Annotated in this window: 50 protein-coding genes and 3 pseudogenes (2 of these 53 cut by a window edge); 37 read left to right on the top strand and 16 right to left on the bottom strand. The window is 58.8% G+C overall.

All coding sequences use genetic code 11. The features are described 5' to 3' along the window. The 8 genes in view from hyfB to ATY79_RS31095 are tightly spaced (at most 15 nt apart) and all read left to right on the top strand, a layout consistent with a single transcriptional unit that may run on beyond the window. Positions 1-1324 carry the 3' portion of a hydrogenase 4 subunit B gene (hyfB, locus tag ATY79_RS28765; RefSeq protein ID WP_088705626.1) on the top strand. Its footprint begins 692 nt before the window's first position, so 1324 of the gene's 2016 nt are visible here — the last part of the coding sequence; the start codon falls outside the window, past its left edge; its stop codon occupies positions 1322-1324. Further along, a complete protein-coding gene (locus tag ATY79_RS28760; protein ID WP_088705625.1) occupies positions 1315-2271 on the top strand; it encodes an NADH-quinone oxidoreductase subunit H in 957 nt (318 codons plus the stop codon). The genes hyfB and ATY79_RS28760 overlap by 10 nt, the downstream gene beginning before the upstream one ends. Then, positions 2271-2936 carry a hydrogenase-4 component E gene (locus ATY79_RS28755; RefSeq protein ID WP_088705624.1) on the top strand — a complete coding sequence of 222 codons (666 nt, stop codon included), beginning with the start codon at positions 2271-2273 and terminating at the stop codon, positions 2934-2936. The genes ATY79_RS28760 and ATY79_RS28755 overlap by 1 nt, the downstream gene beginning before the upstream one ends. Then, a complete protein-coding gene (locus ATY79_RS28750; protein WP_088705623.1) occupies positions 2933-4396 on the top strand; it encodes a hydrogenase 4 subunit F in 1464 nt (487 codons plus the stop codon). The genes ATY79_RS28755 and ATY79_RS28750 overlap by 4 nt, the downstream gene beginning before the upstream one ends. Before the next feature lie 15 nt (positions 4397-4411). Then, a complete protein-coding gene (locus ATY79_RS28745) occupies positions 4412-5923 on the top strand; it encodes a nickel-dependent hydrogenase large subunit (RefSeq protein ID WP_088705622.1) in 1512 nt (503 codons plus the stop codon). Between the two features lie 12 nt (positions 5924-5935). After that, the gene (locus ATY79_RS28740) at positions 5936-6469 is read left to right on the top strand and encodes an NADH-quinone oxidoreductase subunit B family protein (protein WP_088705621.1); all 534 of its coding nucleotides are present in this window, start codon (positions 5936-5938) and stop codon (positions 6467-6469) included. 13 nt (positions 6470-6482) lie between these two features. Further along, positions 6483-6650: a hypothetical protein gene (locus ATY79_RS31100; RefSeq protein WP_189638090.1), complete on the top strand. Its 168-nt coding sequence runs from the start codon at positions 6483-6485 to the stop codon at positions 6648-6650. Next, positions 6647-6793, top strand: a complete 147-nt coding sequence (locus ATY79_RS31095; protein WP_189638089.1) for a hypothetical protein — start codon at positions 6647-6649, stop codon at positions 6791-6793. The genes ATY79_RS31100 and ATY79_RS31095 overlap by 4 nt, the downstream gene beginning before the upstream one ends. A gap of 126 nt (positions 6794-6919) precedes the next feature. Here ATY79_RS31095 and ATY79_RS28735 read toward each other — a convergent pair whose 3' ends face one another. The 3 genes from ATY79_RS28735 to ATY79_RS28725 all read right to left on the bottom strand — a co-directional run bounded on the left by ATY79_RS28735 (position 6920) and on the right by ATY79_RS28725 (position 11034). Then, positions 6920-8695, bottom strand: a complete 1776-nt coding sequence (locus ATY79_RS28735) for an ABC transporter ATP-binding protein (RefSeq protein ID WP_088705620.1) — start codon at positions 8693-8695, stop codon at positions 6920-6922. A gap of 64 nt (positions 8696-8759) precedes the next feature. Beyond that, positions 8760-9863 carry a glycosyltransferase gene (locus tag ATY79_RS28730; protein WP_088705698.1) on the bottom strand — a complete coding sequence of 368 codons (1104 nt, stop codon included), beginning with the start codon at positions 9861-9863 and terminating at the stop codon, positions 8760-8762. Positions 9864-9867: 4 nt separating this feature from the next. Then, positions 9868-11034, bottom strand: coding sequence for an acyltransferase (locus ATY79_RS28725; protein WP_088705619.1), 1167 nt, complete (start codon positions 11032-11034; stop codon positions 9868-9870). Between the two features lie 605 nt (positions 11035-11639). On the opposite strand from ATY79_RS28725, the gene ATY79_RS28720 reads away from it, so the two are divergent. Both ATY79_RS28720 and ATY79_RS28715 read left to right on the top strand, forming a co-directional pair. Then, positions 11640-12869 (top strand): HlyD family efflux transporter periplasmic adaptor subunit, encoded by a 1230-nt coding sequence (locus ATY79_RS28720; protein WP_088705618.1) that lies wholly within the window; start codon positions 11640-11642, stop codon positions 12867-12869. Continuing rightward, entirely contained in the window at positions 12851-14845 is a 1995-nt protein-coding gene (locus ATY79_RS28715; RefSeq protein WP_088705617.1) for a glycosyltransferase, read from the top strand. The genes ATY79_RS28720 and ATY79_RS28715 overlap by 19 nt, the downstream gene beginning before the upstream one ends. 352 nt (positions 14846-15197) lie before the next feature. Here ATY79_RS28715 and ATY79_RS28710 read toward each other — a convergent pair whose 3' ends face one another. After that, entirely contained in the window at positions 15198-15629 is a 432-nt protein-coding gene (locus ATY79_RS28710) for a helix-turn-helix domain-containing protein (protein WP_088705616.1), read from the bottom strand. 89 nt (positions 15630-15718) lie between these two features. On the opposite strand from ATY79_RS28710, the gene ATY79_RS28705 reads away from it, so the two are divergent. Together ATY79_RS28705 and ATY79_RS28700 are read left to right on the top strand one after the other, a co-directional pair. Then, positions 15719-16534, top strand: a complete 816-nt coding sequence (locus ATY79_RS28705; RefSeq protein WP_088705615.1) for an oxidoreductase — start codon at positions 15719-15721, stop codon at positions 16532-16534. A gap of 58 nt (positions 16535-16592) precedes the next feature. Beyond that, entirely contained in the window at positions 16593-17594 is a 1002-nt protein-coding gene (locus tag ATY79_RS28700) for an NADP-dependent oxidoreductase (RefSeq protein WP_088705614.1), read from the top strand. Between the two features lie 178 nt (positions 17595-17772). On the opposite strand, the gene ATY79_RS28695 is transcribed toward ATY79_RS28700, so the two are convergent. Continuing rightward, positions 17773-18153, bottom strand: coding sequence for a helix-turn-helix domain-containing protein (locus ATY79_RS28695; protein WP_088705613.1), 381 nt, complete (start codon positions 18151-18153; stop codon positions 17773-17775). A 97-nt stretch (positions 18154-18250) separates the two neighbouring features. Between ATY79_RS28695 and ATY79_RS28690 the strand changes: the two genes are divergently transcribed. Continuing rightward, positions 18251-19264 (top strand): zinc-binding alcohol dehydrogenase family protein, encoded by a 1014-nt coding sequence (locus tag ATY79_RS28690; RefSeq protein ID WP_088705612.1) that lies wholly within the window; start codon positions 18251-18253, stop codon positions 19262-19264. A gap of 60 nt (positions 19265-19324) precedes the next feature. Beyond that, entirely contained in the window at positions 19325-19774 is a 450-nt protein-coding gene (locus tag ATY79_RS28685) for a heme-binding protein (RefSeq protein WP_189638088.1), read from the top strand. A 235-nt stretch (positions 19775-20009) separates the two neighbouring features. Here ATY79_RS28685 and ATY79_RS28680 read toward each other — a convergent pair whose 3' ends face one another. Continuing rightward, positions 20010-20471, bottom strand: coding sequence for a GNAT family N-acetyltransferase (locus ATY79_RS28680; protein ID WP_245312466.1), 462 nt, complete (start codon positions 20469-20471; stop codon positions 20010-20012). A 605-nt stretch (positions 20472-21076) separates the two neighbouring features. Then, positions 21077-21331: a type II toxin-antitoxin system prevent-host-death family antitoxin gene (locus ATY79_RS28670; RefSeq protein WP_088705610.1), complete on the bottom strand. Its 255-nt coding sequence runs from the start codon at positions 21329-21331 to the stop codon at positions 21077-21079. Between the two features lie 894 nt (positions 21332-22225). Between ATY79_RS28670 and ATY79_RS28665 the strand changes: the two genes are divergently transcribed. Continuing rightward, a complete protein-coding gene (locus tag ATY79_RS28665) occupies positions 22226-22498 on the top strand; it encodes a hypothetical protein (protein WP_088705609.1) in 273 nt (90 codons plus the stop codon). 64 nt (positions 22499-22562) lie between these two features. Next, positions 22563-22700 (top strand): hypothetical protein, encoded by a 138-nt coding sequence (locus ATY79_RS30685; RefSeq protein ID WP_245312465.1) that lies wholly within the window; start codon positions 22563-22565, stop codon positions 22698-22700. A 187-nt stretch (positions 22701-22887) separates the two neighbouring features. On the opposite strand, the pseudogene ATY79_RS28660 reads toward ATY79_RS30685, so the two are convergent. Together ATY79_RS28660 and ATY79_RS28655 are read right to left on the bottom strand one after the other, a co-directional pair. Next, positions 22888-23028: pseudogene (locus ATY79_RS28660) on the bottom strand (gamma-glutamyltransferase); the annotation flags it as partial. Between the two features lie 212 nt (positions 23029-23240). Then, a complete protein-coding gene (locus ATY79_RS28655; protein ID WP_088705608.1) occupies positions 23241-24248 on the bottom strand; it encodes a LacI family DNA-binding transcriptional regulator in 1008 nt (335 codons plus the stop codon). Positions 24249-24465: 217 nt separating this feature from the next. Between ATY79_RS28655 and ATY79_RS28650 the strand changes: the two genes are divergently transcribed. The 12 genes and pseudogenes from ATY79_RS28650 (at position 24466) to ATY79_RS28590 (ending at position 35216) form a co-directional block, all read left to right on the top strand. Continuing rightward, the gene (locus ATY79_RS28650; protein WP_088705607.1) at positions 24466-25599 is read left to right on the top strand and encodes a sugar ABC transporter substrate-binding protein; all 1134 of its coding nucleotides are present in this window, start codon (positions 24466-24468) and stop codon (positions 25597-25599) included. An 81-nt stretch (positions 25600-25680) separates the two neighbouring features. After that, positions 25681-27213, top strand: a complete 1533-nt coding sequence (locus ATY79_RS28645) for a sugar ABC transporter ATP-binding protein (RefSeq protein ID WP_088705606.1) — start codon at positions 25681-25683, stop codon at positions 27211-27213. After that, entirely contained in the window at positions 27210-28205 is a 996-nt protein-coding gene (locus tag ATY79_RS28640; RefSeq protein ID WP_088705605.1) for an ABC transporter permease, read from the top strand. Before ATY79_RS28645 ends, ATY79_RS28640 begins: the two co-directional genes overlap by 4 nt. Beyond that, a complete protein-coding gene (locus ATY79_RS28635; protein ID WP_088705604.1) occupies positions 28202-29185 on the top strand; it encodes an ABC transporter permease in 984 nt (327 codons plus the stop codon). The genes ATY79_RS28640 and ATY79_RS28635 overlap by 4 nt, the downstream gene beginning before the upstream one ends. A gap of 492 nt (positions 29186-29677) precedes the next feature. Next, positions 29678-30052: a VOC family protein gene (locus tag ATY79_RS28630; RefSeq protein ID WP_088705603.1), complete on the top strand. Its 375-nt coding sequence runs from the start codon at positions 29678-29680 to the stop codon at positions 30050-30052. A 658-nt stretch (positions 30053-30710) separates the two neighbouring features. Then, positions 30711-31739 (top strand): septal ring lytic transglycosylase RlpA family protein, encoded by a 1029-nt coding sequence (locus tag ATY79_RS31790; RefSeq protein ID WP_245312472.1) that lies wholly within the window; start codon positions 30711-30713, stop codon positions 31737-31739. A gap of 529 nt (positions 31740-32268) precedes the next feature. After that, the gene (locus ATY79_RS28615) at positions 32269-32628 is read left to right on the top strand and encodes a helix-turn-helix transcriptional regulator (RefSeq protein ID WP_088705602.1); all 360 of its coding nucleotides are present in this window, start codon (positions 32269-32271) and stop codon (positions 32626-32628) included. Continuing rightward, positions 32616-33056 (top strand): GNAT family N-acetyltransferase, encoded by a 441-nt coding sequence (locus tag ATY79_RS28610; RefSeq protein ID WP_088705601.1) that lies wholly within the window; start codon positions 32616-32618, stop codon positions 33054-33056. Before ATY79_RS28615 ends, ATY79_RS28610 begins: the two co-directional genes overlap by 13 nt. Before the next feature lie 15 nt (positions 33057-33071). Next, positions 33072-33599 carry an arsenate reductase ArsC gene (locus ATY79_RS28605; protein WP_088705600.1) on the top strand — a complete coding sequence of 176 codons (528 nt, stop codon included), beginning with the start codon at positions 33072-33074 and terminating at the stop codon, positions 33597-33599. Between the two features lies 1 nt (position 33600). After that, entirely contained in the window at positions 33601-34659 is a 1059-nt protein-coding gene (arsB, locus tag ATY79_RS28600) for an ACR3 family arsenite efflux transporter (protein ID WP_088705599.1), read from the top strand. Further along, positions 34656-35083 (top strand): annotated as a pseudogene (gene arsC, locus ATY79_RS28595) (arsenate reductase (glutaredoxin)). The gene arsB and the pseudogene arsC overlap by 4 nt, the downstream one beginning before the upstream one ends. Continuing rightward, complete coding sequence (locus ATY79_RS28590; RefSeq protein ID WP_189638097.1) at positions 35076-35216, top strand: hypothetical protein; 141 nt, start codon at positions 35076-35078, stop codon at positions 35214-35216. Before arsC ends, ATY79_RS28590 begins: the two are co-directional and overlap by 8 nt. Positions 35217-35729: 513 nt before the next feature. Here ATY79_RS28590 and ATY79_RS31785 read toward each other — a convergent pair. Next, a pseudogene (locus ATY79_RS31785) lies at positions 35730-36220 on the bottom strand (DNA adenine methylase); the annotation flags it as partial. A gap of 378 nt (positions 36221-36598) precedes the next feature. Here ATY79_RS31785 and ATY79_RS28580 point away from each other — a divergent pair. Continuing rightward, positions 36599-38998 carry an arylsulfatase gene (locus ATY79_RS28580; protein ID WP_088705598.1) on the top strand — a complete coding sequence of 800 codons (2400 nt, stop codon included), beginning with the start codon at positions 36599-36601 and terminating at the stop codon, positions 38996-38998. A 155-nt stretch (positions 38999-39153) separates the two neighbouring features. Here ATY79_RS28580 and ATY79_RS28575 read toward each other — a convergent pair whose 3' ends face one another. From ATY79_RS28575 to ATY79_RS28565, 3 genes are all read right to left on the bottom strand, one after another. Further along, positions 39154-39282, bottom strand: a complete 129-nt coding sequence (locus ATY79_RS28575) for a DUF411 domain-containing protein (RefSeq protein WP_348627580.1) — start codon at positions 39280-39282, stop codon at positions 39154-39156. Between the two features lie 108 nt (positions 39283-39390). Next, positions 39391-40446 carry a dienelactone hydrolase gene (locus ATY79_RS28570; RefSeq protein WP_088705596.1) on the bottom strand — a complete coding sequence of 352 codons (1056 nt, stop codon included), beginning with the start codon at positions 40444-40446 and terminating at the stop codon, positions 39391-39393. A gap of 316 nt (positions 40447-40762) precedes the next feature. Next, entirely contained in the window at positions 40763-41917 is a 1155-nt protein-coding gene (locus tag ATY79_RS28565) for an ROK family transcriptional regulator (RefSeq protein WP_088705595.1), read from the bottom strand. 204 nt (positions 41918-42121) lie between these two features. On the opposite strand from ATY79_RS28565, the gene ATY79_RS28560 reads away from it, so the two are divergent. The 5 genes from ATY79_RS28560 (at position 42122) to ATY79_RS28540 (ending at position 48571) form a co-directional block, all read left to right on the top strand. Continuing rightward, positions 42122-43396, top strand: a complete 1275-nt coding sequence (locus tag ATY79_RS28560) for an ABC transporter substrate-binding protein (protein ID WP_088705694.1) — start codon at positions 42122-42124, stop codon at positions 43394-43396. Positions 43397-43524: 128 nt separating this feature from the next. Continuing rightward, positions 43525-44409, top strand: coding sequence for a sugar ABC transporter permease (locus ATY79_RS28555; RefSeq protein ID WP_088705594.1), 885 nt, complete (start codon positions 43525-43527; stop codon positions 44407-44409). Next, a complete protein-coding gene (locus ATY79_RS28550; protein ID WP_088705593.1) occupies positions 44409-45260 on the top strand; it encodes a carbohydrate ABC transporter permease in 852 nt (283 codons plus the stop codon). The genes ATY79_RS28555 and ATY79_RS28550 overlap by 1 nt, the downstream gene beginning before the upstream one ends. Before the next feature lie 23 nt (positions 45261-45283). Next, complete coding sequence (locus ATY79_RS28545; protein ID WP_088705592.1) at positions 45284-46420, top strand: ABC transporter ATP-binding protein; 1137 nt, start codon at positions 45284-45286, stop codon at positions 46418-46420. 15 nt (positions 46421-46435) lie between these two features. Beyond that, the gene (locus ATY79_RS28540) at positions 46436-48571 is read left to right on the top strand and encodes a beta-galactosidase (protein ID WP_088705591.1); all 2136 of its coding nucleotides are present in this window, start codon (positions 46436-46438) and stop codon (positions 48569-48571) included. A 266-nt stretch (positions 48572-48837) separates the two neighbouring features. On the opposite strand, the gene ATY79_RS28535 is transcribed toward ATY79_RS28540, so the two are convergent. After that, a complete protein-coding gene (locus ATY79_RS28535) occupies positions 48838-49098 on the bottom strand; it encodes a DUF4242 domain-containing protein (protein WP_088691522.1) in 261 nt (86 codons plus the stop codon). 40 nt (positions 49099-49138) lie between these two features. Further along, positions 49139-52657 (bottom strand): adenylate/guanylate cyclase domain-containing protein, encoded by a 3519-nt coding sequence (locus ATY79_RS28530; RefSeq protein WP_088705590.1) that lies wholly within the window; start codon positions 52655-52657, stop codon positions 49139-49141. A 362-nt stretch (positions 52658-53019) separates the two neighbouring features. On the opposite strand from ATY79_RS28530, the gene ATY79_RS28525 reads away from it, so the two are divergent. The 3 genes from ATY79_RS28525 (at position 53020) to ATY79_RS28515 (ending at position 57117) form a co-directional block, all read left to right on the top strand. After that, positions 53020-54402 (top strand): FAD-binding oxidoreductase, encoded by a 1383-nt coding sequence (locus ATY79_RS28525; protein ID WP_088705589.1) that lies wholly within the window; start codon positions 53020-53022, stop codon positions 54400-54402. Positions 54403-54630: 228 nt separating this feature from the next. Continuing rightward, positions 54631-55776 carry a Xaa-Pro peptidase family protein gene (locus ATY79_RS28520; protein ID WP_088705693.1) on the top strand — a complete coding sequence of 382 codons (1146 nt, stop codon included), beginning with the start codon at positions 54631-54633 and terminating at the stop codon, positions 55774-55776. Positions 55777-55962: 186 nt separating this feature from the next. After that, complete coding sequence (locus ATY79_RS28515) at positions 55963-57117, top strand: MFS transporter (RefSeq protein ID WP_088705588.1); 1155 nt, start codon at positions 55963-55965, stop codon at positions 57115-57117. A 461-nt stretch (positions 57118-57578) separates the two neighbouring features. Here ATY79_RS28515 and ATY79_RS28510 read toward each other — a convergent pair whose 3' ends face one another. Then, positions 57579-57671 carry the 3' portion of a DUF1127 domain-containing protein gene (locus tag ATY79_RS28510; protein WP_088691526.1) on the bottom strand. 54 nt of this gene lie beyond the right edge of the window, so the window shows 93 of its 147 coding nt (coding positions 55-147); its start codon lies off the right edge, out of view; it ends in the stop codon at positions 57579-57581.

Genomic DNA, 57671 nt, shown 5'->3' with positions numbered 1-57671 from the left:
GCCTCTGGCTCACCCCGCAGCGCCAAGCCATGTCTCGGCGTTGATGAGCGGCGTCATGACCAAGATCGCGATCTATGGTTTCATCCGCGTCACCTTCGATCTCCTCGGTGCGCCAATGTGGTGGTCCGGGCTCATCGTCCTCATACTGGGCGCAGCGACGGCGGCGTTCGGCATCCTGCATGCCTTGATGGAGCGCGACCTCAAACGCCTGCTCGCCTACAGCACGATCGAAAATATCGGTGTGATTTTCGTGAGCCTTGGGCTGGCGCTGGCATTCAAGGCAAACGGCATGGGCCTGGCCGCCGCGCTCGCCCTGACCGCCGCGCTGTTCCATGTCCTTAACCATTCGTTCTTCAAGAGCCTCCTGTTTTTCGGCGCCGGCGCCGTTTTGACGGCAACCGGCGAGCGCGACATGGATAAGCTCGGCGGCCTGATCCACCACATGCCCATCACCGCCTTCACCTTCCTTGTCGGTTGCGTTGCGATTTCTGCCCTTCCGCCGTTCAATGGATTCGCTTCGGAATGGTTGGTCTTCCAGGCCATTCTGCAAAGCCCCGATCTGCCGCAATGGGCACTCAAGATCGGCGTGCCGGCGGTGGGTGGTCTACTGGCGCTGTCAGCGGCGCTCGCTGCAGCCTGTTTCATCAAGGCTTTCGGCATCACGTTTCTTGGCCGCCCGCGCAAGGCTGCGACAGGCGAGGTTGCGGAAGTGGATCGTTTCTCGCTTGGCGCCATGTGCGTGCCGGCGGGCCTATGCCTGTTTGCGGGCATCGTGCCCGGGGCCGTCATCGATGGTGTTTCACCCGTCGTGTTTTCCTTGGTCGGCGATCGGATGCCACTGCAGATGGACATCCCGTGGCTGTCGATCGTGCCGATCGCTGAAAGCCGCAGTTCCTATAACGGCCTGCTGGTCTTCCTGTTCATCGCCGTCTCGGCCTGCGCGACGATCTATATTGTCCATCGCTTCGCTTCGCGAACGCTTCGTCGTTCTGCCGCCTGGGACTGCGGTTTTCCCGAAAGCAGCCCCTCCACACAATATACCGCGGGCAGTTTCGCCGAGCCCATCAGGCGCGTCTTCGGCACACTCGCCATGCGTGCCCGCGAGCGGGTCGATATGCCGGCCCCGGGCGATCTCAGACCAGCCACCTTTTCCGTCGAGCAACACGACCTGGTCTGGGAGGGGCTCTATGTGCCGATTGCGGGCGCCGTCGGATTTGCCGCCGAAAAGCTCAACCGCCTGCAATTCCTCTCGATCCGGCGCTATCTGAGCCTCGTCTTCCTTGCGCTCGTTTTCTTGCTTCTGGTGCTGGCGCTATGGTCATGATCTCCGCTCTTGTCGCTCAGGCTTGCCAAATGGCGCTTGTCGTGCTGCTGGCGCCGCTGCTGACTGGTCTCATTCGCAAGGTCAAGGCGCGGCTGTTGCGCCGGCAAGGCCCTTCACCGATCCAGCCCTATCGCGATCTCCTGCGTCTGCTTCGCAAGGAGGCCGTGGTCGCGCATAACGCGTCCTGGCTGTTCAGGGTGGCACCTTACCTGATCTTCGCCTCGACCTGGGTGGCGGCCGCCATCATCCCGACATTCGCGACCGGCCTGATCTTCAGTTGGACGGCCGACCTGATCGCGATCGTCGCCCTTTTGGGCAGTGGCCGGTTCTTCCTGGCGCTTGCCGGCATGGATGTCGGCACCAGCTTCGGGGGCATCGGTTCAAGTCGCGAGGCGATGATCGCGACGCTTGCCGAACCTTCGATGCTGCTCATCATCTTCGCGCTGGCGCTCGTTGCCGGCTCGACACAGCTTTCGACAATCGCCGCATTCATGAGTTCGCCCGCCGTGGGCTTGCGGGTTTCGCTGGCGATTGCGCTCGTTGCCCTCGTCATGGTGGCGCTTGCCGAAAACGCCCGTATCCCCGTCGACAATCCGGCGACCCATCTGGAACTGACCATGGTGCACGAGGCGATGGTGCTCGAGTATTCCGGCCGGCACCTGGCAATGATCGAATTGGCAGCGTCGCTCAAGCTGCTGCTCTACATTTCACTGATCGCCTGCATATTCGTGCCGTGGAAGATTGCAGCCCCGGAAGCGGGACCGGCCGCCTACTTGACGGCGTTCATCGCCTATCTCGCCAAGCTCACGGTCGCAGGCGTGCTTCTTGCCCTGTTCGAAACCTCGGTTGCCAAGATGCGGGTCTTCCGTGTGCCGGAATTCCTGGGCGCGGCGCTCATGCTTGCCCTGCTTGCCACCCTCCTGCGGTTCGTTTCCAGGAGCCTGTGATGAACGATCCGGTCTTCGACATCGCTCACATGCTCGCCGGCGGGCTCGTGCTCGTGAGCATGATGATGCTCTACCAGGATCGTCTCTACGCCCTGCTCAACATGTTTGCGCTGCACTCGCTGGTGCTGACGCTGTCGGTCGCCTGGCAGGCTTTCGTGCAGGATGCGCCGCATCTCTATGTGACCGCGGCCATAGCCCTCATCTTTAAGGCCATCGTCATTCCCGTGGTGCTCCATCACATGATCCGTCAACTCGGCATCCATCGCGAGATCGAGACGGTCGTCGGGATCGGGTCCACCATGCTGGCGGGCATAGGCCTCGTCGCACTTTCGATCGTGGTGATGCTGCGCGTCACGCCGCAGGCCAATCCGCTTGCCCGCGAAGATCTCGCCTTCGCCCTTTCTGTTCTGTTGCTCGGATTGTTGATCATGGTCACGCGCCGCAATGCAGTCAGCCAGGTCGTCGGCTTCATGTCGCTCGAAAATGGCTTGGTGCTTGCGGCGACCGGCGCCAAGGGCATGCCGCTCGTCGTCGAAATCAGCGTCGCCTTCTCGATCCTGATCGCTTTCATCGTCATCGGCGTCTTCCTGTTTCGCATCCGGGAGCGGTTCGATACCGTCGATGTCAGAGCACTCGACGATTTCAGGGGGAGGAGGCGGAAGTGAACGCGCTATCCCTCTCGTTCGCCTTCGATTGGGTGGCGGCGGTGCTCTTGATCCCGGTCGCGGCAGCAGCACTTCTGGCTCTTTTGCCCGGCTACAGGATCACCGCGCGGCTCAATGTGCTTGCAAGCCTTTTAACGCTGTTTGCCGCTCTTTGTCTCGTCGTCACCGAACGGCGCGAGCCGGGACAATACCTGCTCGTCGACGACCTCAACGTCGTCTTTATCGTCCTCAATGCCTTCGTCGGGTTCACCACCAGCATATTCAGCGCAAGCTATATCGCGCACGAACTCGAAACCGGACGGCTGACGCCGGCGAACCTGCGTTTTTATCATGCCATGTATCAGATCATGATGTTCGGTATGAACCTCGCCTTCATCTCGAACAATATCGGGCTGATGTGGGTAGCGGTCGAGCTTGCAACGCTGACGACGGTGCTGATGGTCGGCATCTACCGCACACACGAAGCGCTTGAGGCCGCCTGGAAATATTTCATCCTCGGAAGTGTCGGTATCGCGTTTGCGCTCTTCGGCACCATTCTCGTCTATCTCGCCGCACAGCCCGTCGTCGGCGAAGGTTATGACGCCATGGTCTGGACCATTCTGGTCGAACATGCCGCCGCCTTCGATCCGGCGCTTCTCAATGTCGCCTTCGTTTTCCTGTTGCTCGGCTATGGCACCAAGGTCGGCCTTGCACCGCTGCATGCCTGGCTGCCCGATGCGCATGCCGAGGGGCCGACGCCGATCTCGGCGGTACTTTCCGGCCTTTTGCTGAACGTCGCACTCTATGCCGTCCTGCGCTTCAAGATTTTGCTTTCCGTCAGCCCTGAAGCGATCGCCGCCGGGCCGCTGATGATTACAATGGGCCTCACATCCCTGATCTTTGCGGCCTTCATGCTCTACCGCCGCCGCGACATCAAACGCCTGTTTGCCTATTCCTCGATCGAGCACATGGGTATCGTCGTCTTCGCTTTCGGCCTCGGCGGGCCGCTTGCCAATTTTGCCGGGCTGTTGCACATGGTCATGCACTCGCTCACCAAGTCGGCGATCTTCTTTGCCGTCGGCCATGTTGCCCAGGTCAAGGGAACCCAAAGGCTCTCCGCCATCCGCGGCTTGACGGAGACGCATCCGGGTCTGGGCTGGGGATTGCTCGCCTGCGTCGCCGCTATTGCCGGCCTGCCGCCGATGGGCATCTTCATGAGCGAATTCTTGATCGTCAGCTCCACCTTTGCCACCCATCCACTGCTGGCAATTCCGCTTGTTTTCGGGTTGCTGGTGGCATTCGGCGCCCTCTTTCTGCGGCTGACGGGCGTTGCCTTCGGCCAACCACGGGGCAGTTTTGCGCCGGGTGAGGCATCCTTTATTCCGATGTATGCGCATCTGGCGCTGGTGCTTGGCGCCGGCATCTACCTGCCGCCGCCGCTGGTTGCCTGGTTCCAGCATATCGCCAACCTTCTGCGATGATCGGGGAGATCGGACATGCCGATGCTGAGCGATGTCATCAAGGCAAGCCATCTTGTCCCGGCACACCGACCCTGGCCGCGCGCGGTCGTTGACGTGCCTGTCTGGATTTTTTTGGCCGAGGCGCTTCGGGACGGGCACCTGATCCTGCTCGGCCTCTGGGGCGAGAAGGATGCCGTCCATATGGCGCTGCTCGATGCGTCCGATACCTCGCTCGGCGTTGTCAGCCTCGCGGGTCTGCAGGGCACCTATCCCTCTGTTGCGCGATATCATGCGCCGGCGCTTCGATCGGAGCGCACGATCCGCGATCTCACCGGCCTGCAACCACAGGGCCTGCCGGACACCCGCCCCTGGCTCGATCACGGACGCTGGGATCGTCGCTTTCCGCTTGGGCATTCAGAATCCCTACCTTCACAGGCCGTTCATTACGAGTTTCTGCCGGCGAGTGGAGAAAGCCTGCATCAGATTCCGGTTGGCCCCGTCCACGCCGGTATCATCGAACCGGGGCATTTCCGGTTCACGGCCAATGGGGAGACCGTTGTGCGCCTCGAAGAGCGACTGGGCTACGTGCACAAGGGGATCGAGACGCTGATCGCGGGCGCTGACCTTGCCAAGGCGGCCCAGCTCGCCGGCCGGACATCCGGGGACAGCACGGTCGCCTATGCCTACGGGTTCTCACAAGCCGTGGAAGCGGCGCTTGGGATGGAAATCCCTTCCCGCGCGGTCTGGCTGCGGGCGCTGATGGCCGAACTCGAACGGCTCGCCAACCATCTCGGCGATATCGGCGCCATCTGCAACGACGCGGCCTTCTCGCTGATGTTGGCCCATTGCGGTGTGTTGCGTGAGCGGGTGCTGCGAGCCGCAGACGTTGCCTTTGGACACCGACTGATGCGGGATCGCATCATCCCAGGCGGTGTTGCCGTCGATCTCGAGGACAATGGCAATGCCGCCTTGCGGGGCCTGGTGGCGGAAATCCGCCGCAGGTTTCCGGCTTTGGTGGAGCTTTACGACAATACCGCGTCGCTGCAGGACCGGACGGTCGGGACCGGACGCGTCGTTGCCGAGCTTGCCCGCCAATATGGGGCAGGCGGTTATGTGGGGCGCGCGTCCGGCCGTGATTTCGACGCACGGCGCATCTTGCCCTGTTCACCGTATGACGAGCTTGCCTTCGACGTGCCGGTATTCAGCGAAGGAGACGTGAATGCGCGCATCTGGATCCGCATCCGCGAGGTGGAAAACAGTCTTTCGCTGGTCGATCAGATCTTGGACCGGCTCCCGGCAGGGCCCGTGCGGATCGAGATTCCTGAAAATACCGAGGCGCGGGAAGGCATGGCTTGCGTTGAGGGCTTTCGGGGCGACGTACTGATCTGGCTTCGGCTTTGCGGACAAAGGATAGAACGCTGCCATCTGCGCGATCCCTCCTGGTTCCAGTGGCCGCTGCTGGAGGCTGCCATAGAGGGGAATATCGTCGCCGATTTCCCTCTCTGCAACAAATCATTCAACTGCTCCTATTCCGGCCATGATCTTTGAAGGCGGACCATCATGCGCAAGCTCCTTTTCGGAAGTCTGATCCGACCGCCGCTAACCGAGCCGCCTCCACGCGTCTCCGACGCAGCGGTGGAGGAACTCGCAACCTCAATCGACAAGGCGGCGCGCCGGCGTCTCGGCCACAGCCTGTCGATCCGCGCCGTCGATGCCGGATCCTGCAACGGCTGCGAACTCGAAATGCACGCGCTCAGCAATGCCTTCTATGATGTCGAGCGTTTCGGTATCCGTTTCGTTGCCTCGCCCCGCCATGCCGATGTTCTGATGGTGACGGGACCGGTGACGAGGAACATGGAGGAGGCACTGCTGCGAACCTATCATGCCACGCCCGCCCCCAAATGGGTGATCGCGCTCGGCGGCTGCGCCCACGATGGCGGCTGCTTTGCCGGCAGCTACGCGGTCCTCGGCGGAGTTTCGAAGGTTGTGCCAGTGGACCTCCATATTCCGGGCTGCCCGCCCTCTCCCACGGAGATCCTCAAAGGTCTGCTCGCCCTGCTTGAGCAGGTGAAGAAGAAAGGCCGCGTTCCTTAACGGCAAATCTGCAATGCTTCGACTTCGCAGCGCGATCTTCGGCAATCTGCGCATCTATTTATGCGAAGGCCCCGAGGAAGAACCGGATGAGCAGATCGACTATCGCCTGCGCGCCCACAGTCTCCACAAGGTCATGATCAGGCTCTTTCCTTGGGCAGGCTATTCATATGCCAAGCCATGAGGGAACATTCGGGTGATGTTGCTGTGCATATCCTGGAGGTCGATTTAAGGCCCAAAACCTACGCCTATCTCGATGCCGAAGAGTTTCTGGCGACAGGTTATCCCGACGAGGAAGAGCCACATGCGCCCGAGCCCTCAGGTTAGCAGCGCGCCAGTCGATTTTGCACATCGCGTCTGCCCCTTTCGACGACGATGCTAGGCGGCATGGCGGTCTGCAATGGAACGATCCGGATGGCGCGACTTCCGCAATGCGCAAAGGTTCTTGGAGGCCTAGGAGGAAAGCTCGTAGAGCTGGTCCATGCTCAATGTCGCGATCTCGGCAAAAGGCGTCTGGTTCTTGACGTGTCCGCCGTGCAGGATGACCACTTCGTCACAGAACGAGATGGTGCTGCGGTGATGGCTGATGACAATTGTCGTGCGCCGACCGGCTCTTGATTTCAAGGTTTCGACGATCGCTGCCTCCGACAGGCCGTCCATGGCATTCGTCGCCTCGTCCAGAATGAGGATTTCCGGATCGCGCACCAGCGCCCTTGCAAGCGCGATGCGCTGTCGCTGACCGGCCGAAACCGTGGCTCCCCTGTAGCCGACGACGGTCTCGTACCCGTCCGGCAGCTTGTCGATGAACTCATGTGCCTCGGCCAGTTTGGCTGCGTTCTTGGCCTCGTCAAGCGAAGCGCTGTGGCCATAGGTAATGTTCTCAAGAATAGTGCCGTCGATCAGCTCAAGGTCTTGGCTGGCAAGCGCAATCTGCCGTCGCCAGTGGTTCGGATCGATTTGATTGAGCGGGATGTCGTCGACCAGGATGCGGCCTCCATCAGGTTCGACAAATCGACACAGAAGATTGACGATCGTCGTTTTTCCAGCGCCCGATCGCCCAACGATTGCCGTCGAACGTCCTTTGCGAATATCGAAGGTTACAGCGCGCAACACGACGGGTCGCGAGCCTGAGCCTGGATACTTGAACGTCACGTCCTCAAATTTAATCTCTTGGTGGAGCCCCTGGATCGCCTGATCACCCTCAGGCGGTTTCGGCTTGTCAGACGAATCCAGGAGCCATCTTACCTCTTCCAAAGAACCGCTCCAGCCTTGTACGGCACTCCATGCCATTTGCAGTGCACGCACATGGGGTTGCAGCCGATATAGCAAGACGACGAAAGCCACGACATTCGGAAAACTGACGCCCCAAAGCCAGGCGCTGACGACGACGGTCAAGAAAAGACCTGAATGCAGGACCTCCGTCAGCGGCGGCAATACGGCCTGGCGAGACTGCAGAACGAAGCCCGCACTTCTGACCGCATCCGAGGAAGAATCGAAGATTGCCTTTTCGCGCTGTTCCTGTCCAAACGCGCGGATGAGCCGCCCGGCGTGCACAAGATGAAGCATCTTGGCAGCGAGTTCGCTGTTGAACGAGGTGACATTGCGGCTTGGACCCTTGAGGCTGGCCGAGAGCAGCGCGTGAAGCGCCTGGATCAACACGAGCCCGAGAGCGACGCCAAGTGTCATCTGCCATGAAAGAAGCAAGAGAAAGGCAAGCAGAATGACGACGGCCGATGCGTTCACGATCGTCGCAAGGGTGGTCTGTATTGCGTCCGAAGCCCGCCAGGATTCGTTGGAGATGATATTGAGCAGTCGCCCGGGACTTTCCTGAAGGAAGAACGGGAAGCCGATCGTCAAGAGCTGCCTGGCAAGAGAACTTCGCATGGCGTGGCCGGCTCGGCCGTAGATCATATTGGTCAGTACGGCGTTGGCGAACGCCAGTACGTTCTTCAGGGTGATCAGCCCGAGGATCGCGGCGGCGATCGCAATCAGCCTTGTCCGGTCATCCAGCCCGGCGCCCACTTGCTGGAAGAGCGCCGAGAGCCCGGCCATCCCTGACGGCTCACCCTTGCCCGCGATAATGCCGAGCATCGGGATAATGAGGCCGATGCCGGTACCTTCGAGGACAGCCGTGTTCAGTCCCAAAATGACGACAACCAGGAGCAGGCCTATCCGCCGACCCAGCGCCTGATGCAATAGCCGAAAACTCAATGCGAGGAATTCTAGCATGGGTGCCGTGACCTCAATGAGCGATTGCCCCGTTTACGCGCGATTCCCTGGTGCTTCTGTGACATCATGCGAGCCCCTGAAGCGGCCCTACGCTTCTGGCTGGCACCGACTGATAGTACCGCGCCATGAGATCCATATGCCGGGTCGCACCGGCTGAAAAACGGCACAGCCACGGTGCGTAGGCAGCAGAGCGAAGGCCATACCGCTCACGACGCCGGATGAGCTGCCACTTTCCCGTCAGCGTCAGAAAGGCATGTGTGAGTGCCGGTTCCTGCTCGTCGATTATCAGCTGATACAGGAAATAGAAGAAACACAAGGTTCCGTGCTCATAGCTCGAGGACGCACGGCCTGCTTGCTCGGCGATTTTTCGTTCGATCGCAAGAATGCAATCGGCAGCACGGCGCACCGTCTCGGGGGTGACCGCCACACCGATGGCGCAAAGGGCGCCGGGATCGTCGCAAAGCGACTGCCGTTGAAGGTTCTCGGCGACGATCTTCAAGTGGGTCTGGCGCATTTGTCGCTTGTGCCTGCTTGAGACGCTGTCGCTATGAATGCGATAGGCAACGAGGCTCTCATCGATCATCGCCGCCGGGAATTGTCGCGCAATGCGTCCGAAGAGATCGAAGTCTTCGGCATGAACATAGCCTGCGTCATACACCAGCATGTCTTCAGGAATGACGTTGCGATTATACATCACCGTCGAGTGCAGGAAGATGGTGAAGAACATCGACAATACGTGCCAGTCACCGGTCTGATAGATCGGATTTGGCCGACCTTGGACCACGCGACTGCCGAGAAGCTGGTCGATACCGGTACCGCTGATTGCGAGCTGAGGCTGCTTTGCAAAGAGCGCGACCTGGCGCGAGAAGCGGGAGGGGTAGGAAATATCGTCCGCGTCCATTCTGGCGATAAGATCGCCTTTCGCCATGGCGATGCCCTCGTTCAAGGTCGCGATCAGTCCGCGATTTTCCCGTGACACGATACGGATGCGATCGTCGGCATTGCGATAGCGCTGGAGGATCTCCAGCGAGCCATCGGTCGACCCGTCGTCGAGCGCAATGATTTCAAAGTGCCCGTAGTCCTGACGCAGAATGCTCTCGAGCGCAGCGCCAACGTGGGGCGCTCCATTATAGACCGGCAGCACGACGGAGATCAGTGGGATGGACAACGTATCAGCTCCCACGTTCATCGCGGTTGGCATAGCTGGGGCGATAGGCTGCGGCATCATACGCCCGCTCGCAGCCCTTGCTTGGCAGGATCAACGGTGACGCCTTGGTTCTTGTCGGGCTGACATAGGGGAAGTAGCGCTTGAGTTGGTTGAGGGGCTTTTCGAACGCCAGCCAGGAAATTGACGCCAGCGCCAACGTAGCCGTCGTCGCAATCACAAAGCGACCCGGCCCCTGCGCCGAGACGTTGACCGGAATCCATGTCTGAGCCTTGACGACCAGCGACAGCACTATGGGATGAAAGAGGTAAACGCCGTAACTCATCCGTCCGACCGCGATCATCGACGGGCGTTCCAGAAAATGGCCGAACGGTCCGCGCATGCCAGACGAACAGCATCCGACCAGCACGACGAGTGGTATCACGGGGAAAACCTCCGCACCGATCCACGTCAGCCACTCCAGCGTCGGTGTCATGGGCACCGACTTCAACCACAGGACGATCATCGCAGCGACAGTCAAAGGGGCAACGCTCAGCCCAATCCATCGGGGCCAACCGTCGCTGCTTGTACGATGGACGGCGAGAAGGGCCCCGGCTACGAGCGCATCGACCGACGCTGGTGGAAGAAGATCACGCGCAAGAGATGGCGTGCCGGTAAATGGCCAATAGATGCGATAGGCCAGCGAGAACACAATGGCCGCGACGCAGATCGATGCAATCAACCGGCGCGGAGCCAACAGGATGACCAGCGGCCAGGCGATATAGAACTGTTCCTCGATGCTCAAGCTCCAAGTGTGACACAACACCCAGGGCGTCCACTCATCGCGAAGCGCATACCAGAAGTTTGATAGATAGAACGCATGCCACTTGAGGCTGCCGCGCGCGCCTTCGAGGTTGACGAGCCAGATGAATCCCAACATCGCGAAGTAGGGCGGAAATATACGCAGTGCGCGGCGAATGTAGAATGCTTTGAGCGCAGGGGCCGGCCGATAATCGAAGGAAGAACGCGCATCGAGCAGAAGCCGCGTGATCAGGAAGCCGCTCAAGACGAAGAACAAACGGACGCCGAGATGACCGAGAACTGATCCGTCAACCGCAAAGAAATGGTGGTAAAGGACCATTGAGACGGCGACAGTACGAAGTCCGTCCAGTTGCCGGTCGCGTGCATGAGACATGGATCCCCTCAGCCTCTGGGGACACACTTCCTGCGGAAGCGTTTCCCGATGGCATTCCTGCAGCCCGTGTCTGCTGCTGATTGTACCATCTCGAACGAGATGGCCTGAAGTAGTCGACGCGGGATGAAAAATTCCGGCGGAATTGGGCCAAACTGTGACCCCGAGGGTGCGATCAGACTTTAGTCCGATGCGGCGCTTGAAGAGCGGCTCAAACATATTTGAGCGCCCCGTGGCGGACAGACCGACATTTTGTGATCATAAGACCTGCCTCTGACGCAGGCGATGCAAGCCGCTATCTCAGGCGCATCAAGGGTTCACGTCCTGGACGCGTCTTTCGCCCGGCATGGCATGCAAGTTCCTCGATATCGCTCTCGAAATGACGCCCGTGGCGACGAACATTTCCTGTGGAACAACATGCTGATCGGTTTCAGGAAGACCGCAATCGACGCGCAACGCCGCCGAGCGGCTTGCACTCACACCCTCGTAAAGCCAGTAGCAGTGCTCAAATTTACTACCATCCCTTGTCGGCAATTCTGCTCGTCCTAATTGAGAACTTGTGCTGTAGAAAGCTGGTCCTTCGTCGCCGCCGAGGTCGGATACAAAAAATGATATGGAACCATCGCCTTATCCGCATCACGATCGGGCTCGTGCTGCTGGTGCTTGCCGTGATCGTTTTTTTACCCGGCGTGACCGGTGTCACCAGTCTTGATGGAACGGTCAACGCGCGCTTTGTCGCCATAAATGCCCCAATCGACGGCGCGATTGCGGAAGCGCCAGCCAGAGTGGGCGCCCCCGTCGTCGAAGGACAGCCGCTCCTGAGGATTGTCAACGCTCGCGTGAACAGGGCAACTCTTGCCTCACTCCGGGCCGAGCACAATGCGGCCCTTGACCGCGCTGCGGCGCTGAAACGCGAGCGCGACGAGATGATCGCGCTTCGCCAGCAACTGTCGGCGCGGCTGGAAGTCTACAAGAACACGACCGTCGCCAATCTTGAACGCGAAGTCGAAATCCTGCGCAAGCGGGTCGAGGTTTCCCAGGCACAGGATCTTGTCGCGCAAGTCGATCTCGACCGACGGCTGACCCTCGAGCAAAAGGGCATTTTGACAAAAAAGCTCGTCGAATCGGCCCGAGCTGCCGGAGCAGCCACGGGTGGGGAAGTCGAAATCAGCAACCTGACCGTTGAACAACTTCAACAGAAGCTTGATGCCGTCCGGCAGGGCATCTTCATCGGCGACGGACAAAACGATGTCCCCTATTCCCGGCAGCGCGAGGACGAAGTGCTTGTTCGCATCAACGATCTCAACACGCGCATAGCGGAAAACGAGACGCGCGCTATCGAAGTCGAAAAGCAGATTGCCGAAGAAAGCAATCGCGTTGACAGCCTGACGTCGGCAACCGTTTCCGCTTCCTTCGATGGGGTCGTATGGAGCAGCAACATCGTGAATGGCTCGAATGTTCTTTTGAATAACGAGCTGATGCGCGTCCTCGATTGCCGCGAGCTGTTCGTGGATATTCTCGTTCCCGAGGGCGACTATGACGAAATTTCCGTTGGCCGGACTGCAGAAGTGCGACTTTTCGGGCGCGGCGACGCCTTCAAAGCCGCGGTCCTGTCTGTCAGGGGCAGTTCTGCGATTGTCGAGAAAGACGCCTTTGCGGCCAATCAGCCCGTGACGACGGCGCGCAGCGCCCGTATCCGGCTCAGCCTTGCTCCCTCAGCCCTCAATACCGACTTTGCGAATTTCTGTCAGGTCGGGCGCACGGTGCAGGTACGCTTGTCCAAACACGATGTTGGTTTCAAAAGATGGATTGAAAGCCTGTGGTTCAGCATCTCCTAGCGCTGGCGCCGACCTTTCTTGTCCTTGCCTTCTTTCTTCTCGGACCTTTCAATTGGTCGCGCTCCCACACTTGGGCGCGGACGATCACGTGCGTTTTCGTGGCTGCGGTCGCACTGCGCTACATGGTGTGGCGACTTGTGGAAACCGTGCTTCCTTTTCCGAATGATGGTCCAGGTTTTTACTGGGTCTGGTTCCTGTTCCTTGTCGAAATTCTGGCCGTTTTTGAAGTCGTGCTGTTTTTGATACTCATGAGCCGAAGCGTCGATCGCAGCGCCGAAGCAGACAGGCTCGCGAAGGCTTTCTTCGAGCAGGACGAAGACGAACTCCCAACCGTCGATATATTCATCCCCACCTACAACGAACCCCTCGACGTTCTGGAAAGAACCATCATCGGAGCCCTGTCGCTCGACTATCCGACTGACAGGTTAAAGGTTTTCGTGCTCGATGATCAGCGTCGTGACTGGCTCAAGGCCTACTGCGAAGCCAGGGGAGCAATCCACGTTACGAGACCCGACAACGCCCATGCCAAGGCGGGCAATATGAATAACGGCCTGAAGGTGAGCTCGGGCGACTTTGTTGCAATCTTCGATGCGGATTTCGTGCCCTACCGGCATTTCCTGCGCCGCACGCTGCCCTTTTTTTCCGATGAAAGCATTGGCATCGTCCAAACGCCACAGCATTTCTTCAATACCGATCCAGTGCAGTCAAACCTCGGGCTGGAAAACATCTGGCCGGACGAGCAGCGTTTGTTCTTCGACGAAATCGCGCCAAGCAGAGACGTCTGGGACGTCAGCTTCTGTTGCGGGTCCTGTTCGATCGCGCGACGCAAGGCAATCGACGCGATCGGCGGCTTTCCAACCGAGTCCATCACCGAAGACCTGTTGACCACGCTTGCCATGCTGAACCAGGGCTACAAGACACGCTATTTGAACGAGCGGCTCTCGATGGGGTTGGCGGCGGAGAATCTGGCCGGCTACTTCGTGCAGCGCGAGCGCTGGTGCCAGGGCGGCATTCAGACGCTTTATCTCCGTAATGGCCCTTTGCGCGGTCCGGGTCTGTCACTGTTTCAGCGGGTCATGTTCCTGCCCGTTTCGTGGCTGGTGCAATACTTGGTTCGCTTCACCATCCTGGTCGTTCCGATTGTCTATTTGTGGTTCGGCGTCCTTCCGCTCTACTTCACCAGTGCCGCCGACTACGTGTCCCACCAGGTGCCGCTGCTGACCGCCTATTTTCTCTTGATGCTCTGGATAACACCGACGCGGTATTTGCCGTTGATCTCAAGCGCAGTCGGCGCCTTCGCCACGTTTCGCATGCTGCCAACGGTCGTTTCGAGCCTGATCCGTCCGTTCGGCAAGCCGTTCAGGGTCACCCCGAAGGGTAGCGGCAACGAAGCCGGTGGATTCGATAGATATACCTTCGCCTGGATTGCCAGCTTGACCACGGTCACGGCGCTTGGCTTGCTCGTAAACGTCGTGCCGGAGACCGCTCACATCACAGGTGAGTTCTCACCGGTTGCTGCTTGCTGGTCGGGGATCAACATTGTTGTGCTCGCCATCGCATCCCTGATCTGCTTCGAAAAGCCCCGACGACTGTTCCACGCCTTCAAGCTCGACGAACCTGCAAATGTGGATGGTATCCCCGGTCGTGTCGTCAGTCTTGCGTTGGACAAGGCTGTGGTCACCGTGCCGACAGGGACCCTTTTCCAGTCGAAAACAGTCACGCTATCCCTTGATGGCTTCAAGCCGTTCAAGACCGAACTAAGGCACGTCACGCAGCGGCGCAGAACCGTAAGCCGTGGTGGCGACAAGCAATCCTATTACCTGCATCTTTATTTCGACCTGGATGGCCAAGCGCGCGACAAACTGATTGTAAAGCTCTATACCGGCCGCTATTCGCAAGATGTGCCCGACATCGACAAAGTCGCCGTCTCGATCAATCTCTTCTTGCGTACCTTCGGGCGAACACGCGGCTTATAATTTGCAGCGTTCAATTGACGCATCGCACGAACGCGAAAGCGCGGTCAGGCGATGCGCCGCTGGAGATGGCATAAGCGAGCGATGGCGGATCATCGGACTGGGGGGCAACTCCACCGGCTTCATGAGGATAGATCGAGCGGCAATCCGGGCCTGCCGAACGCCATCAAGTTCGGCGCTCGGAAGGCCAGGCTCGAATCCGCAGCCCATTGCGGACGTCCGCGCGGGTTCGACCTTGAAAAAGCGGTTGCAGGACCTAGCAATGGTAGTCGCCCTCTTGGTGCAGAGCGGTCACCTGTCGATGACTGCAGACGGCCCCAAAAGCGGATGCGGCCCCACACCGCTTACCAATCGCTCATTCGGGCGCGGCGACGCGAATGGGACGTGTTCCGACCGGAGCGCCGGTCGCACGGTCGATGGTGACGGGATCGATCTCCGTTCCGGTCTCGGCGTCGAAGAAACGGGTTACCTCGCCCCCGCCGCGATGCTTGCGCCCCCACGCGCCAATCGCAAACAGCACCGGCAGAAAGTCGCGACCGGCTTCCGTCAATACATATTCGTCCCGTGGCGGACGGTCGGAATAGCGGCGCTTCTCCAGCAGCCCCTCCTCGGTCAAGGCTGAAAGCCGCCCGGTCAGCATCGTCGGCGCGATACCGAGACTCTTGCGGAAATCATCGAAGCGGGTCAGCCCCGCATGGGCGTCGCGCATGATCAGCATGCTCCATGCGTCCCCAACAAGCGCCAGGCTCCGGGCAATAAGGCATGGCTGGTCCGAAAGATTCTTCATGTCGATATCTTTTTAGTAGTGACTTGCTATTGATTTGATAGTAACTCAATGTTCATCGATGTTCCACGACAAAATGAAAGCAGACGCCGATGAGCAAGACAGAACGCGGCATCGCACTGGTCACCGGTGCCTCCTCCGGCATCGGGCTGGTGACGGCACAAGCGCTGCAGCGCGATGGCTACCGTGTCTTCGGCACCAGCCGAAAGCCGATGCCCGACACTGCAGAGGGGATCACAATGCTGATCTGCGACGTGATTGATGATGCATCTGTGCAGAGTGTCGTCGACGAGGTTCTAAACCGCGCGGGACGGATCGACCTTCTCGTCAACAATGCCGGGATTGGACTGCTTGGCGGCGCTGAGGAATCCACGACGGTACAGGCGAAGGCCGTATTCGACGTGAATGTGTTTGGCACCATCCGCATGACAAATGCGGTCCTACCGGTGATGAGACGGCAGCGTCGAGGCCGGATCGTCAACCTCAGCTCCATACTCGGGCTGATCCCCGCTCCTTATAATGCGCTCTACGCATCGACCAAGCACGCGATCGAAGGCTATTCAGAGTCTCTCGACCACGAAGTACGAACGCAGGGTATACGCATCGTGCTTGTCGAGCCTGGCGTGACCCGCACGTCCTTCGAAGAGAACATCACTCGACCGGATCGTCCGCTTGCCGTCTACGATACGGTTCGCGCCGACGCAGAGAGTTTAATGCGCGAGATCGTCGCAAAGGGCGATGCACCAGAAGTGGTGGCCGAAATGGTCGTAAGGGCTGCCAATGCGGTATCGCCCAAACGACGCTACACGGCCGGAAAGGCCGCAGGGCAAGTCCGCTTCGTGCGCCGCTTCCTGCCTGAGGCCTTCGTCGACAGAAGCCTTCGGAAATTCAACAGACTTCGCGATTGAGCATTCATCGCCGCGCTGGTGGCTCGGTCAACTCACCATGGAGACGAAAGTTAATCTGATGAAATCATTCCTGATCGATCGCTATAAGAAAGGCAGTGCGCTGCGGCCTGGCGAAAGTCCTGTGCCGGAGTTGCGTGAGAACGACGTCATGGTCGAGATTCATGCCGCCGGGGTGAACCCCTTGGACAACAAGATCAGGGACGGAGAGTTCAAGCTCATCCTGCCCTACCGCCTTCCGTTGGTGCTCGGTAACGATGTCGCGGGCGTCGTGGTCCGGGTTGGGGCCAATGTCCGGCAATTCAAGCCCGGTGACGAGGTCTATGCACGTCCGGCGCAAGATCGCATCGGGACATTTGCGGAATATATCGCCATGGACGAGGCCGACGTAGCGAGGAAGCCGACCAATCTGACGATGAACGAGGCCGCGTCCATTCCGCTCGTTGCGCTGACAGCATGGCAGGCACTTGTCGAGCGGGCCCACGTGCAGAAGGGGCAGAAGGTCCTGATTCATGCGGGCTCGGGCGGAGTAGGCGCAATCGCGATCCAGCTTGCAAAATATCTCGGGGCATATGTGGCGACGACCACCAGCACAGCAAATGTCACGCTTGTAAAGACTCTCGGCGCAGACGTCGTGGTCGATTACAAGAAAGACGACTTCGCGAAGGTGCTGCATGACTATGACGTCGTGCTGAACAGCCTTGGCAAGGAGACGCTGGAGAAATCCCTTGGTGTGCTGAAGCCCGGCGGGAAGTTGATCTCGATTTCCGGTCCGCCTGATCTCGACTTTGCGAGGCAGAACGGCTCTGGCTGGCTGCTGCAACAGGTCATGCGACTGCTGAGTTCCGAGATCAGGAAAAAATCGCAACGTCGAGGGGTCAGCTATTCGTTTCTCTTCATGACAGCCAACGGCGGGCAGCTCGGAAAGATCACCTCCCTAATCGAGGCGGGTGCCATACGCCCCGTGATGGACCGCGTGTTCCCGTTCGAGAGGACCAACGAGGCTCTGAACTACGTCGAAACGGGTCGTGCAAAGGGGAAAGTCGTCGTCGCAATGAAGTGACGTGTGAGGCCCAATACGGTCCAAAGGACGGGTTCATCGGCAGGTGACCGCTTTGGTGCCCCAAAGCGGACTTGTTAGATTGCTTCACCGGGGTGCGGGACGTGGTCCTCGAATTCCCATGGCAAGCCTCACTCAACAGAAGGGCAAGTCCATCCCACGCAATTCAGGGGTCTCCTAACTACGCTGCTTGAAAAGCATCACCAGGGGCAACGAGGGCCTTTCCAAAGCGTCCGATATTCTCGTCGCCCCAACTCTTCAGAGACACGAGAATTGGCTCGAGACTGCGTCCCAGCGCCGAAATACTGTACTCCACTTTGGGGGGCACCTGGGCGTAGACCTTCCGGTCGATCAATCCGTCTTCCTCCAGCTCGCGGAGCTGGTTGGTAAGCATGCGCTGGGTAACGCCTCCGACTTGCCGTCGAATTTCATTGAATCTCATCGTGCCGCCAAGGAGATGGAAAAGGATGACGCACTTCCACTTTCCGTCGATCAGACTGATGGCGGCTTCCACCGAACAGCCTGGATTGCAATCGAATCGAGAGTGGCGGGCCTTGGCCATGACGGTACCCTTTTTGACACTATGTGCGATGCTTGTGCGTATCGCACAATTGTAAGATACGTTCTATCTGTGTCTCCAGCAAGCAGGAGAGACCAGAATGAAAGCTGTTGGATACAAGATTCCGTCACCGATCACCGACGAGGCTTCGCTCTTCGATATCGAACTCGAGACCCCAACCGCGACCGGCCACGACATCCTTGTCGAAGTGAAGGCCGTGTCGGTGAACCCGGTTGACTACAAGGTGCGTCGCAGCACACCCCCTCAGGGCGACGCCTGGAAGGTGATCGGCTGGGATGCCGCCGGCATCGTACGCGCCGTTGGTCCGGATGTAACCCTGTTTCAACCAGGCGACGAGGTCTTCTATGCGGGCTCGATCACCCGCTCCGGCACAAATGCCGAATTTCATCTGGTCGACGAACGCATCGTCGGCAAAAAACCGACATCGCTGGACTGGGCTGAGGCTGCCGCCTTGCCGCTCACGGCGCTCACCGGATGGGAAGCATTCTTCGACCGTCTCGATGTAAGTAAAGCGGTCCCGGGCGCTGCTCCGGCAATCCTTATCATTGGGGGAGCCGGCGGTGTCGGGTCGATCGCGGTCCAGATCGCCCGTCAGACCACAAATCTCACAGTGATTGCCACTGCATCCCGACCCGAGACAAGGCAGTGGGTAGCATCGCTTGGTGCCCACCATGTCATCGACCACTCCAAGCCACTTGCTGCCGAAGTGGCGGTCCTGGGGATCGGGTCTCCAGCGTTTGTTTTTTCAACGACCCATACTGAAAAGCATGTCGATCAGATTGCAGAACTGATCGCACCACAGGGTCGGTTTGCCCTGATCGACGATCCCAAGACGTTCGACATCATGCTCTTCAAGCGGAAGGCCGTGTCCATTCATCACGAACTGATGTTCACCCGTCCCATCTATGGCACGCCGGACCTTGGGGAGCAGGGCAGAATTCTGAACGAAGTTTCGCGTCTCGTCGATGAAGGAAAGATTCGCAGCACGCTGACAGAGCGCCTTTCTCCGATCAACGCCGCGAACCTCAAGAAGGCCCACGCTCTGATCGAGCGCGGGACCGCAATTGGCAAGGTCGTGCTCGAAGGCTTCTAAGCGGAGCCGAACGGCAGCCAATCAACCCCAATTGGACCGCTTGTCCAGAAAGAGACTGACGTGAACACTGAGATCAAATCCACGAAATCCGTTGCCACCGCCTCGATCAATCGCGAATCCGCCACTGCCCTCATTGAAGCCGCACTGGCGGCTGCGCGCGAAGTCGGTATGGAAGCCGCCGTTGCCGTTACTGATGCGACTGGCAATCTGAGAGCCTTTGAGCGGATGGACGGCGCGCCGTTCCTCACGGTGGATGTTGCCATCGACAAGGCGTGGACCGCATCGTCCTTCGGCTTCGCGACACATGTTTGGAATGACTACGTCACGAGCGATCCCAAAGTCGCGCCGCTCGCCCATCGCCCACGAATGGTTGCGGTCGGGGGCGGCTACCCGATCCTTGAAAATGGCAAGCTCATCGGTGGCATTGGTATTTCTGGCGGCAGCTATCAGCAGGACCAGGACGCCGCAGTTGCTGCATTAGGCCAGTTGGGCTTCGACGTCGCAACATAATCAAGGTGCCGGCGCCTCCACCTCTATGAGGGCACAGGGGCGGCAGCTCGCGAACTGATTTATGGGGCGGTTTCCGGTGTGCGGCAAAGTTGCCCCTCGTCTGCTACATAAGACCGTGGTTTTCATATGCCGTCGAACCTCGTGCCAATCGAATGATAAACTGCGTTGCAATGACCGCAATTGGCGGCGCCAAGCCGTCGTCCGTCGATCTCGGCTATCGGCCCGAACCCGCCATTCAGGCTAGCTCTTTCTCCATCGGATAGCCCGGCAACTGCCCCCAGAATTCCGGCGGCCCGAAATCGCGATATCCGATTGAGTGATAGAAGCGCAGCGCCGTGTTAGTGCTTACAAGGCGAATTCGCGTGCGGCCTAAGTCTAGGAGAACCCTTTCCAAGGCATCGACCATGGCTCTGCTTATCCCTTGGAACCGAACCTTAGGCGAAACGTAGTTCAAGGTGATTTCCCCATCTCTTGCGACGCCACCGACACAGCAAATTTCTCCATCGCGCTCGGCCACCAGTAGGATTTGATCTGGAGACGTCGTCCATGACCGAAAATTGTCGGGCGTTTTGTTTGAAAGCCACATGCGCAGAATATCCTGGTCACGTCGATGGTCGGCAAAACAAAGTTCCTCAATGGATTGCCTTATGACCTGGATTGCTTGTTCTGCGTCTTCCGGCTTGGCAGTCCTGAACATCACGAGATCTCCTGTCGAGTTCAAGACGTAGCCGAGCGGTCCTCGCGGCGGAAGTCCACTTCTATGGCGAAAACAGCGGCATTATGGAGCAGTTGCCACAAACCTGATTGCAGGCTCATGGATGTGCGTTGGCCGACCAAGCTGGTTGATGATGCTGACCGTTCCGGCGACATTTCCGAGCAATTATGGATGCTGGATTGTTCAAGCCTTGGAAGTGTTGAGCCGACCTGCTCGGACGGTCTCTGCTAGACGCTTTCTCATTTCCAAGAAGAAATCTTTGGGAACGTTTCCGTAGTCACAGCGAGAGGGATCGTTTGGCAATGGCTTGATACGGTCTGAAGGCCACTCAAATCGGTTGACCTCATTCAGTCGAACGTAATTGATGTCCTCATCCAAACCCATCGCCTTGCAGACATCTTCGGGTACCTGCAACGATTGGTCTTCTTCCCCAATATCTGGGTACGGATGTGTAATCGGAACAACCGTGACCATACCTGTCTCACTTGAGGCCAGGACGATGGCACACGGTCGTTCTTTCTTGAAGTGGTCTTTGTACCAAGTGTAATCGAACCGGATCACGAGACCCGGCGTAGGGTCTGGCAGTTTCACTTAGAGATCACGCCATACTCTGCGTTCTCAATCTCAGTGAGTAGCTCGTCATCGATCTCGCTTGCATGAAGCACCTGCACCTCACGTCGCTTGAGACGGTTGAAATGCTCAAGCTCGTCTGCGCTGATGTAGGCACCCACGACTCGGTTATGCGACGTGACTTCAATCACCCCGGCCTTATGTACCGCTTCGCGAACTCGTCCAAAGCGACGAGAAAAATCCGATGCGGGGATTTGAAGCGCTGCACCCATAATCTATCTCCTTTATAGAGTGCAAATTACGTATTTTGCGTAAATTGTTAATGCAGAAGATTGCACACATTGGTTCCCAAGCTGCCGGATTTATGGAACAACGGCCATGAATCTGCAATAAGGTTTGTGGCAACTGCTCCCCATGCCGGAAAACAGCCTTTAGCCTGATGGCACGCTGGACCGCATATCAGTCCCGAAAGTGGAAATAATTGCCGAAATAACCGCCCTGTTGACTGAGGCCCAAAGCCAGGGCGCAAAGCTGGCATCCACGGTCGCACGCGGCGGGAAAAAATGGGATTTCAACGAACTTTCGTCAAGCCATTGAAATCATGTGGGAAGCCAAGATTCTCACGCAGGCGCAATTTACGCCTATGGCGCCTCATTCTCCTCTGACGATCGTCTCCAAAAATTGCAGGTTTACAGCCACATGCTACCTTTTCCACGCCGGTAGCCGCAGCTTCGCGCTACTCCAATGTCGCAATCTACGATCGCATAAAAATTGGCTGGGGCCCAATTTGTCAGGGGCAAATTCTTCCGCCCAAGAGCTGTCATGTGCAGCCCGGTCGGCGCTGGCTCGTTTCGACCCATCTCTGCCCTTCCTTCGGAGCAGCCATACGGCAATCCTTGACCCGTTTCGGTCACCCCGGGTCCCGGGCAACTGCTCGCGACCTGGTTGGGCAAGGGCCCTTCCAGCAGTCGGCCGGCGTTCCCCACACGGCAGTAACTGAGTGACGACCCTGGCGATCTTCATCATCTGTATCTGCGCCCTTGCTCAACCGTCCCCGCGCCCTGACCGCCACCAATTTACAGCACAGCAAAAACAGGGCACGGTAGCCTTGCGAGATGGAGCGCGGTCCTTGATCCGGCCGTCGGCGTCGTCGCAGGGAGGATGCCATGCCAACGATTATTGGCTATCACAACATCACAAAGGGCGCGAAACACTGGCTGACCTCACCGAAGCGCGAGGAGTTTTTCGGTCCGCTCGGAGTGACCAACATCCGAACGTTTGTTGATCCTCAAGATCCGACTCGCGTGGCGGTAATGATGGAAGTTCCGGATATTGATGCCTTGCAGGCGGCGATGCAGAGCAAGGCAGCCGCCGATGCGATGGCCTTCGACGGGGTGGTGCCGGAGTCTCTGGTGATCCTCGTCGAATCCAAGGGGTAATTGCTCCGCCGAGGCCCACGCCCAAGGCACATCCCCCAAAATTGTCTACATCATATCGGGCGATTTGGGTTGGAAGGATGTCGGCTGCCACGGTTCCGACATCAAGACGCCAAACATTGACAAGCTGGCGACCGAAGGTGCGCGGCTGGATGATTCATTCCCTGTTTCCAGAGTGACAGCAGCAGCGTGGCGACCTGCATGACTGACTTTCTGTCTCGCTCGATCTCATTCTCCCGGCTCAATGTCTTGAGCAGGGAGTTGACGACTGCGACATCATTGCGGCGCTCGATAATCCGCCCATCCCCTGACGTGCATCGTTGGTCAGATATTTGTACTTGCTCATTCCTCGACCCTCAGGGTGCTTAAGGGATTCCCAGTCGGCGGGAATAGTCGCCGCCGATGCCTGTCGATTGCGGTTCGACGACCGCCTGCACCGTGGAAGCGCAAACAGCAGCGTCCATGGCGTTGCCGCCCGATCTCAGCATCTCGATCGCAGCGAATGTCGACGACGGATGCGATGTCGACACCATGGCCTCCGTGGTGAGAACGGGAGATCGCCCGTGAAACTGAAATCGCGAATCGTCTTCTTCGGTGATGATTGCTGCCAGTCCTAGTCGATCTTTTTTTGCGGTTTACGCCCTAACGCGGGCGGCCCAGGCAAGGCTGGTAAATTCACGTGGCCCGTCGTCGCCATCGCCACCTAGATAAGCTGCTCTCGCCGCCTTCGGGCCTATGATTTCCTTCATTCGGGAGCAGTGCTTTCGCGCTCGACAAGGGCAAATCCCATGTCAATTTTCTCAATGAGGTGGCTTGTCGATCCATCAAGTGCGGCAAGCACCTTTTTGGCTGCGAGCACCCCAGTTTCGTACCTACGCGTAGCGACTGAAGAAAGCGAGGGTGCTGCACATGCAGCAAATTCGAGATCGTGGAAGCCAATTATGGAAATATCGTTCGGTACAAGAATACCGCGCTTTCTACACTCTTGCATAGCGCCAAGCGCCAGGTTGTCGTCGGTGCAAAAGATCGCCTCCGGAAGCTCACCCCTTGAATGCATTTCGGCGAAAAGCTCGGATCCAAGCGCCACCGAACTATGACGCGGTCTATGGGTAATTAACTCAAGGCTCTTGAGACCGGCCGCCTGCATCGCGGCATGATAGCCGTCGAACCGGGACTGGGCACGATGATCGAGATTGCCGGTCATGAAGGCAATCCGTTGAAAACCGCGGGTGATGAGATGATGGGTCGCAGTTTGGCCGGCCCGTTCTTGTGACATCCCGATATTCAGGTGGATGGGCTCGTCCGCCAATTCGAAAGTCTCGACGACCGGTAGGTGTGCCTGTTTTAACAACTGACGCGACAGCGGAGTGTGGTGGATACCCGCGATGATCACAGCTTCTACACGCTGGCCCAGCAGCGCCTTGATCGCGTTCTCCTCCTCGACTTCCGAATACCGGCTGTTCACGACAATGACTTGATAACCCGCCGTGACAAGAACCTCGTGGAGAGCGAAGAGATACTCCGCAAAAATGACGTTGTATAACGTCGGCACGATCACGCCGATCGTATGGGTACGGGATGATGCCAACCTGCTCGCTGCTACGTTTGGCACGTATCCCAAATTCTCAATCGCGTCGTTAACGCGCACTCGTAAAGCCTCAGATACAGAACCGGGTTTGCGCAGTACCCGTGACACCGTTATCGGGCTCACGCCTGCGAGGCTAGCAACGTCATCGAGGGTTATTCTGCGCATCGTAGCATTGTCCAGTAAAGCCCGTGGTCAGGCCTGTAACTAAATGAATACCCCAATATTCCACAATTGACAGCGCTATCAAATTGAATTTGACAGCGCTGTCATCTGTGTTAATTTTTCGACGTTCCGCAAAGGACGCGATGGAGACCTTTTCGGACCAAGCATGCCAATAAAAATATTGGAGGGCGGCTTGGTCGCCCGAGGAGGAGGAACATCCATGCTTAAAATCTTGAAACCTGTGTGCAGTGCAGCAGTTTCCGTTCCCTTGGTTGCGTTGGTATGCAGTGCCGCTTATGCCGAACCGAAGGTCGTAGCTGGACCGGCTGCAGATCCCGGCTGCATGACGCCGTGGGCTTCCGACACACAGTTCCTGCAGTATCCAAAAAAAGAAGGTCCGTATCGGATCGCACTGGCCAACGGCTACATCGCCAACACCTGGCGTATCCAGATGGTCCAAACGGCAAAAGCCTATGCTGCTCAACCGGACGTCAAAGCAAAGCTCAAAGAGTTCAAGGTCGTCTCCACAGGCGAGGATGTTCCCGCGCAGATCTCGGCAATCAATAACTTTATCGACGCCGGCTATGATGCAATCGTCGTCAATGCCCAGAACCCGACCGCTTTCGGCCCCGTTATCAAGCGCGCTAAGGAGGCTGGAGTTGTCCTCGTCGCGTTCGACAATACCTTGGATACAAAGGACGCGATAAACGTCAACGTCGACCAGAAGGGCCTCGGCGTCACCTGGGCCGAGTGGCTTGTCAAACACCTTCCGAATGGCGGTAAAATTCTAGAGGTGAGAGGCGTTGCGGGCACGTCGGTCGATACTGACCGCCACAACGGTATCACGGAAACGCTTGCTGCTTCGGGAAAGAAGTTTGATGTGACGGAGGTCGTCGGCAAATGGGACGACGGGGTCGCCCAGAAGGCGACTGCTGACGCGATCGCAACGAACGGCCCATTCGACGGCATCACCGCACAAGGCGGAGATACAGGCGTGGTTCAGGCTATGATCGACGCGAAGCACCCCTTCGTACCTTTTGGGGGCGAAACTGAGAATGGATTCCGGAAACTCTGCGCGGTGCATTCCGGTGAGGGCTTGGTATGCTCATCCGCCGGAACCGGTCCGGCACAGGTCGCCGTCGCCATCAAGACGGCTATCGCCGCACTAGAGGGTCAGGTGGTACCACAAGCAGTCAAACTGCCGACCGCACTCGTGTCGCACCCGGACTTCAAGAAGGATCAGGACTACTACCCCGATCAGTCCGACAATTTCTTCGTTGGCAACTCCTTCCCGACCTGCGGCATTAACTTCACCGCGCAGGAGATCATGGGGCAGACCAAGGAAAACCAATAGCTGCGCCTAGATCCAGTCTAATCGACTGTGGGCGCGTTCACGCCCGCAGTCAGCCTAGTGCACCGATGGGAGGTTGAGTGCGTGACCGTAGATGAGCCGCTGCTTCGAATGGACGGCATATCGAAGCGCTATGGTGGCGTCATAGCACTGAAAGACGCCAGCATCGCCATCCGGGCGGCTGCAATTCATGCCGTACTTGGCGAGAACGGAGCCGGAAAATCGACCCTCATCAAGATCATGGCAGGTGTCACTGCCCCCGACGAAGGGCGGATGGTCCTGGATGGAAAGGATATCTCCTTCTCGACGCCAGCAACGGCAAACGCGGCGGGAATCGTATCGGTCTTCCAGGAACTGTCGCTTGTGCCCGACCTCTCCGTGGCCGACAACATCGTCATCAGCAATCCGCCGCGGCGGTTCGGGATGATCGACCGGCGTGCTCAAAGGATAATGGCAGAAGAGGCCCTGGCGCGCGCCGGGGCCTCCGATATCCATCCCTCGTCGCTCGTCAAGGACCTGCCGCTGTCCCGCCGGCAGATGGTTGAGATTGCAAAGGCTCTTGCCCGCAAACCCAGACTGATGATCCTGGACGAGGCAACGTCAGCTCTTACAAAGTCGGACGTCGAGAAGGTTTTCAATGTTTTGAAGCGGCTGCGCTCGGATGGCCTGGCGCTGGTCTACATCTCGCATCGCATGCACGAGATCGCGGAACTTGCTGACGACTGCACCGTATTCCGCAACGGACGAAGCATCGAATCTTATCCAGCCGGCACGAAGACCGACAAGCAGGTCGTCGAACTGATGATCGGGCGGGAATACAAGAGTGTTTTTCCTGCTAAACCGGGCCTTCGTGATCGAACGACGCCGATCCTGTCGTGCCGCGGCCTTTCCTGGGGCGAGCGACTGACCGACATAACCTTCGACGTCCAGCCGGGGGAAATCATCGGCATTGGCGGGCTGGACGGTCAGGGCCAGCGAGAACTCTTGCTTGCGCTGTTTGGTGTGCTTCGCGATGTCCGGGGCGAAGTCCAGGTCGAGGGGCACAGTGTGCGTTTGAACAGTCCCAAGGAGGCTAAAGCCGCCCCGATATCTATCGCACTTATCCCTGAAGACCGAAAGATCGAGGGATTGATGCTTCCGATGACAGTTCGTGAGAATCTGTCGATTGCTGCCCTTGGCAGTGTCTCTCGTAACGGCATTATCGACAAGGGCGAGGAAGCTACTCGCATAGATGCACTCGTTAAACTTCTGGCAATAAAGGCGGCCACGCTGGACATGCCGGTCGGCAGTTTATCCGGCGGAAACCAGCAAAAGGTCGTTATAGCAAAATGGCTGTTGAACAGACCTCGTATCATCCTGCTGAACGATCCAACGCGCGGCATAGACGTGGGGACGAAACAGGAGATCTACCAGTTGCTGCGGCAACTGGCTGGCAGCGGCGTAGCGATTATCTACTATTCTACAGACTACGACGAACTAATCGGCTGCTGCGATCGAGTTCTCGTCATGTATGACGGGACCATCATACGTGTGCTCGAGGGAAACGATATCAATGAACGAGAACTGATCGGAAGCGCTCTGAACATTGCGTCTGTAGCAGAGGGGGCAGCATCGTGACACGGAGTACCCGCGGTGAATGGCGCTTTTGGTATGAGCTCAACAAGGGGACTTTGCTCGCGGCCGCCCTGTTTGTTGGAATGTTCGTGATCTATACCTCGAACCATCCGGCGGGCTTCACGCCAAATGTGATGCAAACGGCGGCCAACAAAGCGACCTTGCTGGCCTTTGTCGCCATGGCGCAGAGCCTCGTCGTCATCACCGCCGGTATCGACCTTTCAGCGGGAATGGTTCTGGTGCTGTGCAATTGCCTTGCTTCCTGGCTGGTCGTTGGTACGCCTCTGCAAACCGGCCTCGGCGTAGTCGCCGTGCTCGCCGCCGGGCTTGCCTGCGGTGCCTTGAACGGCGTGATCATCATCTTCGGTCGGCTGCAGCCGATCGTCACAACCATAGCCACCAGCGCCATCTTCTTCGGACTCGCATTGCTGCTGCGGCCGACACCGGGCGGGTCCGTGAACGAGGCTCTTGCGGACTTCTTTACCTCTAAACTCTGGGGAACATTCCCCACCAGTCTGGTTGTCCTCGGTGCCACGGTTCTTCTGGTGTGGGTGCCTTTTAGCCGATCGATCTACGGTCGCACCGCCTACGCGGCGGGCTCTTCCGAAAATGCAGCGTACATGTCCGGTATGCCGTTAAAGCGAGCGAAGCTTGCCGCATACGCTCTTGCAGGAACCCTATCGGCCATGGGTGGCCTCTACCTGACGTTCTTTTCCTATACGGGCGAAGCAGCCTTTGCGAGCGGCAACGCATATACGCTCTACTCTATCGCAGCCGTCGTGCTCGGTGGCGTATCACTAGCCGGAGGCAAGGGAAGCGCCATCGGAGCAGTGTTTGGAGCACTGGCTTTCCGCACCATCGGCGACCTGCTGTTCGTCTTCGATCTTGATCCCCTATGGCAACCATTGTTTCAAGGAATTGTGCTCATGCTGGCGATCGGTGTTGGCGCGATGGGCTTGGCGCGGGTGCGAAACAGACTGGATTGGTTCCAATGAGCGAGGACGCCTCAAGCATGCGGCAATCGATCATTCCAACACGACTAAGGGGCAAAGACCCCGCCGTGGCAATCGCCTTTGGCTGTATCATGCTTCTTCTACTCGGCGGTTCGATGTACTCCTCCAACTTCCTCTCACCCGGCTATCTGTTGCAGCAACTGAAGGTTGCCTCCTTTCTTGGGGTGATTGCCACCGGCATGATGATGGTGATCCTGCTCGGGCAAATCGACCTCTCGGTTCCCTGGACGGTAACCGCCGGGGCAATGATGGCGTGCGCGGCAGCCGCTTATGGAATCGGTGGCTCCATTCTCGCCATTCCCTTCGGGATCGCCTGCGGTGCGGCGATCGGCCTCGTTAACGGACTTGCCGTTGGCTATCTGCGAATACCCTCCATGATTATCACGCTCGCTACGAACGCGGTCGTGCAAGGGCTTATGGTCGTATACACAGGTGGTTTTTCACCGCAAGATTCCGCCTCGCGTGCTATGAGGTTTCTCGCGACAGGCTATGTTGTTCCGTCCGTCCCGAATGGCGTCTTGGTATGGTTCGTCATCGGCGTTCTTGCCGTTTTCTTGCTGACCAGAACTACATACGGTCGCTGTCTCTACGCGATCGGCAATCAAGAGCGAGCCGCCTATCTCTCGGGCATAGACACGCGACGTATCACGTTGTTGGCCTTTGTCATTTCAGGGTCACTAAGTGCGCTTGGAGGTGTTTTGCTGGCGGGATATGCGTCCAAGGCCTCGCAGTCGATGGGCGACGCATATCTGCTGCCGTCGATTGCAGCCGTCGTCTTGGGCGGAACTCATGTTCTTGGCGGAAAGGGATCCTACCTGGGAACAATCGCAGGTGTCATTCTAATTACATTGCTGCAGTCAATTCTCTCGGTCATGCAGATTGAAGAAGCTGGGCGCCAGTTGATTTATGGAGTGGTCATCATAGCCATGCTTCTGCTCTACGGCCGCCAAACACTTCCTTAAAGATGGGCAATCCTGTTTTATCGTTGGCTCGGCAAATGATTGCCGAGCCTTTCGGTCGAACAGATCAAGCGATACGGATGACGGCAGATCGTCAAAAGTCGCACCAGGCCCGGACCCACCGAAAAGCTCGCCGGCAGCAGCGGCACGGCCAATTGCTTTCAAGTGCCGTCGAACCCCCGTGCCAATCGATTGATACACTGCGTTGCGGCGATCAATTGAACCCGCATTTCCGGCCAAGGCCATTCGCCGCCTTCCGGCTCATTGCGGTCGTCAAGCTATAGGCTTGACCTCAAACATTTCGGTGATTAATCGACAACGGTCGGAAAAGGCAGGGTCAGATTAGGTAAGCCTGACCCCTTCCCGCTAAGGAAGCTCTGTCCATGCCCATGGCATGAGAACCCGCGACGAGAACAGTGCGCATCCCGCGCGCTGCCTCGGCGGATTCTGGAGCGATTGATTGCTCATATTCGTCGGGAAACCAAGGATATCAGCATGCTTTTAAATCACCTCGACCTCCACGTTCCCGATGTTCAACGAACCGCTGCAGTTCTCGTGACTTATTTCGGTTTTCGGCAGGAGTTTTCCCGCACAGGCCTCGTCATTTTAAGGGATGAAGCTAATTTTGAGCTCGTCGTAAGCGAACCCGTAGCTGGCTTTGGTACAGCCGACCAGATGCGCCTTGGTGTATCAACTTACCATATCGGCTTCATATTAAACTCCACAGAGGCAGTCGACCAAATGTACGCAAGCCTACAATTGGCCGACGTGGAGCTTGGACGACCTCCGAAGGCTATTCGAGGCGGATGGCTTTTCTATTGCACAATCCCCGGCCGCATTCAGGTAGAAGTTGGCTTCAGAAGGCAATGACCTTCTAATGTTGAAGCGCCGCCGCCTTCTGGGGCGGCGGCTAACGAATGTCAGTTGTTGGCGCTTTGCAGGCTAGTGTCGACGAACACAATTGGCCCGAAGCGGCAAGATGCCTTTACTTTGCAGAAAGAACTGTTGTCGACATTCAGTCTCAAGAGCTGACTGGAAGCTTGCGCAATGCGGATGACTGCGAACGGGTGGAACGTTCGAGTTGACGCGGGTCAATCTGAACTGACAGCAGGCGCCAAAGGCTGCCCAAGTGCGCATGGACACTTCAATCCATCGACGGCGCACGGTGTTGTCTTACGCATGTGACATTCCAGCTTCGCGCAGATCTGCGTCCGGGCGGGTTCAGCAAGTGGCCCCAATAAGGGGCGGGCTCACATTCGCGTCCGGGAACTTTTGGCCTCAAGCCCGCTTTTATAATCATGTCACCGATGAAGCGAATTAATGGCATGATCCCAGATGCAACAATGCATCGACAAGTGCCTCCGCCGTCATTCCGTCTGCCTCCCAAGCCCGCGCTCAGCAGAGCGCGTGGACGAATTGAATCTGTGTGTCGAAGCTTGCCGCAGATGGACGAAAGGCCGCCGCCAGTGTTGAACAGATGGTTTTTGACGTAACTACAGCTGCCAATGGCCTGCGATGTCTGGCAATCATGATGGCCTGCGTCTGCTGTGTTACGTGTATGACAACACAAGCACCGGACAAGAACCGTAGCAACGGATATATTTCCGAGAGGCTATACGGCGAAAAAGCGAAATCGCGGGTCGCTCACGGCGCGAAGATCCTCAAGGGTGGTGGCCGCTATATGGTCGGCAAGCCCTACGTGGTCAAAGGCAAACGCTATTATCCAAAAGAGGATCCAAGCTACGACAAGAACGGAGTGGCTTCCTGGTACGGTTCAGCATTTCAAGGCAGGCATACCGCGAACGGCGAACTTTATGACGCGGACAACCTTTCCGCCGCCCATCCAACCCTTCCCTTGCCAAGCTACGTGCGGGTGACCAATCTTGAAACCGGTTCTTCGATCATCGTGCGCGTCAACGATCGCGGTCCCTATCATAAGGGGCGCATCATCGACGTTTCTCGCAAGGCAGCAGACATGCTGGACATAAAGCGTGGTGGCACAGCTTCTGTCCGGGTGCAGTTTGTGGGCCGCGCTCGCTTGGGCGGACACGATACGCTCCGTCTCATGGCCTCCTACGTCAAGAAGAGCGATCAGTTCCCGGCAGTTAATCCGGCGCCTCAGATCGCAACTGCCATGAGAAGGGCCGCAAATCAGTCGATGGGTCCTTGGCGAAGCGTCACGATCGCATCGCTGGGTCACGAAATCGAACCCATGCCTGACCGCGAGGTTCAAAGTCCCATCAGCATGGAAACCGACAGAGATTCAAAGGTCCACAACCCGTTGACGCCGGCTGTTATACATTGCTCGGACAAGGATCGTCATGACGGTGTGCGCGACATGTGCTGGTCGCAAGTTCTGGCTCTGCCAGGTATCAATCGCAATATGCGTCTAGTCGGGGTGATCGTCATCAGGCGACGCCGCTCTTCCCAACGCAGCTACCGCAGGCAACAATCAGTCCTACCAAGCTTCCTCAAGGGAGCATCCTGGAACTTGCCCAGCGCTGCCGTCGAGCCGCAGCAATCGGGCGCCGCGTCCAGTATCAAGACCCGAGCCTAGCGCTCCGGCGACACAATGGCCTTTCGGCCACCATGGCAATTGATCCCGCGCCGGTCTGTATTTCCACCCATCCAAAGCCCTAGGACACCCGTCTTTCCGGGCGCAAGTGATCGTCGAAAAGCGGCTGCTTTTGCAGGGCGTCCAGCGTTGCGCTGATACCAGCGGGCCTTACCCAAAGCTTCATCGTGTCGACTGCTGACTTATGGGGCCCTTCCGTTTTCCAAGTGACCAGGGGCTGCAACGATGAACCCTTGCCTTGCTCGCGGCGCTGCAATCCAACTCATGGCTTGGGGAGTTCCCCAACCCAGCCATTTGATGGCATGAAAGGATATCTTCCGCGCGAGATCGAGCGTCGAGTAGGCGATCGTTCCAAAAAAAACGACTTTCGCCGAGCGTGACAGGTTTGCCACCGATTGCGACTCTGTATCTTGACGCTCCACTGCTTGTGACGAGCACTTACATTGTCATCCATTCTTGGCCGGTCGCAAGCGGCCGTTGACAGACACCATATATCGATTAATCTGGATATATGGAATCGAAAGATGCAATCGCGGCCCTGGCAGCCCTGGCGCAGACAACGAGGCTCGAAACCTTCCGCCTGCTGGTGAAATCGGAACCCGATGGCATTGCGGCGGGCGAGTTGGCGCGCCTCATCGACGTGCCCCAGAACACCATGTCCGCCCACCTGGCGAGCTTGTCGCGAGCGGGCATCGTCAAGAGCGAGCGACTGGGCCGCACCATCATCTATCGCGCGGACCTTGGAGCGTTTCGGGCCCTTACCCTGTTCCTTCTCAAGGACTGTTGTGGCGGCAATGCGCAATTGTGCGCGCCCCTCATCACCGACCTGACGTCCTGCTGTTTGCCAGAGGCTGGGTCATGCGTGAACTGAAGCTCGAACCGATCGTAGCGGACATGGGGTTGAAGATCGCGCTGACAGCAGCCGCGCTCGCGATAGAGGATATCGATGAACCGGGGCGATCGTACTTCCGGCTCACGGACACCGAAAACCAGGTCGTTGGATATTCCGGTGTCGAAACGTCCTGCGACAACGACATTCTCCTTCGGTCCCTGGTGATCCTGCCCGCATTCAGGTCACAGGGATATGGGCGAGTTCTCACCGAAATGACAATCGCGCAAGCGCCCCTCGCCTGCGACATCTATCTCGTGACCACAAGCGCCGCACCCTTCTTCGCGGCAATTGGCTTTTTTGCTGTTGGCCGCGATCAGGTACCCCATGCGATCCTTTCCACCCGCCAGCTGTCGGGCCTTTGTCCGGCGTCGGCGACAATCATGAAGCTGAGCAGACCTCCGACCTAAGCACGGAAGACGATCATGACCCACAAGACCTACAACGTGCTCTTCCTGTGCACGGGCAATTCCGCACGTTCCATTCTCGCCGAATCCATCCTCAACAAGGAAGGCGCTGGACGCTTCAGGGCCTTCTCCGCCGGCAGCCAGCCCAAGGGGGAAGTGAACCCGCACGCGCTCAAGGAACTGGACGCTATCGGCTATCCTTCAACTGGGTTCTCGTCCAAGAGCTGGGATGTCTTTGCCGAACCGGGCGCGCCGGAGATGGACTTCATCTTCACCGTCTGCGACAGCGCGGCCGGGGAAGCCTGCCCTGTTTGGATCGGCCATCCGATGACGGCGCACTGGGGCGTCGAGGACCCCGCCGCCGTCGTTGGCAACGAGGTCGAAATAAAGCGCGCATTCGCGCAAGCCGCCCGCTTCCTGAAGAACCGTATCATGGCTTTCATCAACCTGCCGCTCTCCTCCATCGACCGCATGGCGCTCGAACAGCACGTCCGCCAGATCGGTTCGCTCGAAGGCGCATCCCTCAGATCCGCAAAGGCCGAGTGAGATGTCGACCTTCGAACGATACCTGACTGTCTGGGTCTTTCTCTGCATCCTCGTTGGCATTGCCCTTGGGCACACGATGCCCGGCGTCTTCCATGCGATCGGTGCGGCCGAAGTCGCGAAAGTCAACATTCCGGTCGCCGTGCTCATCTGGTTGATGGTCATCCCGATGCTGCTGAAGATCGACTTTGGCTCGCTCGCGAAGGTCGGCAGTTACTGGCGGGGCATCGGCGTTACGCTCTTCGTGAACTGGGCTCTAAAGCCGTTCTCGATGGCGGTTCTTGGCTGGCTGTTCGTCGGCTGGCTTTTCCGCCCTCTGCTTCCGGCTGACCAGATCGATTCCTACATCGCGGGCCTGATCATCCTGGCGGCCGCGCCCTGCACGGCGATGGTGTTCGTGTGGTCGAACCTCACCAAAGGTGAGCCGCATTTCACCCTGTCTCAGGTCGCACTCAACGACGCCATCATGATCGTCGCCTTCGCACCGATCGTCGGACTTCTATTGGGCCTTTCGGCAATTGCGGTGCCGTGGGATACGCTTGTTATCTCCGTCGTCCTCTACATCCTGATCCCGGTCGCCATTTCCCGGATCGTCCGTAAGCACTTGACTGCTCACGGCACGACGCGATCCCTGGATGCCCTTCTGGCAAGGCTGCAGCCGCTTTGCCTTGTAGCCCTGCTTGCAACCCTGATCCTTCTGTTTGGGTTCCAGGGTGAGCAGATCATCGCACAGCCAGCCGTTATCGGCCTGCTCGCGGCGCCGATCCTGATCCAGGTCTACTTCAATTCTGGGCTGGCCTACCTGCTCAACCGCATCTCGGGTGAACAGCATTGCGTCGCCGGGCCGTCGGCGCTCATCGGGGCGAGCAATTTCTTCGAACTTGCGGTCGCCGCCGCGATCAGCCTCTTCGGCTTCCAGTCGGGGGCGGCGCTTGCGACCGTCGTTGGCGTCCTCATCGAGGTCCCGGTGATGCTTTCGGTCGTCTGGATCGTGAACCGCACCAAGGACTGGTACGAGGCAGCGCCCGCCGTCTTGAGAAACACCGAAACCGAAAGGACATGACGTTGGATGTCACCATCTACCACAATCCGGACTGCGGCACGTCGCGGAACACGCTTGAGATAATCCGCAACGCTGGCATCGAGCCGACCGTGATCGAATATCTCAAGACGCCGCCGTCCCGCCACGCCCTGTTGAAGATGATCGCCGATGCCGGCCTGAGCGTGCGTGAGGCGATCCGAAAGAAGGGAACGCCGTACCAGGAACTCGGCCTCGACAATCCGGCACTGACCGACGACCAGTTCTCGACGCCATGCTCAAGGACCCGATCCTGATCAACCGCCCGTTTGTCGTCACGCCGCTCGGCACCCGACTGAGCCGACCGTCCGAAGCCGTGCTCGACATCCTGCCTGACGCGCACAAGGGCGCCTTCACCAAGGAGGATGGCGAGATGGTTCTCGACGAGAAGGGCAAGCGCATTGGCTGAGACATTTCCCGCTCTCGACGAGCGGCACCTTCGCCAGCCGGACCTCGATGCCCTTCGTCCAACCTTCTCGTCGCACAAGCCGCGCATCCTGATCCGCTACGGGTCGTTGCGGGAGGTCTCGCCCACCATATAAGGGGGCGAGACCTCCTGGAAATCGGGGGCGCAATCATCTCGGAACAGAGGGCGGCTTCATCGGAATCGGCAGTCCTCAAAAGGTTCCAGATGATTCTAGGAAAAGGATGTTGTTCCGCCTGCTCGCAGCGGAGGTGCTGATGGCATGAAGGCGTTCGGGATAAGGCTCTGCTGCGTCTCTAAACGCATTTCGCCCCTCTCAATTTGCCGTCCGTTATCATCGATAACTGTGAGGGTACCTGCTTTCAGACATTCAAGTACATGGCTTTTCCCGGAACCATTGAGACCAGTTATCAGTGTGAACTGAGGGATATCGGCGCCTGGAAACGCACGGATCGAGAGGAAGGGACGCTCTAGGATGATACGCATGAAGTTAACTTTTCCGACTCAGATGCATTCAGGGTATGCGTGGGTTGGACGGATGGTAGCCTATTGAGCCAGCTCCTTCTCAATCTCTAGTGGATCGACGTTACCCATCCGCCATCCCGATCCTGTTGCTGCTACACAGTGACGATTAGCCCCGTGCGCTTGTCGCATTGCTGGTGCCACCAATTGTGTATGCGAGTTCTACCCCTTCAAAATTGAAACCTGCGAAGATCTCGCGGATCTGTGGCACATCGTTGATCGAGAGAACGAAGGCACGTTCGAAGCCTATCGGCGATGGCTGCAAATTGCTCCCGACCGAATAGCACTTTCCCGTAGTCGTCCTCGCTGCCGAAATACGGCGGATCGAGATAGAAGAGTGTGCCCGGCCCGACCGTATCGGTCGATGAAATCCAGCCAGTCCAGGTTCTCGATTACAACTCCTGCGAGGCGCTGGTGAACGTCTTCGAGGAGTGGTGCCAGGCGTGTCAGATTGAATCGCTGGCCGGCGACCTTTCCGCCGAAGGCTAGCTTCTGCGGATAGATGAAGCGCGCCGCCCTTTCCAGATCGGTCAATGTGGCGGGATCGCAGGCTTTCAGACGCTCGAACTCGCACCGGCTGGTGATCTGGAATTTAAGGGTAGCGTATCGAGTGTCTGCTGGTGCACGGCCGGCTCGATGCGCTTGGCCTTTCAAAGCCCGTACGTGCGTTTTACGGGTCGGTTACGAGTATCCGACCATTCGAGCCCTTTTGGCGCGTCTGTGAGCGGCCCAACAGCGTCACTTGGGCGATGATGATATTCGGGTGAATTATCAAAGGACCCTCAGGCTCGCTCGGAGCGTACATTTACAGTAACTTACTTCGCTTGTGGCGAGTAATCTGCTACCGTTTTGCGATCGCCTTGTTGAGTTGATGCATACGCTGGCCGTGCTGTTACTGACTGTTATCAGCGCACGAACGAACATTATCTTCGCCCGCCCACCCGTTGTTCGCCATGGCTTCACAGGGAGTATTGAACGATGAAAACACGCGTCTACCTCGCGGTGCTCGCCGCAAGTTGTTTTTCAGTCTTTCCCGCCACCGCCCAGGAAGTTACCGGGGCGACCGGTTCACCCAGCGCGACGTCGACCATCGACGGCCAGTCGCTACCCGCTGCACCACCGGTGTTCGGCGGGACCATCAATCTGGACGCCAAGGACTCGACCCCTTGGTGGCCGCCGACCGTAGTGCCGCCGAAGGGCGCGCCGAACGTCCTGCTGATTATGACCGATGACGCGGGCTACGGCGTCTCGGGCACGTTCGGCGGCGTCATCCCCACACCGACGCTCGATCAGGTCGCGGCAAATGGGTTGCGTTTTACGCAGTTCCACTCCACGGCGCTGTGCTCGCCCACCAGAGCCGCGCTGATTACAGGGCGCAACCACCATTCGTCGGGCTTTGGGGTGATTGCCGAGCAATCGACTGGCTTTCCAGGGTATGATGCAATCATCGGTCCGAACAACGGCACGATAGGTTCGATACTCAAGGACCACGGTTACGCCACCTCGTGGTTCGGTAAGAACCACAATACCCCCACATACGCGCTCTCCACGTCGGGACCGTTCGACCAGTGGCCCTCTGGTATGGGGTTCGACTATTTCTACGGCTTCCAAGGTGGCGAGTCCAACCAATGGACGCCCTGGCTGTTCCGTAACCACGATCAGATCTTTCCGTGGATAGACCAGCCCGGCTACAACCTGGTTACTGGCATGGCCGATGACGCCATCGACTACCTACGCAAGGTCAATGCCGCGACGCCGGAGAAGCCATTCTTCATGTACTATGTTCCCGGCGCAACCCATGCCCCGCACCATCCTACTAAGGAGTGGATCGACAAGTTCAAGGGCAAGTTCGACATGGGCTGGAACGCCATGCGCGACGAGATCTTCGCCAACCAGAAGCGGCTCGGCGTGATCCCGGAAAACGCCCAGTTGACGCCGTGGCCTGATGACCTTCCGAAGTGGGAGACGCTGACCCCAGACCAGAAGAAGATGTTTGCCCGTCAAGCGGAAGTGTATGCCGCATATGTCGCTTATGCCGACTACGAGATCGGCCGGGTAATCGATGAGGTGCGCCGTCAAGGCAAGCTCGACAACACGCTGGTCATCTACATCGAAGGCGACAACGGTACCAGCGCCGAGGGCTCCACAATCGGTACGGCCTTCGACCTGGCGGCGATCCAAGGGATCAACATGCCAGTAGCGGACCAACTGAAATACTATGACGCCTGGGGCGACGCGACGACCGAGCCACATATGTCGGTCGCCTGGTCCTGGGCTTTCGACACACCGTTCAAGTGGACCAAGCAGATCGCTTCGCACTTCGGCGGCACCCGGCAGGGCATGGCGATGTCCTGGCCTGGCCACATCACCGACAAGGGTGGCATTCGCAGCCAGTTCCACCACGTGATCGACATCGTGCCGACGATCCTCGAAGCTACCGGTATCGAAGCACCGCAAACGGTGAACGGTATTGCGCAGAAGCCGATCGAGGGCGTCAGCATGGCCTATACCTGGTCGAAGGAGGCCAAGGACGTACCCTCCGCTCGCACGACCCAGTATTTCGAGATGTTCGGCGATCGCGCGATCTACCATGAAGGCTGGATTGCCTCGACCACACCGCCGGCCGGGCCCTGGCTGATGGGACTCGGCAAGCTGCCCAATGTGATCGATGGGTATAATTGGGAGCTTTACGACCTGACCAAGGACTATTCGCAAGCCAACGACCTCGCGGCAAAGGAACCGACGAAGCTCAAGGAGCTGCAGGATCTCTTCCTGGTGGAAGCCGCGAAGTACCAGGTGTTGCCGCTGGATAACTCCGTCGCCGCGCGCTTACTCGCACCACGGCCAAGTGCCACCGCGGGGCGAACCGAGTTCGTCTATTCGGGCGAACTCTCGGGCTTGCCAGCCGCCTCAGCGCCCAGCCCGCTAACGCGCTCCTATACGATCACTGCCGACGTCGAAGTCCCGCAGGGCGGCGGGGAAGGCATGCTCGCCACGTTGGGCGGCCGTTTCGGTGGCTACGGCCTTTATCTGCTCAAGGGCAAGCCAGTCTTCACCTACAACATGCTGGGGCTGGAACGCTTCCGGTGGGCCAGCGAGGCGGCGCTGACACCCGGCAAGCACAACATCGTCTTCGACTTCACCTACGAGGGTCCGGGCTATGGGAAGGGCGGCAAGGGTGTGCTGCGCGTCGACGGCGCGATGGTGGCCGAGCAGTCAATTCCGCACACCATCCCGTTCCTGGTGACGATCGACGAGTCGTTCGACGTGGGTGTAGACACCCGCAGCTCGGTCGACGACAGCGACTACCAGGTGCCGTTCCGCTTCACCGGAACGCTCGACAAGCTGACGGTGAAGGTCGGGCCTCCACAGATCTAGGAAGCGTATCTTAGTGTGCGAGGCATTTCGCAAGCCCCGCCTTCGGTGCCCTCGCGACGGGGGCACTGACTGTCGAAATGGGAGGGCATCGCCGATACCCCATCTCACTTTCAAGTCGACGCACGTCGCTCGCCCATCCTTTGCGACCGCGTAGATCACGAGTGTCTCTTTCCGATCGGCGTTGCAGACAGCGTGACGCCTGCAATCGGTGGCTTTTCGGTGAGAGGCCTGCCAACGATGTTTACCGGCACGCGTCCGTCGATCACGTAGCCATCGACGAACATCGTATGGCATCTCTTCCTTCCTTCGCAAACACCTGTTTTGCGGCGGGTACGCCGGTAAGTGGCGGCCGAGCAGCGGGGCCTGGCCGATCGTTGCACAGCCAGGCCGGTTCAGTGGCTGAATGCGCGACTGAAAGCAGCAACGACCGCCTTGCTCAGTTGCTCATGGATTTCGCGCCGGCTCCGGCCGTTACCATCCGCGCAGATGGGATCACCGATTTTTTCGGAGTCGGCAATCACAGACGCACCGGGTTTACACTCGCCAAACATACTGTAGTGGCTCGCATCTTCGATCGTTGAATATGTGGCGCGTGGAATGGCTTTTGCGATCTTCGAAGCGTCGGCGGTCAGGGGGATCTTGCCTGGTTTGCCCAGATTTATGAACTCGACGGGAACCGAAATCTCGGAAAAGCTCTTAAACTCAAAGACATCGACAGGCGCGGGATCAATTGCCATGGCAAACCGGATGCGCTTGTCCTTGTAGTCACCGCCCGCTGGTCGAAGGTCCATTGCGTGCAGATCAACTCCGCTTTGCCTGATCCATTCACAAAGCGACGCATTGAGCGCGTCTGTGTCGCAATAGTCTGCCAGCGTTTTCGGTTCCATGCGGGCGCCAGTGATCATTAACGCGGTGCTACCCCCCATCGAAAGCCCAAGAACACCCACCGCGTCGTAATCCAGTTGCGCTTTGAAGAAGGAGGCGTTTTCCATGGCATTCAGGGTCTCGGTGATATCGGCAGGCCTCAGCCAAAGCTTCATCGTTTCGGCAGCCGAGCGGTTTCCACCGGCATTGCCGGGATGGGTCGGCGCCGCGACAATAAAGCCCTGCATTGCCAATGGTACCGCGATCCAGCTTAGCGCCTGCGCGTTTCCCGAAAGGCCAGCACCGTGAGACAGCAAAACGAGAGGAAATTTTCCATCTGATATCGGGGCATCACGCATTGCAGGGGTTCCTGCAAAAAACACGCTCTCACCAAGCGTGACAGACTGACCACCTGGTTGAGCCGGGTACCAAACGGTCACGTCGAGATCGACGCCGCGTTCTTTTGATGGGGCCGCAAGCTGATGCACACCAACATTTTCGCTGGCTCCGGCAGCCGGTTGCACGATCAACGTCGAAAGCGCTATGGCCCAGAGTATGGTCCAAATTTTCATCATGAGTTTCATTGTTTCCCCTCCCGTGTGACCGGAACGAACAGCTCACGTTGAGCAAGCAACTGCGTTTCCAGCCCTATCAGGGAAGAACGGTGCGGGAGTTCGACCTAAATCATGATCTGGGTCGTTCTTGATCGTGATCGGGGCCGCGGCAAAGTCACCGCCAGGCAAATAACGCGAAGGAGGCTTGCTATCGCCCGATCTCATGGCCCATGTCGCTCTTCCTCGACACCTGTCTCATCGGAGAACATCGATGGCCGAAACCGTCACGCAGGATTCCGCGCCTCCCGCAAACGGGCCCTTGCTGTTCTGATGGCCTTTGGACAGGTCAGCCGCTCGGCGCCCGCTGAAAGTCAAATATGTTCTGGGTGGCCAATGCGGCCGCTCCCCGTGCCCAGGAATTCGACACCCAGTCCGCAATCAGTTCAGGTTTCGAAAAGAAAGAGAACCGCTCCATCGCTTCCCGGATCGGTCCCAAAAGCAGTTCTCCAAACTGCACCGCCTCGCCGCCAACGATGATGACATCGGGATCGAACATATTGACGACGTCGGCCAGATGTCGCCCGACGCGCGAACCCGCATCACGAAGTATGGAGATCGCCAGTTCCGAATTGTTGGTCGCAGCCTCGACGAAGCCGTCGCGCGAAATCGGTGCCCCGGACAGACGCTCCCATTCATCGAGCATGTAAGGCTCGGCAGCATGCGCCATGAGACAGCCGCGCCGGCCACACTCACATCGCCTTCCGTTCTCAACGGAGATTATGTGGCCAAGCTTTCCAGCCGCACTCCGGCCGCCGTGGTATATCTCGCCTCCGATGATGAGAGAGCATCCGATGCCCGCGCCGATCGCCAGCGCCGCGAAGTTCTGATGATCTCTTCCCGCCCCGAATAGCCTCTGGGCGATACCGAAAGCGTTGACGTCGTCGTCGATCCATACAGGGACTTTGACCTGCTCCCCCAAAAGCTCGGCAAAGGGGAGAGACTGCCATCCGAAGCGTGGGCTTTGGATACACATGCCCGTGACCGGATCGATTTCGCCCGGGATGGAAACGCCGATCCCCATCACATCTGCTTCGGCCCTGTCGGCCGTCTTTAAAAGCACAGGCATGTTGCCTGCGATCGCGGTTGTGATGCCGGCTGGCGACGTATCCGATATCGGCAGGTCGGCCGAGGCCAGCACGGTGGTTGCCAGATCGGTCAGAACGCAGTTGATGCTATCCTTGTTGAGCTTGAATCCGAATGCGAGCCGTGAACCATAATTGATGTCGATCGGCGTCGAGGGCCGCCCCTTGATATTGGCGACAGCCTCTCGCTCTTGAACCAGCGCCTCGTCCATCAGTTCAGCAACGACGAAGGTAACGGCGGCGGGACTGAGGCCGGTCAGAGCGGTGATGTCGGCGCGCGACATCGGACCCTCGCGCCGGAGATGATTGAGGATCATTCGGCGGTTTAGCGCGCGCGACATCGTGGCGTTGATCTTCATGGTTGCCTTTATTTTTTTTGTTAAAATAAATATTGTCCGACTGTGGAAACTAAGCTAGGTTGACCGCGTTGGCAATTGAGGAGTGTGCCGCGGACCGACATTTCGACGCTGCGCGGCGGCAATAACAACCAAATGGGAAATCTAGGGACGATTGTGCGGAACCGTCGCGCAACCGAGGCGAAGCTTTGTCTGGAGGAGACATTCATGAAGGATTTGACGTCACGGCTCACATTCGCGGCACCATCACGCCGCCAGTTCATCGTCGGCGCGGGCACAGTGCTTGCTGGAGCGGCTTTGCGCACGCCCGCGATTGCACAATCGAACGAGGTAACGATCATCTCCAACATTGGCGATGCCGGTCAGCGTGGGGTGCTGCAGAAGATCGCGGACGCTTTTTCCAAGGAGAGCGGCACCAAGGTGACGATCAACAACATGGACCACGAGGCCCACAAGACGGCGATCCGCAGCTATCTCGTCGTTGGCGCGCCGGATGTCTGCTTCTGGTTTTCCGGCAACCGCATGAAGGCCTTTGTCAAACGCGGACTGTTCGACGACATCTCCGATCTGTTTGAGAAGGAAGGCTATCAGAAGGCGCTTGGACAGACCGCTGGCGCTGTCACTGTGGATGGAAAGCAGTATGGTCTCCCACTTGCCGGCCTTCTGTGGGGCATGTTCTACCGAAAGGACGTGTTTGCCGAGAAGGGCTGGACAGCGCCGAAGACCGTCGACGAACTCTTCGCGCTTAGCGACAAGGCGAAATCGGCAGGAATGGTCCCGATCAGCATCGGCACGAAGGAGATGTGGCCGGCGGCGGGATGGTTCGACCATATGAACCTGCGCATCAACGGCCTCGACAAGCACCTCGCGCTCATGGATGGACAGATGGCCTACACAGACCCGGCTCTGACGCCGGTCTTCGACAAGTGGGAGGAGATGATCAAGGCCGGGATGTTCAGCCCGAATCACACGTCATCGGGCTGGGAGCAGGCCGCCGCAGCGCTCGCCCAGAAGAAAGCGGCCATGATGGATTTGGGGGGCTTCATCAAGTACGGGTTCCAGGCCACCGAGGTGAACCAGATCGGCTACGCCCCCTTCCCCGAGATTGCTCCGGGCCTTGCCCGCTACGAGGATTTTTCCCTCAATTCGGTCCATGTGCCTGCGAAGGCAAAGAACAAGCAGGGCGCTCGCGACTTCCTGGCCTTTTTCTACAAGCCGGAAAATCTTGGCGCCTTCATCGAGGCTGAAAGCGGCGTGCCGCCGCGCAACGACTGCCCGCAAAGCAGCGATCCACTCGTCAATGCGGCAGTCCAATCCCTGAAGAGCGTCGCAGGGTCGGCGCAATATTACGACCGCGACACGGATCCGGACATGGCGCAGGAGGGCCTGAAAGGCTTCCAGGAGTTCATGGTCAAACCGGAGCGCCGCGACCAGATCCTTCAACGCCTCGAAACCACGCGCAAGCGCATCTTCAAATCGTAGTCGCGCTGAACGCGACGCGCCTCCTCCCTTGCGCGCCGCAACCGACGGGGACCGTGCTTGAAGCAACGGTCCCCGTTGGAAAGCAGCGATGACCCCGACGTTCGCCTCAAAGGAACCGAGTATCAAACATGTCAGTTTTCTGGCGACAAAACCGGAGTTGGATCGCTCCAGCATTGTTTCTGATGCCTGGAGCAGTCCTGTTCGGTACCGTGATCATCATGGCCTCGGTCGAGACCGTTTGGATCTCGTTCTTCGATTGGGACGGCGTCGGCGCCAAGACGTGGGTCGGCCTTGCCAACTACTTAGAGCTTCTGGGTGATCCACAGTTCTACGTCTCGCTGAAGAACAATCTCATTTGGCTGGCAGTCTTCATGCTCGCCCCGCCGATCGGTCTGGCATTGGCGCTGCTGCTCAATCAGCCGGTCCGTGGCATGAGGGTCCTTAAGTCATTGTTCTTCGTGCCGCTCGTGCTTGCCTCCGTCACGGTCGGTGTTGTCTTCACCTGGTTCTACGATCCCACGTTCGGTCTGCTGGCGCTTGTGTTTTCCGCATTTGGAGCCACGGCGCCGGCCCTGCTATCGGACGAGCATCTCGTAACCTTTGCCGTCGTATTCGCAGCACTCTGGCCGCAGATCGCATTCTGTCTCGTGCTCTTCCTCGCCGGGTTGAACAACCTCAGTGAGGATCTGATTGGTGCCGGCCGCGTCGATGGTGCGCGGGGGCTGGCAATGCTTTGGCACATCATCCTGCCGCAATTGCGCGAGGTGAGCTTCATTGCGTTGGCAGTCACGGTGATCGGCGCTCTCCGTTCGTTCGACATGGTGGCCGTCATGACGTCGGGCGGGCCTTTTGGCTCATCACAGGTCCTCGCTTACCAGATGTACGAACAATCGATCTTTTCGTACCGGTTCGGCTATGGCGCAGCGATCGCCACCGTCCTTTTCGTGATCATGGCCGCATTTATCGCCTGGTACCTGCACACCCTTTTGAAACCCGAACAGGAGGGCGCCTGATGTATCCCCGTCCAATCGCCGACGATGCGCCGCTGAAGCGCGGCCTCTACATCGGTCTTGTTGCTCTGGTTCTCATTCTTTGGCTCGTTCCCCTGCTTGCGGTCATGGCAACCTCGTTGCGCTCCTTCGACGAGGTGATGGCGGGCAACTATTGGGGTTGGCCGAAAACCTTCAACTTCACTGAAAACTACACCTCTGTTTTCACCCAGACCGCGATGGCACGCTATTTCGTCAATAGCCTGCTTATCACCGTGCCGTCGGTATTTGGCGTGCTCATCCTCTCCACCCTGACCGGCTTCGTGCTTTCCCGCTACAGGTTCAGGTCTGCACAACTGATCTTTGCGCTCTTCGTCGGCGGCAACTTCCTGCCGGCTCAAATCATGATGATTCCGGTTCGCGACCTCATGGTAGAACTGGGCCTGTACGATACCTACTACGCCCTCATCATTTTCCACGTCGCTTTCCAGACCGGGTTTGCGACACTGTTCATGCGCAACTTCATCGCCGCCCTTCCCGACGAATTGTTCCAGGCTGCGCGTGCCGAGGGAGCGTCTGCCTGGCAGACACTGGTTCATGTCGTGGTTCCGCTCGTTCGTCCGGCGCTTGCGGCGCTGGCAATTCTCACCTTCACTTTCGTCTGGAACGACTATTTCTGGGCGATCGTGCTCACCCAGAGCGAAGCGGTAAAACCCGTGACGGCCGGCCTGAACAACCTAAGAGGCGAATGGGTATCCTCCTGGAACCTCGTTGCGGCGGCAACGATCATGGTCGCGATCCCGCCCGTCGCCATGTTTTTCCTCATGCAACGCCACTTCATCGCCGGCCTGACGGTCGGCGCCGTCAAGGGCTGAGAAAAATCCAAGGAACATGTCAAATGACCAGTGTAGAAATCAAGGGCGTCGAGAAGCACTATGGAGGCTTCCATGCGCTGAAGAACATCGACCTTGCAATCGACGAGGGCGAATTCGTGGTCATGGTTGGGCCGTCGGGCTGCGGCAAGTCCACCCTTCTCAAGACGATTGCGGGGCTTGAGACGGTGACGTCGGGCAAGCTTCTGATCAAGGGGCGCGAGGTGACCAAGCTGGAACCGGGTGATCGCGGCATTGCCATGGTCTTCCAGTCCTATGCGCTTTATCCGCACATGACGGTCAAGGAGAACATGGGGTTTGGCCTGCGCATGGCGGGACGCCCGAAAAAGGAGATCGACGCGGCGGTGGGGCGCGCTGCCCAAATCTTGCGGCTCGAGGAACAGCTTGAGAAAAAACCCAAGCAGCTTTCCGGCGGACAGAGGCAACGTGTGGCCATCGGTCGCGCAATCACGCGATCGCCTGACGTCTTTCTGTTCGATGAGCCGCTATCCAACCTCGACGCAGCCCTGAGAACGCAGATGCGTGTCGAGCTTTCGACGCTGCATGCGCAACTGGGCTCGACGATGATCTACGTCACCCACGACCAGGTCGAAGCAATGACGATGGCGAGCCGCATCGTTGTCCTCAACCGGGGCCAGATCGAACAGGTGGGTGCGCCGCTCGAACTCTATGATAATCCGGTCAATCTGTTCGTCGCAGGCTTCCTCGGCGCGCCGCGGATGAATTTCGTCGCAGGCAAGGTCAAAGCCGCCGACGCACATTCGGCCAAGGTCGTCTGCGCCGGGGGACTGACCGTCGACTTCGAGGCGCTGATCGAACCCGTAAGCGCAGGCGATACCGTGACCATCGGCGTTCGCCCGGAAAAGCTGCGCATAAATGATATGACCACGGCGCTGACATTTCCGGCTGATATCCGCCTGACGGAATATCTCGGCCGCGAGACGATCGTCTATGCCGAGGCCGGAGAACTCGTCACCACGGGATCGGATAGCGGGACGGGCGTGTTCACCGTTCAGATCGGCGACATCCGGCCGTTCGTGCTCGGAACGCGCGTTTCTGTCGGCTTCGACCAGCGTGACGCCTATCTCTTCGCCACCGATGGTCGCACCGTCTCTCTTCCCAAACCTTTTGCGAAAATCTGAGCAAGGACATATCAAATGAAGCGCATACCACCAGCGCCGCTGTCGGTCTGGCGTACCCTCAACATTGACGAATTCCTGATCGGCGCGCCGCATTATCCCGAGCACGTAGACGAACGCTATTGGCAACGCGACGCCGAGCGAATGGCGGCTGCCGGCTTCAATACCGTGCGCCTCGGCGAGTTCGCCTGGCACATCCTGGAGCCGCGCGAAGGCACGTTCGATTTTACGCTGTTTGACAGGGCAATCGACGTTCTCGGCGCGCATGGCATCAAGACGGTCTTCTGCACGCCGACCGCGACGCCGCCGCGCTGGCTGACGTCGACCTATCCCGAGGTGCTGCGCGTCGATCATAACGGACGCGTTGCCACGCATGGCTCGCGCCAGCACGCCGACACCAACAGCCCCGTCTTTCGTACCCATAGCAAGCGGATCACCAAGGCGCTTGCCGATCACTACCGCGACAATCCGCATATTATCGGCTGGCAGACCGACAACGAGCTGAATACGACAGTCTCGACGTCCTATTCGGAGGCGAGCGAACGCGAGTTCCGGCGCTACCTCCACGACACGTACCGGGACATTGCCTCGTTGAACTTCGCCTGGGGCGGAAATTTCTGGGCGACAGCCTATGACAATTTCGACCAGATCACTGCACCTCGGCAGAACAATCCGGGTTTTCCCGCTCCGGGCCACGTCCAGGACTACCATCGTTTCCTGGCGCAGGCGACCGCGGCATTCCAGCATGATCAAGTCGAAATCCTGCGGGCCGCAAATCCGGACTGGTTCATCTTCCACAATCTCGGACGTCTCGAGGACATCGACTTCCGTGGCCAGTTTGGGCAGGATCTCGACTTCCTCGGTTTTGATATCTACCCGATGCTTTACGATGAAATGCGTCGCACGGGCGGCCACGCCGCCACGCAAGCGTTGCACCTCGACGTCTGCAGGGCCTTCAGCGGCAACTTCATCGTGCCTGAACAGGCCTCGGGCTTCGGCAGCCAGCCGGGTTTTTCGACGATGACACCGGAACCCGGCGAGATGCGGCGCATGGCAATGAGTTCGGTCGCGCGCGGCGCCGACGGCCTGATGTTCTTCAGATGGCGTCCGGCACATTACGGCGCGGAAATCTATTGGATGGGCATCATCGATCATGACGACGTGCCGCGCCGCAGATATCAGGAGGCAGCCGAGTTCGCCTCCGACATCGCCAAGATCAAGGGCGACCTTTCCGGCACGACGGTTCGCATGGACGTGGGTATCGCCGGAGCCGACTTCGACAATCAGGAAGCCTACAAGACATATCCGATCGGGCTTCCCAGCCCGATGGAAGATGCCGTCCATCTCCATCGCTATTGCTATGCCAACGGCATCGCTTGCGGTTTCATCCACCCGCAAGACGATCTCTCGAAGATCAAGCTCCTCTACGTTCCCCATTGGGTGATGTGGAAGCCACAGTGGGACGCCAAGGTCGAGGAATTCGTGAAGAATGGCGGGACGGTTGTCTTCGGCGCCATGACCGGGACGCGCGACGTCAATAACCACATTCCAACGCTCCAGGCTCCCGGTATTGCGCTTTCGAAGTTGTGCGGGGTGCGGGTCGAGGAGTTCGGTCGCGTGGTGGAACCCGGCGCGGGTGGCCTTTTTGGACTACAGGCGACTGAATACGGCATGCACAATCCAGCAACGCAGCTTCAATCCAGTTCCGCCGATCGTCGCTACAGCTTCGTGCTTGGCAACCGCGAGCACGAGGCGGCGCATCTTTATGAAATCCTCGATGCCGATTCCGACGTCGAGGTCCTCGGCAAATGGAGCAGCCGCTTTGCAACTGGACGGGCGATGATCACAAGCCGCAGCTTTGGCGCCGGCCACGCCGTCTATATGGGAACATATCTGACACCTTGGCTCGTCGAAGGGCTCGCCGATCAGCTGTTTTCCCGGGCCGGGATTGCGCCCCTGGTCGCTAATCTTCCTCCCACGGTGGAAGTGTCTGTCCGGGAGGGTAAAGACCGCATGCTGATGTTTGTCATCAATACCGGGGAAGCGCCCGTCACCATAACGTCGCTGCCTTCGGGGACCGACCTTTTGACGGGCGATGACATACGCTCAGGTCTGGAGCTCGGACCCTATGGGTGTGCCGTGATCAGATACTGAAGTGTTCCGGTCCATCGTCGCGGTCGGCTGACAACAACCTGTCCGCCACGCGATATACTCTGCGGGCTCGTCGCACACGCGTGCCGCGAGCCTTGTCGCCTCGGCCAAATGCGATCATCGGCCATTGCGTACGTTCCGATTGCGGTCCAGGTCGCCGGTCGGCCCCGAAGTCGATCTTATCGGCCGACTGCATTGTTCCGTGCCATTGGCTTGTTGGCACGTCGGGCAGGTATTTTCGCACCAGGACTACGCCTGGCCGACCAGGGTTACGCGAACATATTGGGACCGATCTCCTCGCTAACTTCAATGATCACGTCCGCGGGAACATTGTTCCTGCGCGCTGCAGCGCGAATGGCTTCAGGATTGGGCGCCTCGTAAAGGCAGTAAGTCTTTTTCCTGTCCGCGCTGAGGAAAGAAAAAATCCACTTCACGCCTTCCTGGTCGTTGATCAGGTTGATTTCCTCGACTCCGTCTTTCGACAATTCGAGTTGTTCGGCAAAATTTCTTTCAATGATGTAGCGTGGCATGACGAGACCCTCTTCCCACCAAAGCTGCGAACTGTTGGTCCTAATGAATCGTCGGCTTCAGTCGCTGTTGCAGCCGGACCATTCCAAGTTCGGCCGCAGTTGACCGGGCATGCTCGGACAGTGACATTGCTCTTTTTATCGCGGCCCGGCTACCCATTTTCATGAGCACATCCGCATATTCTGCCTGCGTGTGCGCGAGCCACGGTCGCGAGCCGATCGCCGCGTTCATCTCGACAGCATGCTCATAGTGCTTGGACGCTCTGTCGAATTCGCCCAGAGCGGCCGCCAACATGCCCAGATAGCGGCTTGCCGCGCCGAAGCAGACGGTCGCCATACCGATCGTGACGGTCATCTCCTTGTAGTCGAGCATAAGCCTGTAGAGGGTCTGGGCAGCCTCCGCGTCGCCGAGACCAGCGGCGACTTCCGTCAGGAACGAGAGGGATGCACTTCGCTTCCCATCAAGCGGAAGGGTAAAGCCGGTGCGTGCAAGCTCGTTCAATCTCCGTTGGGCCGCTTCCCGATAACCGAGGTCCAAGGCGACCAACGCGAAGCCCGGTAGCCAGGTGGTTTCCTCCGGGTTTTCCTCGATCAACAACTTAATCACCGGTGCGACCTCCGTAAGACGGCTCTGCTCCCGGCGGATCGCGAACATCTGCATGCCGTAAACACCTTCGGGTGCCACGCCCAGGGTCCGCATGCCGAGCTTCAGCGCTTCTTCGGCGAACGCCTCGGCGGCAGTGAACCTTCCATCGAGTATGGCCATCATCGCTCTTGCGATCCGGGCGTAGAACTGGACGTTGAGATGCTGCCGCTTGGTGCCGAGTTCTTCCAGGGCGTCGACTGCCCGGTCCGCTCGCGCGCGATCCCCCAACTCAGTTGAGACGTAGGCGTCAATGGAAAGCGCCCTCGTCAGCACGTCGTCATCGTCAATCTCCCCCGCCAGGCGCCTTATTTCATCCACGCGGGCGAACCGGTTGTTTTTCTCCGTGGCGGTTTTGACTGGTGAGGCTGTCAGGAGTGGCAGAACGGAGAGCTCCACAAGCGAAGTCTTGTCGCCGACCTGCCGGGCGAGTTCTATTCCGGCGCTACGGCACTGTGCGGCTTTCTCGCTGTCACTCAGGTAGGCGTATGCCCGCGCAAGGTGGCTGAGCAGCTGACACCGCGACCTCTTGTCCGCGGGCTGAACCAGCGCCATGGCCTCCTCGAGAAGCGGCAAGGTTTCGGCAAGCGAGTTCGAGGAGAGAAATTGGGAGCCGTCAAGGCCGATCACCGCGCGAACGAAGCCCTGCGTGTCTGCGGCCTTGCGCGCCAATGGAACGGCCAGCCTGTATTTCGCCAGCGAGTCCGTCATGCGGCCCGCAGCGTACAAGGCATCGCCAAGCTTGAGAATCGCGGCGAGCAAGTCCGTCTGCCGATTGGGTGATTGGAGTGCTTGCTCCGCGATCGTCAGGGCGTTCTGGAAATGGTCGACCGCCTCGAAGTTGGCCGATTGTGCAAGAGCGCGTTCTCCGGCCTTCATCCAGTAAGGAAGCGCCAGCTCAATCCGCTGCGCCTTCTCGAAGTGCTGGGCAATGAGCTCGGGCTGCGTGGCGGCGACGTCCGGATAATGGTCGACGAGAACTCTGGCGATCTCCTCGTGGAAATGTCGCCGCCGTCGGTTGAGGAGCGATTGATAGGCCGCATCCTGAATGAGCGCATGGCGGAAAACGAGGGCGGCATCCCGCAAGACGCCGCCTGCGACGACGATTTGGCTGGTCTCAAGCTGGTTCAGTGCTTCCTCGAGCGTTCGCTCGTCGAGGCCTGCGATCTTTGAAAGAAGGTCGCGATCGAATTCCCTGCCGATCACAGACGCAATTTGCGCGACCTCTTTGGCTGTCGTCGGCAAGCGATCCAGACGTGTCATCAACGATCCCTGCAGACTGTCCGGGATCTCCACGTTGATCGACGTCGACTTTCCGCTCTCTGCGATCGAGCGGGTCAACTCCTCGATGAACAGGGGCACGCCGTCCGTTCGCTCCGCGATCTTTTCGGCAAGCTGTTCGGGAATGTCGGAGACCATCGATTCGATCAACTCGCGCATCTGCTGCCTCGTCAGGCGCCCGACGGAGAGCGTCGTCGCCTGCGCCAGTCCGCTTGCCCAAGTCGCGCTCCATTCCGGTCGATGGGTGACAACGATAAGGGCGGCCGTGCCGTGAAGTCGGCCGACGAGTTCTTGCAGCACCTCGCTGGTGGACGGGTCCATCCAGTGCGCGTCTTCGACAACCATGAGCACCGGTGCGATCCTGGCCGCAAGCAGCAAGCGGTTCGCCAATGTGCGGACAAGAAGTTCCTTGCGCTGGTGGGCAGAGAGCGCCGGCGGTGTGAACTCGTCGCCGACGTCGAGCGAAAGCAGCTCCGCATAGATCGCGCCAACTTCTGCAGGACTTTCGCCGTAGCGGCGTACAAGAGTGCGAAACTTTTCAACGCGCATGTCCCGGTCGTCCGTCGACGCAAACAACGCGACCCGGCTTAGTCTCTCGACGATCGGGTAAAAGGCCGAGGTAGCGTGATAGGGTGAACACTGCAATCGGATGAGTTCATGCGGGGTCTCGTGCAAACGCTGTTCGAAAGCCTCGACAAGACGCGATTTCCCGATGCCAGCCTCGCCCGAAAGAAAGACCATCTGGCCTTGACCGGTCTTCGAAAGCTCCCACCGTTCGAGCAGAAGGCCAATCTCGCTGATGCGGCCGACAAATTTTGAAAGCCCGCTCGCATGCGCTGCTTCGAAACGGCTTTCCACCTCTCGCTCACCGCGGACTTCAAACAGTGCAATAGGTGAGGCAAACCCTCTGAGTTCCCGCTCGCCGAGGCTGATGATTTCGAACGACTGCCCGGCAAGCCGGCGGGTGCTGTCGGAGATCACGATCTGGCCTGGGGCAGCCGCGCCCTGCAGGCGCGCTGCCAGGTTGGGAGTGTCTCCCGCGATCGATCCACGCTCCTTCGCGCTGCCGTCGGTGTTGCCAACGACCACGTGCCCGGATGCGATGCCAATTCGAGCCTTCAATCGCTGCGCGTTCGGCGACTGCAGCGCGTCGACGGCGGCCATCGCCTCGAGACCGGCCCGGATTGAACGCTCGGCGTGGTCCTCGAAAGCCATGGGCCATCCGAAATAGGCAAGCACGCCATCGCCGAGATACTTGGCGACGTAACCTCCGAACCGCGTCACAGCGCCTGCGACGCTATCTTGATAACGGCGGGTCACCTCGTGCATGTCTTCCGGGTCTAGCTCAGCCGACAGCGCCGTCGACCCGACCAGGTCGCAGAAGAGCACACTGAGCAACCTCCGGTCAGCCGCAGCTTCGGATGCGGCCAACCCGAAAGGCTGTTCGTCCGGAGCTTGCTGCGCAAGCCGGCTTATGGCAGCCAGAATAATCTTGCGATGTCCAAGCGAGACGCCGAGCTCCCGCAGATCGGATTCCGCGACATGAGGGAGCGCTCGCAAATCTACGTCATTCTCGACGAAGGCCTCGGCGTACTTGCCGAGACCGAGTTGGCCTAGCCAATCCCCAATCGTCTGCATCGACGTTCATTCCGCTACACGGTTGTCGAAAAAAATACCACGAACGCCAGCGTCGTGCCACGCCCTGGCGCAGCAGCTGTTCGAAGGGGATCGAGGCGCTCAAGATGTCCACGGGGGACGCCTGGCCATGGGGCTTGCGAAGCGTAAGTTTGTGACACTTGCTTCCATTTACCCACCAGGCACAACAGCGTCGAAGCTTCCAGGACGATTGTGGACTATCGGTGTCTTTCAGCGCATTCTTTGAGCTCGCAATCGACCGCTGTGGGTAGCCAAACCAGTTGTCAGTACATCGTTGTGTGGGCGCGTCTTGTCAGCGTTCGATCCAATGTCAGGAACTCCAGGCTCGGCTTCAGGAGGGTGTAATGAACAGCGAAACCATCGGGAAGCTCACTCAGAATCTGCGCGGCGCCCTTATCGGACGCGATCATATCGACTACGAAGACGCCCGCAAGTTGTACAACGCCATGATCGACAAGCGGCCGCTGTTGATCGCAAAGTGTTCGGATGCAGCCGACGTGATTGCCGCCGTAAACTTCGGCCGCGACGCCGATCTTCCGATCGCCGTGCGCGCCGGCGGCCACAACGGAGCAGGATTTGCGAGCGTCGACGACGGCCTCGTCATCGATCTGTCGTTGATGAGGGGGGTGCGGGTCGACCCGGTAAAGCGGACAGTTCGCGTCGGCGCCGGGTGCACAACTGGCGATGTCGACCATGCCACCCACGGCTTTGGGCTTGCAATCCCCTTCGGTGTCGTCTCGACCACGGGCGTAGCAGGACTGACGCTGAACGGTGGCCACGGATACCTTACCCGTCAATATGGGCTTGCGATCGACAATTTGGTCGAGGCAGACGTGGTGCTGGCGGATGGCACGTTCGTAACCGCCAGCAAGACGGAGCGACCCGATCTCTTCTGGGGACTGCGCGGCGGCGGCGGCAACTTTGGCATCGTCACCAGTTTTCTGTTCGAGGCGCACCCTGCGGACACCGTCTATGCCGGTCCGATCTTCTGGGAGTTGAAGGACGCTGCGCAGATCATGCGCTGGTATCGCGAGTTTCTGGCGACCGCGCCGGACGAGTTTTACGTTTTCCTTGGGCTGCAGACGGTTCCCTCTGCCGATCCATTCCCGGTGGAGCATCGTGGCAAGCGGATCTGCGTGCTCCTCGTGTCGTACAATGGCGCGGTTGCCGAGGGGGAGAAGGCAGTCAATGCTGTACGCCAGGCGCTTCCCGCGCCGATCTTCGATTTTGTCGGTCCGATGCCCTACCCGGCACTTCAAGGCATGTTCGACGGGCTCTACCCGAAAGGCCTCCAATGGTACTGGAAGGGCGACTTCGTAAAGACGCTTCCCGACGCGGCGATCGAAGCGCACATCGAGCACGTCGCCGAGGCGCCCAGCGAAGCCTCGTTGATGCACCTCTACCCGATTGATGCCGCCGTCCACCGCAAGGCGGGAAATGAAACGGCATGGAATTGCCGCGATGCCACGTGGTCGATGGTGATTGCCGGCGTTGACGCCGATCCGCGCCAGGCGCCGACGCTGAAGAAATGGGCGAGCGACTATTGGCAGGCGGTCCATCCATTCGATCTCGGCGGCGCTTATCCGAACTTCATGATGGCCGACGAAGGCGACGCACGCCTGAAGGCCACATACGGCGACAACTACGAGGGCCTCCTCAACCTGAAAAAGAAATACGACCCAGACAACCTATTCCGGATGAACCACAATATCCGCCCTGCCGCCTGACCCGATCGCGGAGATGCTCGTCATCTCCTCGTGCCGGCCAAGGGGCGTTGCTGGAAAAACGCTACCCTCGGATGCTTGTCATCGCAGTGGGTGGCGTTTTGGGTTTCTGGTGCAAACACGTGATCGTTGCTGCTGCGATCAGGAATTATCGTGTCGACAATTTGCCTACAACTGCCCTATGCTGGATGAAGAGGTCTCGTTCAGCCATCATTGCAGGTAGATAATCGCGTGTCACATTCGCACTGGCCCCACCCCGTCGCGGCAATTACGCAAGAGGAGCATCACGCTCGCCTGTCGCGACTTCGCCAACGCATGCAGGCAAAGCGCGTTGCCGCGACCTTCCTCGGGCCAGGTGAGAGCCTGCGCTACTTCACCGGCCTCGTCTGGCATCTGAGCGAGAGGCTTATCGGTGCGATCGTGACGGACGTGAAGCTCACCTACGTCGTTCCCGGCTTCGAACGCAGCCGCGTCGAGACCCTGCCCCACCTGCCAGGCGACATTCAAAGCTGGGAGGAAGAAGAAAGCAGCGCCGCACTCGTGTCAAAACTGGTCGATCCGGCCGGCAAGCTGGCGCTCGACGACGCCCTGCCTCTCGCCTTCTACCACGCTTTTGCAGAACAGATGGGGACAGTGCGGCTTGTCGACGGCGGACCGATGCTACGGGCGCTGCGGGCGATCAAGTCGCCTGCCGAGATCGCCCTGATCCAGCATGCGATGAACATCACTCTGGACATTCACCGCAAGGTCCGCGACACAATCGCGCCCGGTATTGCCGCCTCCGAAGTGGCACGCTTCATCGACCAGCAGCATCGAAGCGCAGGTGCCGACGACGGTTCCACATTCTGCATCGTGTCGTTCGGGTCGGCGACATCGTTGCCGCATGGCGCCGATGGCGAACAGATTTTGAAACAGGGAGACGTTATCCTTGTCGACACCGGCTGCCGAATTGACGGCTATCACTCCGATCTGACGCGCACTTATATGCTTGACGATGGCTATAAGGAATTTATGCGCGCATGGGCAATCGAGCGTGAGGGACAGCAGGCCGTGTTCGACGCGGCAAAATTGGGAGCCGCCTGCGAAAACCTTGATGCCGCCGCCCGCAACGCATTCGCCCGGCACGGTCTTGGTCCGGACTATCGTCTGCCCGGTCTGCCCCACCGCGCAGGCCATGGGCTGGGCCTCGAGATCCACGAAGCACCTTACATAGTCAAAGGCAACCGGACGCCGCTTTCTGCCGGCATGTGCTTTTCGAACGAGCCAATGATCGTCTTTCCCGGCACATTCGGTGTTCGGCTAGAGGATCACATCTATATGGCTGAAGACGGTCCGCACTGGTTCACGACGCCGTCGGCATCTGCCTCTGCGGTCTAAGGTGGCGGGCCGCGCGGGAACCCTCTGGCGAGTTGAGCGTTAGATAGACACTCTTCCTCCAGCCCCGCTTCGGTGGGGCTTCTTTTGGCCTTGCAAGCGGAGCCACGACTATAAGCGAATTGCCGATATCTGTCGTGCTCGGATAAACATGGCTTGCTCAGCCTTTACGATTCTCGGGAGCCATGCATGAAAATCGCGCCGCAGCAGCGGATCTATGTCTGCTTCTTCCTTTTTGCGGTGTCGATGGGAGCGATGCTTTCGCGTCTACCCGATATTCAGGACGCCTTGCAGATCGACAAATCCGAGCTTGGATTGACGCTGATCGGCGCCGCCATTGGCGCTCTCGTATCGCTGACCTTTTCATCCGCCATCGTCGCACGCCTCGGCGCGCGAACGACGGCGTTCCTCACTATTCTTGGAACCTCCGCGCTGCTTGCGCTCGTGCCGTGGATGAGTGCGGCGCCCTTCGTCTTTGCGCTCCTCCTCATGGAAGGGCTTCTGGCGGGAGCGCTGGAGATCAATCTTAACGTCGAGATCGATCGCATTGAGGCGCAGCTTGGCCGTGGCGTCATGAACAGAGCTCACGGATTTTGGAGTCTTGGGTTTTTCGTGACCGCCCTGGTTTCCGCCTTTGCCCGCCAGGCGGGACTATCGGTGCAGCTTCATCTTGCCCTGACGTTCGCATTCGTCCTCCTGGCCGGTACGACCATCATCGCTGGCATGCGCAATGCTCCTGCCCGCCCAACGCTTTCACATGCCGATCCAGGGCACATCGCGCTTCCGACGCTTGGGCTGCTTCCGCTGTGCCTCATAGGCATTGCGGCATTTCTTGTCGAAGGTGCAGGGATTGACTGGTCAGCGATCTATATGCGCGACGTCTTTGACTCAGAGCCGTTTGTCGGAGGACTTGGTCTTACGTTCTTCACGTTTTTCATGGCGCTCACACGGCTATTTGCCGACCCGTTTGTCGATCGCTTTGGCTCGCGAACGGTCACCTTTACGCTGCTTCTCGTATCTGCCGCCGGGCTTTGTGCCGTTTGGCTCGCCCCGCACCAATCTGTGGCCCTTGCGGGGTTTGCCCTCATGGGTGGGGGATGCAGCGCGGTCTATCCGCTCGCCGTCTCGGCAGCAGCACAGCGCGCGGATCGCGCTGCCCATCTCAACGTCGCAGCACTCGGCCAGATGTCATTCGTCGTGTTCTTCCTTGCCCCTCCGCTCCTGGGCTTCGTGGCAGAGCACGCCGGCATCCGCACGTCCTATCTTGCGTGCCTGCCGGTGATCCTTTCTGCCATGGCCTGTATTCGATCCCTGCCATTTTCCCGAAGGATGGTTGCGGCATAGGATGGAGGCTTCATCCGTGCCGTCGACGGCCGGTGCAACGTGCTCGAGATCTCGGCGGAAGCAGTGATCAGTCGCAGCCTTCGCCACCCCAGGCCGGGCAATCACAGCACAAACGAAAAAGCCTGCCGCGGGAGGAGGTGCGGCAGGCTTTTCCTGAAATAACCGAACAGCAGCTGGGAGGAGGAGTGCTGCTGTTCCGCAAGCGACCTTGGGAGGAGGAGAAGGACGCTTGCCATGCGAAGCGCTGCGGGAGGAGGTGCATCGCTTCGATGGATAAACTTCTACACCATTTTCGCCCAAATGACAGGCATCTTTCTGCATGTCTGCCATGCGCTATGCGTCTACCGGGTGGCTCGACAGACATTCCCAACGCCCGCCGACAGTGCAGACGCCAAAGAAAAAAGCGCCCGCAAGAAGACTGCGGACGCTCGGAAATCGAAAACCTTGGCGGTTTGCCGGCCTTAACGGCCGATCGCTGCCTTCGCAACGCTGCGGATGTCGGCGCGCTCGATGCCGAGATCGAAAAGCTCGCGAGTGCTCATACGGCCAAGCTC

Origin of the sequence: Rhizobium sp. R693, from assembly GCF_002211315.1 — a bacterium.
Taxonomy (GTDB): domain Bacteria; phylum Pseudomonadota; class Alphaproteobacteria; order Rhizobiales; family Rhizobiaceae; genus Rhizobium.
The sequence above is the reverse complement of the archived record's forward strand: the minus strand, read 5'-3'. Positions and strand labels throughout refer to the sequence as shown.

Bases quoted from the DNA above. Each gene is read 5' to 3' on its own strand.
- ATY79_RS28760 (WP_088705625.1), top strand. From the start codon at position 1,315: ATGGTCATGATCTCCGCTCTTGTCGCTCAGGCTTGCCAAATGGCGCTT.
- ATY79_RS28755 (WP_088705624.1), top strand. From the start codon at position 2,271: ATGAACGATCCGGTCTTCGACATCGCTCACATGCTCGCCGGCGGGCTC.
- ATY79_RS28745 (WP_088705622.1), top strand. From the start codon at position 4,412: ATGCCGATGCTGAGCGATGTCATCAAGGCAAGCCATCTTGTCCCGGCA.
- ATY79_RS28740 (WP_088705621.1), top strand. From the start codon at position 5,936: ATGCGCAAGCTCCTTTTCGGAAGTCTGATCCGACCGCCGCTAACCGAG.
- ATY79_RS31100 (WP_189638090.1), top strand. From the start codon at position 6,483: ATGCTTCGACTTCGCAGCGCGATCTTCGGCAATCTGCGCATCTATTTA.
- ATY79_RS31095 (WP_189638089.1), top strand. From the start codon at position 6,647: ATGAGGGAACATTCGGGTGATGTTGCTGTGCATATCCTGGAGGTCGAT.
- ATY79_RS28735 (WP_088705620.1), bottom strand. From the start codon at position 8,695: ATGCTAGAATTCCTCGCATTGAGTTTTCGGCTATTGCATCAGGCGCTG.
- ATY79_RS28725 (WP_088705619.1), bottom strand. From the start codon at position 11,034: ATGTCTCATGCACGCGACCGGCAACTGGACGGACTTCGTACTGTCGCC.
- ATY79_RS28720 (WP_088705618.1), top strand. From the start codon at position 11,640: ATGATATGGAACCATCGCCTTATCCGCATCACGATCGGGCTCGTGCTG.
- ATY79_RS28710 (WP_088705616.1), bottom strand. From the start codon at position 15,629: ATGAAGAATCTTTCGGACCAGCCATGCCTTATTGCCCGGAGCCTGGCG.
- ATY79_RS28705 (WP_088705615.1), top strand. From the start codon at position 15,719: ATGAGCAAGACAGAACGCGGCATCGCACTGGTCACCGGTGCCTCCTCC.
- ATY79_RS28700 (WP_088705614.1), top strand. From the start codon at position 16,593: ATGAAATCATTCCTGATCGATCGCTATAAGAAAGGCAGTGCGCTGCGG.
- ATY79_RS28695 (WP_088705613.1), bottom strand. From the start codon at position 18,153: ATGGCCAAGGCCCGCCACTCTCGATTCGATTGCAATCCAGGCTGTTCG.
- ATY79_RS28690 (WP_088705612.1), top strand. From the start codon at position 18,251: ATGAAAGCTGTTGGATACAAGATTCCGTCACCGATCACCGACGAGGCT.
- ATY79_RS28680 (WP_245312466.1), bottom strand. From the start codon at position 20,471: ATGTTCAGGACTGCCAAGCCGGAAGACGCAGAACAAGCAATCCAGGTC.
- ATY79_RS28670 (WP_088705610.1), bottom strand. From the start codon at position 21,331: ATGGGTGCAGCGCTTCAAATCCCCGCATCGGATTTTTCTCGTCGCTTT.
- ATY79_RS28665 (WP_088705609.1), top strand. From the start codon at position 22,226: ATGCCAACGATTATTGGCTATCACAACATCACAAAGGGCGCGAAACAC.
- ATY79_RS28655 (WP_088705608.1), bottom strand. From the start codon at position 24,248: ATGCGCAGAATAACCCTCGATGACGTTGCTAGCCTCGCAGGCGTGAGC.
- ATY79_RS28650 (WP_088705607.1), top strand. From the start codon at position 24,466: ATGCTTAAAATCTTGAAACCTGTGTGCAGTGCAGCAGTTTCCGTTCCC.
- ATY79_RS28635 (WP_088705604.1), top strand. From the start codon at position 28,202: ATGAGCGAGGACGCCTCAAGCATGCGGCAATCGATCATTCCAACACGA.
- ATY79_RS28630 (WP_088705603.1), top strand. From the start codon at position 29,678: ATGCTTTTAAATCACCTCGACCTCCACGTTCCCGATGTTCAACGAACC.
- ATY79_RS31790 (WP_245312472.1), top strand. From the start codon at position 30,711: ATGATGGCCTGCGTCTGCTGTGTTACGTGTATGACAACACAAGCACCG.
- ATY79_RS28615 (WP_088705602.1), top strand. From the start codon at position 32,269: ATGGAATCGAAAGATGCAATCGCGGCCCTGGCAGCCCTGGCGCAGACA.
- ATY79_RS28610 (WP_088705601.1), top strand. From the start codon at position 32,616: ATGCGTGAACTGAAGCTCGAACCGATCGTAGCGGACATGGGGTTGAAG.
- ATY79_RS28605 (WP_088705600.1), top strand. From the start codon at position 33,072: ATGACCCACAAGACCTACAACGTGCTCTTCCTGTGCACGGGCAATTCC.
- arsB (WP_088705599.1), top strand. From the start codon at position 33,601: ATGTCGACCTTCGAACGATACCTGACTGTCTGGGTCTTTCTCTGCATC.
- ATY79_RS28580 (WP_088705598.1), top strand. From the start codon at position 36,599: ATGAAAACACGCGTCTACCTCGCGGTGCTCGCCGCAAGTTGTTTTTCA.
- ATY79_RS28575 (WP_348627580.1), bottom strand. From the start codon at position 39,282: ATGTTCGTCGATGGCTACGTGATCGACGGACGCGTGCCGGTAAACATC.
- ATY79_RS28570 (WP_088705596.1), bottom strand. From the start codon at position 40,446: ATGAAACTCATGATGAAAATTTGGACCATACTCTGGGCCATAGCGCTT.
- ATY79_RS28565 (WP_088705595.1), bottom strand. From the start codon at position 41,917: ATGAAGATCAACGCCACGATGTCGCGCGCGCTAAACCGCCGAATGATC.
- ATY79_RS28560 (WP_088705694.1), top strand. From the start codon at position 42,122: ATGAAGGATTTGACGTCACGGCTCACATTCGCGGCACCATCACGCCGC.
- ATY79_RS28555 (WP_088705594.1), top strand. From the start codon at position 43,525: ATGTCAGTTTTCTGGCGACAAAACCGGAGTTGGATCGCTCCAGCATTG.
- ATY79_RS28550 (WP_088705593.1), top strand. From the start codon at position 44,409: ATGTATCCCCGTCCAATCGCCGACGATGCGCCGCTGAAGCGCGGCCTC.
- ATY79_RS28545 (WP_088705592.1), top strand. From the start codon at position 45,284: ATGACCAGTGTAGAAATCAAGGGCGTCGAGAAGCACTATGGAGGCTTC.
- ATY79_RS28540 (WP_088705591.1), top strand. From the start codon at position 46,436: ATGAAGCGCATACCACCAGCGCCGCTGTCGGTCTGGCGTACCCTCAAC.
- ATY79_RS28535 (WP_088691522.1), bottom strand. From the start codon at position 49,098: ATGCCACGCTACATCATTGAAAGAAATTTTGCCGAACAACTCGAATTG.
- ATY79_RS28530 (WP_088705590.1), bottom strand. From the start codon at position 52,657: ATGCAGACGATTGGGGATTGGCTAGGCCAACTCGGTCTCGGCAAGTAC.
- ATY79_RS28525 (WP_088705589.1), top strand. From the start codon at position 53,020: ATGAACAGCGAAACCATCGGGAAGCTCACTCAGAATCTGCGCGGCGCC.
- ATY79_RS28515 (WP_088705588.1), top strand. From the start codon at position 55,963: ATGAAAATCGCGCCGCAGCAGCGGATCTATGTCTGCTTCTTCCTTTTT.